This is a genomic window from Candidatus Thioglobus sp. (assembly GCF_029243085.1).
GTDB lineage: Bacteria > Pseudomonadota > Gammaproteobacteria > PS1 > Pseudothioglobaceae > Thioglobus_A.
Genome location: NZ_JAQWSS010000037.1, coordinates 1 through 44,467 on the forward strand (window position 1 = coordinate 1; position 44,467 = coordinate 44,467).

Below are 44,467 nucleotides of genomic sequence, written 5' to 3' on the forward strand. Positions count from 1 at the left end.
TCAGCTCAATGGGAACACACCATTCTGGTTACTAAAGATGGCTATGAAATCCTCACACTAAGAGCTGAAGAGGATATCTAAGCAGCTAGCTGCATGTGCTAAAATAAGTGTTTTTTATTGTTGTATAAATCTAAGCGTTGAAAAACCTAAGAAATTATTTTATCTCCGGCCTACTTTTTTGGATTCCATTAGGCTTAAGTATTGTCGTTATCAAGTTCTTTTTAGAGCTTGTTAATGACATTGTGCCGCCAGAATATTTACCCGAAGCCTTATTTAATCTAGGAAGCGCCATTCCTGGATCGGGCATTATTTGGGTAATACTCATCATTATGCTAACTGGTACATTAGTCAATAACTTTATTGGTCGCAGGCTAGTCCAACTATGGGAAAAACTCTTAGATAAGATTCCTGGATTCCGTGGTATTTATAAAGCTTTAAAACAACTCTCTGATACCGTTTTAAGCCCTTCTGGCAATAGTTTTAAAAAAGCACTACTAGTTGAATATCCGCGCAAAGGTATGTGGACAATTGCCTTTCAAACAGGAGATTATCAGGGTGAAGTTGCAGATAAAATTGGCGAAGAAATTATTAATATCTATGTTCCAACGACACCAAACCCAACCTCAGGATTTTTCATCATGCTACCAAAAAGCGAAGCAATCGAACTAGACATGAGTGTTGATGAAGCATTTAAACTTATTATCTCTACCGGCGTGGTAGAACCAAGCAAATAATCAAAAGGAAAAACTATGAGAACAAATTATTGTGGCGAATTAAACAAAGAAAATATCGATCAAACGGTTGAAATTTGTGGCTGGGTTAATCGCCGTCGTGACCATGGTGGCGTTATCTTCTTAGATATGCGTGATAAACGAGGTATTGCTCAAGTTGTTATTAACCCTGATAATGCTGATTTTGCACTTGCTGAAACCATTCGAAATGAGTTTGTACTTAAAATTACAGGTGTTGTTATTGCTAGAGGTGAAGGCTTGGCCAACCCTAAGCTTGCTTCTGGCGATATTGAAATCGTAGCCAACAATATTGAAATTCTCAACGCTTCTAAACCGGTGCCATTCCAGATCGATGCGACTGACACCTCTGAAGAGGTTCGACTTAAGTATCGCTACCTTGATTTACGCAACGACGCGATGCAAAAACGCATGCGCCTACGTTCAAAAGTTACTCACTTTATGCGCGAGTTCATGGACGAGAATGATTTCCTAGATATTGAAACACCTTTTTTAACTAAAGCAACACCTGAAGGTGCGCGTGATTATTTAGTGCCTTCACGTACTCATCCAGGTGAGTTTTTCGCCCTGCCACAATCACCACAATTATTCAAACAATTGTTAATGATGTCAGGTTTTGAGCGTTACTATCAAATCGTTAAATGTTTCAGGGACGAAGACTTACGTGCTGATCGACAGCCAGAATTCACTCAACTGGATATTGAAACTTCATTTATGAATGAAGATGAAATTATGTCAATGATGGAGGAAATGACACGTGGCATGTTTAAACATGCAATCGATGTTGATCTAGGTGACCAATTCCCTAGTATCACTTACGCAGATGCAATGCATCTATATGGCGTTGATCGTCCTGACATGCGTATTCCTATGAAAATGACTGACATGAATGAGCTAATGCAAGGCGTTGATTTTAAAGTATTCTCTGGTCCTGCGAGTAGTGATGACTCTCGTGTTGCTGCGCTACGCGTACCGGGTGGCGCTGCTATCAGTCGTAAGAAAATTGATAAATACACAAAATACGTTAGCATTTATGGCGCCAAAGGTTTGGCTTATATCAAACTAAATGAAGATGGTCCAGCATCGCCAATTTTGAAATTCTTAGGTGACGATGTTACCGCTAAAGTGATTGAAATGACTGGCGCACAAACGGGTGATATTATTTTCTTTGGTGCTGATAAAACCAAAATTGTTAACGAGGCATTAGGTAACTTGCGTGAACAATTAGCAAAGGACATGGATTTATTTGATAAAGAATGGGCGCCTATCTGGGTGGTTGATTTCCCAATGTTTGATCAAAATGATGATGGCTCATTAAGCGCCATTCACCATCCATTCACTGCGCCAAGTGTTGACGCTGAGACATTAGAAAAAACTGCTGCTAGTGCTTTATCAAGAGCTTACGATCTTGTTATTAATGGCTCTGAAGTGGGTGGTGGCTCTATTCGTATTCACCAGGTTGCGATGCAACAAACAGTTTTGAAATTATTAGGCATTTCTGACGAAGAGGCGCAAGATAAATTTGGCTTCTTATTAAATGCACTTGAATATGGCTGTCCACCTCATGGTGGCATGGCATTTGGTCTTGATCGTTTAGTGATGATCATGACAGGAAGTGACTCTATTCGTGATGTTATCGCCTTCCCTAAGACGCAAACAGCTGCTTGTTTATTAACTGATGCACCTGCCGAAGTTCCAAGAAAAGTACTTCGTGAACTTAGCGTGCAAGTGAGCTTACCGAAAAAAGACTAAATTTTGTGAGTAGTATTACTGATCAAATAAAGGCAGAGTTAAAAGCTAAGAATGCGGTTTTGGTAGCTCACTATTACGTGAGTGCTGAACTGCAAACTTTGGCAGAAGAATCTGGCGGAATTGTCTCAGATTCATTAGAGATGGCACGTTTTGGACAAAATTGTAATGCCGATACCATTGTGGTTGCTGGTGTTAAATTTATGGGTGAAACAGCTAAAATTCTATCTCCAGAGAAAACAGTACTAGTGCTTGACCAAGCTGCGACTTGCTCTTTAGACGAAGATTGTCCTATTGATGATTTCTCAAAATTTTGTGATCAACACCCAGATCGCACTGTTGTCGTTTATGCCAATACCAGCGCTGCAGTTAAAGCGCGTGCAGATTGGGTTGTTACTTCAGGTAGTGCTCTTAAGGTAGTTAAACATCTTAAAGATCAAGGTGAGAAAATACTGTGGGCACCTGACAAACATTTAGGTAATTTTGTTAAAAATGAAACAGATGCAGATATGCTACTTTGGCAAGGCTCATGTGTTGTGCATGAGCGTTTTAAGGCTGATGCACTTGCCAATCTCAAAGCGCACCACCCTAAAGCAGCAGTATTGGTTCATCCTGAATCACCACAATCAGTGGTGGATTTAGCCGATGTTATCGGTTCAACTACCGCATTAATTAACGCTGTCAGAGATCGAGACGAGCAAACTTTTATTATTGCTACAGATAACGGCATATTTCATAAAATGCACGAAGTTGCACCTGATAAAACATTAATCGAAGCACCAACGGCTGGCCAAGGTGCAGATTGTGAATCATGTGCTCACTGTGAGTGGATGGCAATGAATACCTTGGATAATTGTCTTAGCACAATCAAAACTGGCAATAATGAAATAAAAATTGACGCTTCAATTAACCAGGAAGCTCAGATTTCTATACAAAAATTACTCGACTTTACCGCATAAAGATCACTCATAAAAGGTAAAATTCAACCCCTATATTCACCGGAGAAAACACCATGGCAGGACATAGTAAATGGCACAATATTCAACATCGAAAAGGCGCACAAGATGCTAAACGTGGAAAAATTTTTACTAAACTCATTAAAGAGATAGTAATTGCCGCTAAATCTGGTGGCGGTGTCATTGAAAATAATCCAGGCCTGAGAATGGTTATCGATAAAGCTTTGGCAGCGAATATGAAGCGTGACACCATTGAAAATGCAGTGAAACGTGGGTCAGGCGACTTAGAAGGTGAGAACTATGACGAGGTACGTTACGAAGGTTATGGATTAGCAGGTACAGCAATTATGGTTGACACGTTAACAGACAACCGTAATCGTACGGTTGCAGATGTTCGCCATGCTTTTACTAAACATGGTGGCAATCTTGGTACTGATGGTTCAGTGTCCTATCTATTTACTAAACAAGGTTTTATTAGTTTTGCTGCAGGTAGTGATGAAGACCAGATTATGGAGGCGGCATTGGACGCAGGTGCAGATGACGTAGTCACTAACGATGATGGATCAATCGATGTACTTACTTCTCCAGAAGAGTTTTTTACTGTGAAAGATGCACTAACAGATGCCGGCTTGGAATGTGCTCACGCTGAGGTCACCATGGAGCCATCTACCCGTGTAGAACTAAATCTTCAAGATGCAGAAAAATTCATGAAATTGATTGATCGTTTAGAAGATCTTGATGATACACAAGAGGTTTACCATAACGCTGATATCTCTGAAGAGGTCATGGCTCAATTATGATTCATATTCATCAAGGTATAAGCGCATTAGGCGCTTTTAGAACTCAAGCTTTACAAGCTAAACTTAATCAGGCTCAACCTGACCTAACTCTTTTAGGCGCTGAGTTTATTCACTTGGCCGATCTTAACGAAAGTCTTGATCAAAATAAAACAAACCAACTAGAACAATTATTATCTTATAGCGAAGTATTAACAATCTCTGGCGCTGCATCTTGTCTTATTATCATTCCAAGACTAGGTACTATTTCTCCTTGGTCTTCCAAAGCTACAGATATTATGCACTTGTGTGATATGCCTCAAATTAATCGTATTGAGCGCGCTATTGTCTATCATTTTGATACTGAAATAACCAACCGATCAGCTGTATTAGCCTGTGTGATGGACAAAATGACAGAATCAGAGCTAGCTAGTATTGATGATGCACACAGTGTGTTTGCTAATTTTGAACCTCGAGTATTTTCTAGTGTTGATATTCTAACTCAAGGCAAAGTAGCGCTTGAAAAAACTAATACTGAATTAGGTCTAGCATTATCGACCGGTGAAATTGATTATCTAGTTGATAGCTTTACTAAACTAGAGCGCAACCCAACAGATATTGAACTCATGATGTTTGCTCAAGCAAATTCAGAGCATTGTCGTCATAAAATTTTTAACGCTGATTGGAAAATTGATGATACTGAACAAGCCAAAAGTTTGTTTGCTATGATTCGAAACACCTATCACAAGCACCCTGAAGGGTTGCTTAGCGTCTATTCAGACAACTCTGCAGTGATGGCTGGGTACGAAGGTGAGCGTTTTTATGCTGACAAAACAGGTAAGTACGTCAGCTCAAATGAACATAGAGCTATTTTAATGAAAGTAGAAACTCACAACCACCCTACTGCTATTGCGCCACACCCAGGTGCAGCAACTGGCTCTGGTGGTGAAATTCGTGATGAAGGCGCTACTGGTCAAGGTTCAAAACCTAAAGTTGGTTTATGCGGCTTTAGTGTCTCTAATTTAAAGATTAACGGCGCTACTCAGCCATGGGAAGTAGATCATGGCAAACCATCTCAAATTGTATCGGCTCTTGACATTATGCTTGAAGGCCCGATTGGCGCAGCTGCTTTTAACAATGAATTTGGCCGTCCAAATACGCTAGGCTATTTCCGTAGCTATGAACAACAAACACCAGATGGTGATGTTCGTGGCTATCATAAGCCAATTATGCTTGCAGGCGGACTTGGTCATATTCAAGAACAGCATATTAAAAAAGGTGAAATTCCAGTCGGTAGTAAGATCATTGTTTTAGGCGGTCCAGCAATGTTGATCGGTCTTGGTGGTGGCGCTGCTTCTAGTATTAAGAGTGGTGAACAAAGCGAAGATTTAGATTTTGCTTCTGTACAACGTGCCAACCCTGAAATGGAAAGACGCGCACAAGAAGTGATTGACCGTTGTGCTAATCTTGGCAATGACAATCCAATTATTTCCATTCATGACATTGGTGCCGGTGGCTTATCAAACGGCCTACCAGAATTGGTTAATGATTCAGGTCGTGGTGGTCGTTTTGAGTTGCGTAATATTCCTAATGATGACAACCAAATGTCACCGCTTGAAATTTGGTGCAACGAATCTCAAGAACGCTACGTCCTTGCTATCGCCCCATCTAGCTTGGCATTATTTAGCGATATTTGTCAACGTGAACGCGCTCCATTTGCAGTGTTGGGTGAGTCAACCAAAGAACAAGAGTTGGTTTTAAGCGATGAATTATTTGCAGATACGCCTATTGATATGCCAATGTCTGTACTATTGGGCAATCCACCAAAAACCAACATTAATGCTGTCACACATGACATAGATCTTAGTCCATTAGATGTTAGCGACATTCAACTTGATGATGCCATCACTCGAGTATTACAATTGCCAACCGTTGCAAGTAAAAATTTCTTAATCACTATTGGTGATCGAAGTGTTACTGGTATGGTTGCTCGAGATCAGTTTGTTGGCCCTTGGCAAGTGCCAGTGGCTGACTGTGCAATTTCCATCTCTGATTATGTTGGCTATAAAGGTGAAGTTATGTCCTTAGGTGAGCGCACTCCGCTTGCTTTGTGTGATGCAAATTCAGCTGCGCGTATGACTATTGGTGAAGCATTAACCAATATGCTAGGTGGTTACGTTGCAGATATTCACGATATTAGCTTAAGCGCTAATTGGATGAGTGCCAGTGGGCATAAAGGTGAAGACGCCAAATTATTTGCTGCTGTTAAAGCAGTTGGTATGGATTTGTGTCCTGAACTTGGGTTAACTGTCCCTGTGGGTAAAGACTCTATGAGTATGAAAAGCTCTTGGAATGAGAATGGTGAAGATAAGTCGGTTACCTCGCCCTTATCTTTAATTATCACCGCTTTTGCAAAAACCCCTGATGTTAGACTACAACAAACCCCACTACTTGATACAGATGCAGAATCTGAATTATTATTGATCGACTTAGGCTTTGGCCAAAATAGAATGGGTGGCTCATGTTTGGCACAAGTTTATAATCAAGTTGGTGACATTGCGCCAAATTTGGATGATAGTGCCATATTTAAATCATTCTTTACAGTCATTAACCAATTGAATAAAGACGGCTTAATTAGTGCTTATCATGATCGAAGTGATGGTGGTGTTATAACAACATTACTAGAAATGGCATTTGCATCACATTGCGGATTAACCATTTCAACGGATGGCAATATTGAGCATTTATTTAATGAGGAACTTGGCTGCGTTATTCAGGTGAAATCTGAACATAAGCAAATAGTTAGTGATACTCTAGCCACTGCAGGACTTAAATCTTGTACACAATCAATTGCAACTATTAACAACTTAGATACAATTGAAATTATTGCCAATGGGCAAGTAATTTACACGCAACCGCGTGCTAAGCTACACACACTTTGGTCATCAACGTCATATGAAATTGCCAAGTTACGAGATAATCCAGATTGCGCCCAACAAGAATTTGATGCGATCAGTCAGACTTCTAATGGCATACTATCTGACTTAAGCTTTGATATTGATCAATCAGTTGTTACCCCTTATATCAAAACTAATATCAAGCCAAAGATTGCCATCCTTAGAGAACAAGGTATTAATGGCCAAGTAGAGATGGGTGCTGCCTTTAACAAGGCAGAATTTGATGCCATTGACGTACATATGAGTGACATCCTTTCTGGACGCTTATCTTTAGATGAATTTAAAGGCTTGGTTGCTTGTGGCGGTTTCTCCTATGGTGATGTACTAGGCGCAGGTAGAGGTTGGGCAAGTTCGATTCTTTATAATACACATGCCAAAGATGAATTCGAAGCTTTCTTTAATCGAGAAGATAGTTTTGCTTTAGGTGTATGTAATGGATGCCAGATGATTTCAAACTTATCTGAGATAATTCCAGGTGCACAAAATTGGCCTAGCTTTAATCGCAACCTATCAGAGCAATTTGAGGCGCGCTTTTCAAGTGTTAAGATTGGCGAATCTAATTCAATTTTCTTAAAAGACATGATTGGCTCAACCATACCAATTGCAATTGCTCACGGCGAAGGTAGAGCATCATTTGGAAATGGTGAAGCGAATAATATCGCTTTGCAGTATGTGGATCACAGTGGTGCCATCACCAAAACTTACCCACACAATCCAAATGGATCTGACCAGGGTGTTGCTGGCGTTACCAATGACTCTGGGCGTGTTACTATTATGATGCCACATCCTGAGCGTGTCTTTAGAGCGGTACAACACTCACACCATCCAAAAGATTGGGATGAGCGCAGTCCATGGATGAGAATGTTTGAAAATGCTAGAGCTTGGGTTGACTGATATTCAAGTTAATTAATTCAAAAAATGAAGGTCGCCATTATGCGACCTTTTAAACTTACTCTTTGGTAAGTACATATTTTAGAATCTCAATAACTTGCTCTGGTGTAGTTGCCCACGCCATTGCCGATCCGTCAACTTCCTTCAACGGGTGCACTATATTTTCATCATGAAGAGTGATGTAAGGCTTGTCTAATGCAGAACAATACCCAGCATCAAATGCTGCATTCCATTGTTTATACTTGTCACCAAAACGTACTACAGCAACATCGCAATTTTTAATCAGGGTTTTTGTGCGTATTGCATTAACTTTTGCGGATTTGTGATCGCGCCAATAATTAACATTTTCTGCACCAAGCATATCACCTGCTGCATCGCTAGACTCATGATCTGTGACAGCAGATGTAAAGACAATCGATAAATTATGTGCAGCACACCCATCTTTTAAGCGCTGTCTCCAGTCTGTGTGTATTTCACCCGAAAGGTATACGTTTAAATCCATGTTTAATTCCTATGTTGATAATAAAAAGATAGAAGTTTACGTCAAAATTAGAATAACTCTAACCTAGTTCGCTACTGCTTTAACTTGATATGATTATTTAAAGTTGCTAGTTTATTAAAATATTAGAGAAACAGGAATATTGAATCAGGTTAAATAGTAACCATGGACTATCAACTTATTCGCTCAAAACGTAAAACTTTGAGTTTACAAATCAATACTAAAGCAGAGCTCATTATTCGCTCTCCAAAAAACCTCTCTATTAAGGAAATAGAATCTTTTGTAAATGATAAATCTGAATGGATAAAGAAAAAACAACGGACTATTCAATCAAAAATAATACCATCACCAAATTACATGGAAGAGGAGTGCTTCTTATATCTGGGCAATCAATATCCGTTAATTCACAACACTAACCAAACATCCAGCCTCCACTTTGATGGCAAGATGTTTAGCCTAAAAGGTGATGGATTATCAGCATTTCACACTTGGTATAAAACCACTTTTGAGAAAGTTGCCTTGCCAAGATTGGATTATTACGCTCAACTTCATCAACTAAACTATCAACAAGTTAGGATTAAGGCGCAAAAAACACTTTGGGGCTCATGCTCTGCAGTTAATAATATCAATCTTAATTATCTACTCATTCAAGCACCCATGAGTGTGATTGATTATGTCATTGTGCATGAGTTGGCGCACATTAAACACAAAAATCATTCGAAACATTTCTGGAGTTTTGTCAGTCAGATGCTCCCAAACTATAAAGCCAGCAAATGCTGGCTTCAAGAAAATGGCCATAAGTTAAAAAACTTATAGCGAAATTAGTTTAACTGATTTATTTATTGTTAAACTTTGAAGATGCTTCTTCCATAGCAACCTTTAACGTTCCCATTTGCGACATTTCAACAATAATATCACCTCCACCTACTAATTCAGAATTGAAATAGATTTGTGGAAAAGTTGGCCAATCTTGGAATGCCGGTAAGTTTTGCATAACTTCTTGGTCTTCAAAGATATTAACATAAGCAAATTCTACGCCAGTTGAAGCAAGAGTTTGTGCAGCTGTTGCTGAAAATCCACATTGTGGAAATTGTGGTGTACCTTTCATATACAAAACAATCGGTGCACTATCAACTTGCGCTTGAATTCTTTCCATTATTTCCATTACTTACTCCTTTATATGTGCGTAAAAGTTTAGTATTTTACTCTTATATTATGATTTTATTGTTTAATTGCCTGAGCAATTGTGTATTTTGATCCTTGTTTTAATTTTTTATAATTACCAAAAACCGATTTAAAGTTATCTTTAATAAAATGCCTTAAACCATTAATTGTGACAAAAGTAATGGTTCCACCTGGTTTTAAAGCGTCATATGCATCATACAATATAATACTTAATTGTTCTCTACCCACTTTAGCAGGGACATTTGACAACACCTGATCAAAATAATTACTCTTACCAACTGCAGAAAATGCATCGGAGAGGTAAGCTTGAGCATTATCAATGTGGTTAAGCTTGGCATTTGCATTAGATAATTCGATAGCAATAAAATCTTTATCTACCATATGCACCTCTCCTCTAGGGCATGACTTGGCCACACTTAAGCCTATAGGACCATAACCGCAACCTAAATCTAAACATTTGTCATCTGTTGCGATATCAAGATATTTCATAAACATGACTGTACCATCATCAATGGCTCTTGGGCTAAATACACCCCAGCGTGTTTTAAGAGTTAAATCATGGCCTAATAAGTTGGCTTGAATGTTGAGTTCTTGTTTTAGTTTAGGAATATCTTGTCTGGTAAACATTAGGTATCTTGTTGTTGTTTTTTAAGTGCTTTCTTCTTTGCCTTAGCAGCAATCATTTGACTGGCATTATCTCCAATATGATCTTCGCCTCTTTTTTCTGCCAATTGAATTTGCTTTTCTCTTTCACGGTATCGATTCACTTGATCTTCGCTTTTAGATCCATAGCAACGAGGACAAGATACGCCTTTTTCATAATGTTTGTGATTTTTATCTTCAGCAGTAATAGGATATCTACAAGCATGGCATTGGTCATATTGACCCTGTTCAAGATTATGTTTTACTGCTACTCGATCATCAAATACAAAACATTCGCCTTCCCACATGCTGTCTTGTTCAGGCATTTGTTCAAGATACTTAAGAATACCACCATGCAAATGGTATACCGTGTCAAAACCTTGAGTTTTTAAATAGGCGGTTGATTTTTCACAACGGATACCACCTGTACAGAACATCGCTACTTTCTTGCCCCGATACTGCTCTAAATTATTTTTAGTATACTCTGGAAACTCGCGAAAGGTTTCCGTACTAGGATTAATAGCTCCTTTAAAGCTGCCAATCTCATATTCATAATTATTTCTAGTGTCTATTAATATAACATCAGGGTCGCTAATCAAATCATTCCAATCTTGTGGTGATACGTAAGTGCCAACAGACTCTTTAGGATCAATCCCTGAGACTCCAAGTGTCACAATTTCCTTTTTCAACTTAACTTTTAAACGCTTAAAAGGAAGCTTATCACTATATGAAAATTTAATTTCTAAATGGTCAAAACGTCCATCTTCATCTAAAAATTTTAAGAAGGCGTCAATAGAGTCTTGTGTTCCAGCTACAGTGCCATTCAAACCCTCTAAAGCCAATAAAACAGTTCCCTTAATCTCTAAATCAACCATTAACTCACGTAACGGCTCTCTAAATTTTTCAAAATCATCCAAACGTACAAACTGATATAGAGCGCAAACTGTAAACATACAACTTTAATTAAGAAAAAAAATCTATTTTACCGTAAAGCCATAATATCATTGAATAATAAGGTTATTTACCATGATTGCCTTAAAGCATATTATCAGTCAAACTCAACATCCGTATAATAACAGAACCTTTTTTGTAACTATTTTTTTTCAATATTGCTAAATTCAATTAAATCTCCTCAAGATATTAAACAACTGGATTTAACCCAGTTGCAATCTCTAGCGGATGAAATTCGTGAATTTTTGATTGAAAACATTCAAAAAACAGGTGGGCATCTAGCGTCGAACTTAGGCACTGTTGAAATAACGCTGGCCATGCATTATGTATTTAACACACCTAATGACAGCTTTGTTTTTGATGTAGGTCATCAAGCTTATACTCATAAAATTCTAACTGGACGTCTTGACAGAATGCATTCTTTACGTCAAAAAGACGGACTGTCAGGTTTTACCAAGCGTGCTGAAAGCGAGCACGACAGTTTTGGTGCCGGCCACTCTTCCACCTCTATTAGTGCTGCACTTGGCATAGCCATTGCCAATAACATTCTACAAAACCACAATAAATCAATTGCTGTTATTGGCGATGGCGCTTTAACAGGCGGCATGTCGTTTGAGGCACTTAATCATGCTGGTGATTCTGATGCAGATCTACTGATTATTTTGAATGACAACGATATGAGTATCTCTAAAAATGTCGGCGCCATGAATAAATATTTAACCAAATTAATTTCTGGTAAGACTTATTCCACCATGAAAAGCAAATCTTTAGGATTTTTAGAAAAAATGCCAATGGTTCATGAATTTGCTAAGCGATCAGAAGAGCATTTAAAAGGCATGGTATTACCAAGTACTCTATTTGAAGAGCTGGGCCTTGATTATTTTGGCCCTATTGATGGACATGATTTACCAACTCTGGTTAAAACATTACAAAACCTAAAGGTTCAAAATAGGCCGCGTTTATTACATATTATCACCAAAAAAGGCAATGGCCTTGAAAGTGCTGAACAAGACCCTTGCAAATTTCATGGCGTTACACCTTCTGAAACAACAGCAAGCACCCTGCCAAGTTATAGTAGTGTATTTGGCCAGTGGCTGAACGACACTGCTAGCAATCATACAAACTTAATTGCCATTACACCTGCAATGTGTACAGGCTCAGGCATGAGTAAATTTGAACAAAAATTTCCAAATCAATATTTTGATGTTGGCATTGCTGAGCAGCATGCAATTACTTTTGCTGCTGGTTTGGCGACTCAAGGCTTAAAGCCTATTGTTGCTATTTACTCAACCTTCTTACAACGTGGGTATGATCAGCTTATTCATGATGTTGCCTTACAAGATTTAAACTTGGTATTTGCCATTGATCGTGCAGGCCTTGTTGGTAGTGATGGTGCTACTCATGCAGGGTGTTTTGATTTAAGTTATTTACGCTGCATCCCCAACCTCACCATCATGTCTCCCAGCAATGCCAAACAAATGTATCAAATGTTAAATACAGCATTTAATTCATCTGGTACAGTTTGTGTACGCTACCCTAGAGGTGCTTCTAATGTTAAAAACTATACAAGTATTGAACAAATAGAAATTGGCAAGGCCGAGGTTATTCGCCGAGGCTCTGATGTTGCCATTCTTGCCTTTGGAACCATGCTGGAAGCTGCACTTGATGCAGGCAATAAAATTAATGCGACAGTAGTTGATATGCGTTTTGTGAAGCCACTTGATGAAGCACTACTCATTGAACTGACCAATGATCATACTCAATTTATTTCTATTGAAGATAATGCTATCAACGGTGGTGCTGGTAGTGCAATTAGTGAATTTTTACACAATCAAAACCTTTCAATCTCGTTAAAAATTCTTGGACTGCCAGATCAGTTTACAGAGCAAGGCTCTCAGACTGAACTTTATCATCTTTACGGCCTGGATGCAGATGGTATTGTCAATGCAAGCTATTCATGAAGAAAATACTTAAACGTTACAGTCCTAATGCAGGTGATATTAAAAAGCATAAGCGCCTAGGCTGGTTAAGTGAACACTTGCATGATCCTAGTTTGTGGAACTTTAATCGAAAATCAATTTCTAAAGCGTTTGCAGTAGGTCTTTTCTGTGCCTTTATCCCAGTGCCATTTCAAATGCTATTAGCAGCGCCAGTGGCTGTTATTGTGAGTGCCAATCTACCCTTATCAATTGCATTAGTGTGGATTACCAATCCAATTACCATGGCACCTATCTATTATGGATGCTATAAGTTAGGCGCTTGGCTATTGGGTGTACAAATAGAATCTGACTTTGTAGTGTCACCAGAATATATCTGGCAAGTCTTTGATACCATTTGGCAGCCGTTTTTATTAGGTTGTTTGATTGTATCTACATTAAGCTCGATCATTGGATACTTTGGCATACAGTTAATTTACCGCTATCGCGTTTATCGGCGTCTTCGCTAACTATAAATTGTCTAAATTAAGCTTTAGCTGAGCTCTAATTTTCTCTTCTAGAGCGTCCACTAGGTTTTCATTAGTCACTTTTGTGTAAGTTTTTCCATCGACATACATCAAATTTGGTTCACCACCTGTTAAACCCACTGATACTGCTTTTGCTTCACCAGGGCCATTAACCACACAACCAATAACTGCCGCATCAATCGGCTCATTAATATCTTCTAGGCGCGCTTCTAGCTCGTTAACTACCTTTACGACATCGAATTTTTGACGTGAACATGAAGGACAAGCAATTAAATTAACGCCCTTCTGTCTTAACCCTAAGGATTTAAGAATATCAAAGCCAACACGCACTTCATCAACAGGATCAGAAGCTAGAGAAACACGAATGGTGTCACCGATACCCTCTGCTAATAACAAACCTAAGCCTATGGCAGATTTAACCGTGCCTGAACGTAATGAACCTGCCTCAGTAATACCTAAATGTAGTGGGTTATCAATTTGAGAAGCCAGCTGTTTATAAGCAAATACCGTCATAAAGATTTCACTAGCCTTAAGAGATATTTTATAGTTATCAAAATTAAGTCGATCTAAGATGTCGATATGTCGAAAAGCTGACTCTACCATCGCCTCAGGTGTTGGTTCAGTATACTTCTTTTGCAGATCCTTTTCGAGTGAGCCTGCATTAACACCAATCCTAATCGGAATACCATGATCTTTGGCTGAGGCCACCACTTCACGAACTCGATCTTCACGGCCAATATTGCCAGGATTTATGCGTAAACAATCAGCCCCATATTCTGCTACCTTGAGTGCAATTTTATAATCAAAATGAATGTCAGTAATGAGTGGAATATTAGCTTGCTTTTTAATTTCTTTAAAGGCTTCTGCCGCCTCCATCGTAGGTACAGAAACCCGCACCAAGTCAGCACCAGCATTCTCAATTGCTTTGATTTGTTGTACTGTTGCTTCAACATCTGTTGTTTGTGTATTTGTCATACTTTGAACTGAGATTGGTGCATCGCCCCCAATAGCTACATTGCCAACAAAAATTTGACGGGATTTTCTTCTAGTTATCGTATGTATTGGCTTCATTGCTGTTCAAATGTTTGAATAAGTTCATCTAGTCCTTTGTCACTTTTGACTCGAGAGTCAATCTTGGGCTGATAGGTTTGGTTAGATTTAATTATAATACTACTATTAGTAGTAACGGTTGGCTTTTCACCTTTACTAATCACAATTAAGGTTTTGCTATTAGCCTCTTGAGTGAACGTTGAAAGGTTTTGAACAATAGTATATAAGACTATTAATACAATAGTTAAGCCTAAAATCCAGATCATTAATTTAGGCTTCTTTTTAGTTTTTCGGGGATAGTAGTCAATTCCGTCTAGCATCAGTACGCTTAGTTTTATCTTTAACTTTACCAGCTAATTGACCGCATGCTGCGTCAACATCTTCTCCCCGTGTACGACGAGTCATTGTACGAATACCTTGCGAAAACAAAATATTTTGAAACTTCTCAATCGTCCTGACACTAGATACTTGATATTCTGATTGAGGGAAAGGGTTAAATGGAATTAAATTAACCTTAGCAGATACGCCTTTTAATAATTTAGCCAACTGTTCGGCGTGCTGCTGGGAATCATTCACACCTTTGAGCATAACATATTCAAACAAAATATGACGCTCTTGCGTGCCAGCATTCAGATAGACATCGCAAGCTCGCATTAACTCTTTAATAGGATATTTCTTATTAATGGGTACCAGCTCATCACGTAGATCATCGGTTGGCGCGTGTAGAGAAATTGCCAAACTGACTGGCACCCTCTCACTCATTCGCTCCAATGCAGGCACAACACCTGAACTAGAAATAGTCACTTTTCGGCGAGACAATCCAAAGGATAAATCATCTAACAATAAATCACAAGCACTATAAACTGCCTCCTCATTAAGCATCGGTTCACCCATACCCATAAATACGACATTAGAAATTCGCTTGCCACTTGACGTTAAATGCAAATTAGCAATTAAAACTTGAGCAATGATTTCCGCTGTTGATAGATTTCGATTAAAGCCTTGATAACCAGTTGAGCAAAATGTACAAGCTAAGGCGCAACCTACTTGAGAAGAGATACATAAAGTGCCGCGATCTTTTTCAGGAATATAGACCATTTCAACATTGTTTTCACTGCCCATGTCAATCACCCACTTCACTACCCCATCAAGCGCATGATTCTTACTTACTACTGTAGGAAAATCAATGCAAGCTATTTCAGTTAACTGCTCTCTAAGCTTTTTACTTAGATTAAGCATTTGATTAAAATCAAATACATGATCTTTATAAATCCATTTCATTATTTGCTTAGTACGATAAGGCTTTTCACCCAATTTAGCAAAAAAATCGTTCAGAGCTTGTTGGTTATAATTTAATAGATTTTGCTTCTCGTTCATAATAAAAATAGTCAAGAAAAAAGTATATTAATTTTACAAGATAAGCTTGCACTACTCAGAAAATATTTAGACGTAAAAAAAGCACCCGAAGGTGCCTTTTATCAATTAACAATGAATTAATTAACCGTTAACTGCATCTTTAAGGGCTTTACCCGCTTTAAATGCAGCTACTTTAGAAGCAGCAATTTGAATTGTGTCGCCTGTTTGTGGGTTGCGACCTGTACGTGCAGCGCGATCTCTAACCACAAATGAACCAAAACCTGTTAGCTGAACACCATCACCACCAGCCATGGCGCTCGTAATTGCGTCAGTCGTTGCATTAAGTGCACGACCTGCATCTGCCTTTGATAAATTTGCTGCTGATGCAATTGCATCAATTAATTCTGATTTGTTCATATTTCCCCTCGATATACTAAAAAAATTAAATTTTGATTGATGACAAACTAAATAGAGTTCAGTTTGTAACAATTAGCATTTATTATAAAATAAAAAAACCTGTTAAATCAAGCGTTTGCAAAAAAAAAACAAGCTAGCATTTCGACCTATTTATTCATTTCTTTTAACGTTCTTTGCTTATCTCTCTGCCAATCTCTAGACTTAACATCTTGACGCTTATCATGCGCTTTTTTACCTTTAGCAACGCCAATCTCAAGCTTAACACGACCGCGCTTCCAATACATTTTTAACGGCACGACAGTTGCGCCTTTTTGTTCAATTTTTTCTCGAAGTCGGTTAATTTCCAAACGATTAAGTAATAATTTTCTAGTGCGTGTAGGATCAGGGTTTACATGAGTGGAGGCACTTTGCAAAGCTGAGATATGCGCACCAAATAAAAACATTTCTCTATTTTTTATAATGACATAACTTTCTTTAATTTGGACTTTGTTTTCACGCAGGCTTTTTACCTCCCAACCCTCTAAAGAAAGTCCAGCTTCAAGTGTTTGTTCGATAAAATAGTCATGACGTGCTTTTTTATTCAGTACGATCGTATTCGAACTTGTTTTAGATTTTTTGGATTTTTTTGCCATGCATCAACTCTCTAAAAGTGCTCTTGTGCCTTATTCAGCTGAGCAAATGTACCAATTGGTTAATCAAGTTGACGATTATCCAAAATTTCTCAACTGGTGCTCAGGTGCCTCTATTTTAAAGCAAACTAGCGGGCAAATCATAGCCTCGGTTGAGATTAATAAAGCTGGATTAAATCAAAGTTTTACTACTATTAATACACTTACATTAAATCAACGAATTGATATGAGTCTTAAAGAAGGGCTGTTTAAACAACTCAATGGCGCTTGGATATTTACCAAACTTAATGATAATGCGTGTAAAGTTGAGCTTAATCTAAGCTTTAGCTTTTCTTCTAAAATAGTTGATATGGCAATCTCGCCCATATTTACCAATATTGCCAATTCTCAGCTAGAAGCTTTTATTGCTAGAGCCAAGGTAGTTTATTGATGCTGTATGCTTTTAACAAGCCTTTTGGCGTCTTGTGTCAATTCAGTGGCGAAGGCGATACACTGGCTAATTATATTACTACTAAAAATATCTATCCAGCAGGAAGGCTTGATAAAGATTCTGAAGGTCTATTGTTGTTAACGGATGATGGAAAACTTCAGCACAAAATCTCACATCCTAAATTTGACAAAGAAAAAACCTATGTTGTTCAAGTTGACGGTCAAATAACTAACGATGCCATTCATCAGCTTTGTCATGGCGTTAAGCTCAAAGACGGTCTAACTAAGCCTGCTAAAGCAGCTATTATCGACGAACCAGACTGGATCTGGCCTAGAACCCCTGCAGTTAGATATCGAAAAGACATTCCCACTTCTTGGATTCAACTAATAATCACTGAAGGTAAAAATCGCCAAGTAAGACGTATGACGGCTCATGTTGGATTTCCAACCTTACGCCTAATTAGAACTCAAATTGGTGATTGGTCTTTAAATAATCTTGATTCAGGAAACTATGAATCCCTTTGAATTAAGCTATAACGCACTAATGTGTACCAGTATTGTTGAAAAAATTGACTTGGTTGATCAGCTTCAGGAATTAAAAAATAAAAAATCCCTTAATTTTCAATCAACCTATAGTATTAATCCCGTTGAACATCCCGGACGACCCATTAAACCAACACTAGCCAGATTTAATTCTATGCCAAAAAGAGGTAAATCTGATCTTGGATTTATTGAAACCATTCATGCAATTTGCCATATTGAATTTAACGCAATAAATCTAGCACTAGATGCAGCTTACCGCTTTAGAAATATGCCAGCCCAGTTTTATCAAGACTGGATTCAAGTGGCTTTTGAAGAGTCACAACATTTTCAATTACTAAACAATTATCTAATAGAGCTTGGGTATCAATATGGAGATTTTCATGGGCATAATGGCTTGTGGAAAATGACGCATGAAACCAATTATGATGTATTGGCAAGAATGGCATTAGTGCCTAGAGTATTAGAAGCCAGGGGGCTGGACGCCACTCCTAAAATTCAAAAACGATTTAAAAAATCTAAGTTTACAGCCATGGTTGATTTATTAGATATCATCTTTAATGATGAAATTGGTCATGTGAAGATTGGCAACTTTTGGTTTCATTATTTATGTCAAGAGCGAAAATTAGATCCGATGATTACTTTTGATCAAATGATCCAGCGACATATTGGCGAAGATTTACGCGGCCCGTTTAATCTTGAAGCAAGAAAATTAGCAAATTTCAATTTGTCGGAAATCAACTATCTAAAAGCACTCTAACTTGTACTATATCTACCTTAGAAAATCAATTAAAAGCTAGTCAAGCGCAGACAACCACTGATTAATTGTCAACACTAAATCGTTAGCTGTATCTCCTTCTTTATAATAATGATCGGCATTGGCAATAACCTTTTGATCACTTTGATTATTATTGGCAAGACTCATTAGCCATTTTCGCTCTTCTGCTGAACGTTTTACGCCTGAAAAATCTTTCTCACCATAAACATCTAGTACGGGTTTGAGCATAATATCAAGTGGCATACGTTTAATAACCTTTTGCTTGTAATCTGTAGCACCCATACCGATACCAACATAGGCTTTAATTTTATCATCGCCATATTTATCAAAATAACTCATAGCCATATGCGCACCACAACCGTGCGCAATTAGAATGACATTGTCAATACCTCGTTGCTCGTAAAATTCAATAGCCGCATCAATACGCTCATGCGCATACGGGAAAATTGGGACATAATCATAATAAGTTGCTTGTTTGTCGAGCACTGGCATTTGTACAGATAAGCTATGCCAGCCTTTGTCCGCCAACCCAATACGGAGTGGCTTAATAGTACTCTCCCAATTAGCGTGATATCCACGTGAATGTAGGACAATCACGCCGCCTTTAGGATTTTCCACATCAGCTTCCATATAAATACTAAACACCTCTTTATCATTAGACAAAGGTAAGTATTCAACATCCCCATCCATGACCGCTTCTTCAATTTCACCAATCATACGAACTTCACGTGCGTAATCAGGCTTAACTTCCGTAAATTGATTGTAGAGTTTTTGCAATGAAGTCGTATCAAATCCTTCTAATTTAGGCAATTCAGGAAATTTTGGCAATTGAGAAAAATCAGGAAAACTTGAAAGTTTATCTATGGATGGCAAAAAGGCTGAGACATTCATTGAAAAACTCAGTACTGATATAATAATAATTTTATTCCACATATTTTTTATTGAGTTGCTCCAACGCTACTTTAGCATCTGGATGGTTATTTTGAGTTGCACGATTAAACCAATAATAAGCTTGTTTGATATCACCCTTTTCCAGCATTAACGAGGCTAGATTGTACTGAGCATATTCGTCTTCCTGCTTGGCAGCTATTAGCCACCATTCTTCTGCTAATTTAATATTTTTCTCTACGCCTTTGCCATCATAATAGAGCATGGCTAATTCACTTTGAGCATACGATAAGCCTTGTTTAGCTGATTTTTCAAACCACTCAAAGGCTTTTCGCTCATTTTTTTCTGCGCCTAAACCGTGTAGATAGCTTAAGCCAATATTATTTTGCGCAGCACTATGTCCGCCGTCAGCGGCACGCATCATCCAATTAAACGCATCGTCATTACGACCTGCTTGTGAATAATCGTAGCCAATTTGATACCAACGATCAAATCTTGTTTCAGCTAGCGCGAAAGAAGTTGTTAAAACATAAAAAAGGGACGCCATAAGCATCCCTTTTTTTAAAACAATGGTTAACAAGTTACTTAACTGTTAGACCCAAAAGTTTCCAATCGTTCATACCACCACGGTAGTATTTGATTTTACTTTGTGGGTAACCCATCGTTAATAGTGCACGTATAGCCGCAGGCGACTGTCCACACCATGAACCATTACAGTACAAGTATAACGTCTTAGCATTGTCGTAGTTTAATACGCCATCCATATCTACAACGCCAAACTTATCCGTTAGGATTTCTACAACAGCCATAGGATCTTTAGCTAACGCCTTAGAGTTAAGCTTAGTAAATGGTACATTTACTGCATGTGGAATCATGCCTTTTTTAGCCCAACCCTTTGTACGTGCATCAATCACTAACTGTGTTGTGTCACCACCTGCAATATCACGCGCAGCGTGAATTACATCTAGCTCAGTTACTGTTTCAACCGCTGCAGGCGCGAACGGTGCAGTTGGTTGAATACAGAACGGCGGACAAGGACGTGAAGTCTTTGCAAATGCCGGATCTACCATATTGCCATTGTCAGCATTACGAGAGATACCTGCAATTTCCAAAGTACCCTTAACGATACCAACTGGTTTTCCAGCTTTTTTTACAGTCTTAGCTGCAGAAGAGCCGTTATTCCAGTTATGGTCAGCGCCTAAAAAGTCTGCTGATTGAGCTGAAAAAGCCAATGTTGAAATTACAGCTGCTGCTAATAATTTAATTTTCATATTAATCTCCTAGATTAAAAAGCACTCGTGTAGAGTGCTTTTATGAATCAATTACTTAGTAGTTAAACCTAAAGACTTCCAAGAATTCATACCACCACGGTAGTATTTAATCTTGTTCTCAGGGTAACCCATAGTTAATAATGCTCTAATTGAAGCTGGAGACTGACCACACCATGAACCATTACAGAACAAGTATAAAGTCTTGGCATTGTCGTAGTTTAATACGCCGTCCATATCCTTTACGCCAAATGTATCAGTCATAATTTCTACAACTGCCATAGGGTCTTTGGCTAACGCCTTAGAATTAAGCTTTGTAAATGGAACGTTTACTGCGTGTGGGATTGTACCTTTCTTAACCCAACCTGGTGTACGTGCATCAACAACCAATACTGAAGTGTCGCCACCAGCAGAATCACGTGCTGCATGAATTACGTCTAGTTCAGTTACTGTTTCAACTGCTGCAGGCGCGAACGGTGCAGTAGGCTGAATACAGAACGGCGGACAAGGACGTGAAGTCTTTGCAAACGCTGGATCGATTGTTGCTTTATTATCTTGGTTACGTGAAATACCCGCAACTTCCATAACGCCTTTAACGATACCAACTGCTTTGCCTGTTACTTTTTCTGCAAAAACTGGTGTTACTGATAATGCTGCCGCAACAGCTGTACTTACTACTAATGTTTGAAGTTTCATACTTCTCTCCTCTTTCTTATATAAAAAATTACTCATTATGAGTTTGTTATTAACAACTTCTCCAACCGAGCAAGAAATTGTAAATTCTGTAATTAATCGCAGCTAGGCTCTTCTTCTAAGTTGTGATTAGCGAAAAAATCCATGACACATTCTTCTTTTGCATCTTCTTCTGCGCCATCACAAAAATTTTGTGCGCCATCACGAATAACTTGCTTTTGAGCCTCTGTTGCATCTGCAGCTAGTGGAGCTACTGTCTCACCATCCATGTGTGCAAATACTGTTGTTGTCATTAAAAATGCAAATAATACGGCTAATTTTTTCACTTTATCTCCTTTGTAATAGGTTTAAAGTGCTATTTATACCATGATGAGCCAAATTATCAAGTTATTTTCAATGTATCTGTATACCCTAATACTCTAATATCAATAATGATTACTGTTTCTAATGTTTGTCCATGGCCAAATTAGCTAACTCATCTGCCATTTCATTCCCTTCATCACCACTATGACCTTTAACCCAATGCCAATGCACATTGTGCCGTATGTTTAATACATCCAGTCGCTGCCATAAATCTACATTTTTAACCGGTTTTTTGGCAGCTGTTTTCCAACCTTTAGCTTTCCACCCCTTGATCCAATCATTGATACCATTCATCACATATTTTGAATCAGTAAATAAATCAATATCAATACTGCTAGATTTAATAGCCTCTAAGGCCTTAATGGCAGCCATTAACTCCATGCGATTGTTGGTAGTCTCTTTTTCACTACCGTGAAGTTTTTTATCATGATCACCATAACGTAACCAAACACCCCAACCACCTATGCCAGGATTACCTCTACAACCGCCATCTGTATAGATAATAATTTTTTCCATATTATTTATTAGTATCTACGTTAATTTGCAGCCAATATTCTAGTAATGCCAAATGCCACAGTCTTGAACCGTTCAGTGCTGTCATATATTGCTCTGGTTTGTTAATCACTTTTTGTACAAACGCTTGATCAAACACACCGCGATTAATACACTGACTAGAAGTTAGGATGTCAGCCATAAACTCTAAAAATTCACCTTGTACATATTTAAGTGCCGGCATTGGAAAATAACCTTTTTTACGATCAATCACGCTGGCTGGTAATAACGGTCTTGAAATTTTCTTGAGTGGGTGCTTTCCCTCTTCAGCCATTTTTAAACTCGGTGGCATGCTTAGTGCATGCTCCACCAGTTGATAATCCATAAAAGGGACGCGCGCTTCTAAACCCCAGGCCATGGTCATGTTATCAACACGCTTGACTGGATCATCTACAATCAAGCGGGTAATGTCTGTGCGAAATACTTTATCCATAAATTCATCTGCATTGGCTTTGGCAAATTCTTTATTAAGCCATGTTTGCGTATGATTGCCCGAATGATATTGCTTATTAACCGTTTGCAAATATTCTTCATAGGGTCTATCAACATAGTGCTTAGAGAAGCGCTCGACTTCGGAGCCTGATTCAGCTTGCATACGTGAATACCAAAAGTATCCTGCAAAAGCCTCATCTGCACCCTGACCTGATAACACCACTTTTATGTGTTTTGAAACCTGCTCAGAGAGTAAATAAAAGGCTACAGCATCCTGGCCGACCATTGGCTCATTCATGTTGGCAACCGCTTCTCCTAATCTTGGCAATACTTGCGAATTGCTCACCACATATTTTTCATGATGGGTATTGAACTTTTTAACAATCTGATCTGAATATTCAAACTCCGAACCAGCCTCATCACCTATATCTTCAAAGCCAATGGAAAAAGTACGAATATCTTCATGGCCTGCCTCATGTAACAAGGCTACCAATAATGAAGAGTCTAACCCACCAGATAGCAACACGCCAATCGGTACGTCAGCTGCATCCATTCTTTTTAATACGGCTTGAGTTAAAAGATCATGCGTTTTTTCAATATACTCTTTATTGGATAATTCAATTTCGGGACGTTGCGCTTTGGGCTGCCAATAAGTTCTTTCTTTAATCTCACCATTCGGTTTAATAATTAACGTTGTTGCCGGCTTGATTTTTTTTACACCCTCAAGAATGGTGTTTGGCGCTGGTACTACGGCGTGCAATGAAAGTTGCTGCTGTAAAGCCACTGAGTTGATATCTGTATTAGCACCAATAGCCACTAAAGACTGAGTGTTTGATGCAAAACTAAAAGCTTTGTCGGTTAAATTAAAGTAAAGTGGTTTAATGCCCATTCGATCTCTAGCGACAAATAAATGTTGTTGTTTTTTATCCCAAATACAGAACGCAAACATACCATCTAGGTGGTTCACACAATCCTCACCCCAATGATGATAAGCCTTGATAATAGTCTCTGTATCCGAATGCGAGAAAAACTCATAGCCTTTTTTGCTTAGCTCGGTACGCAACGCTTTATAGTTATAAATTGTGCCATTAAATACTAACACCAAATCTAACGCTTGATCCACCATTGGCTGTGCACCAAAGTTTGACAAATCGATAATGCTTAAGCGCTGATGACCAAAGCCTATGGTTTCATCAATCCACTCGCCAGAACTATCTGGACCGCGACGCGCAATTTTTTGCATCATGATATTCAGATCTTGAGAGTTTACTGCCTGTTGATCAAATCTTAGTTGTCCACAAATACCGCACATATTTTTAAAAGCCCTTAGGGTGTAGAAAATGTAAAATAGCTTATTTTATCAAGTATTTCAATCGAGTTATGCCACAAACACTTTATGACAAACTAATGAGCGCACACGTGGTGCGCGAAGAAGCAACTACAGCGTTAATATACATCGATAGACAGCTGATTCATGAGGTGACTTCACCGCAAGCATTTGAAGGTTTAGAGATAGCCAATAGAAAGCCATGGCGTTTAAATGCCAGTATTGCTGTACCAGATCACAACGTACCCACGACTGATCGCTCAAGTGGTGTAAGTGGTATTGAAGATCCTATTTCAAAATTACAAATCGAAACATTAGATAAAAATTGTGAAACATTTGGTATTAATGAAATTCAAATGAATGACATTCGTCAAGGGATTGTTCATGTCGTTGGTCCTGAACAAGGAGCCACTCTGCCAGGCATGAGTATTGTTTGTGGCGACTCACACACCTCTACTCATGGCGCATTAGGAGCGCTTGCGTTTGGCATTGGTACCAGTGAGGTTGAGCATGTGTTAGCCACTGGTTGCTTATGGCAAGCAAAATCGAAAAATCTAAAAATCGAAGTAAATGGAACACTTGATCAATATGTTAGTGCCAAAGATGTCGCACTTTACATTATTGGCCAAATCGGCACTGCCGGTGGTACTGGCTTTGCCATTGAATTTGCAGGGAGTACCATTCAAGATTTAAGCATTGAAGGTCGTATGACTTTATGTAATATGGCGATTGAAGCTGGCGCACGTGTAGGTATGGTAGCAGTTGATGACAAAACCCTAGAATACGTTAAAGGTCGCCCAATGGCACCAACAGGTGAGCAGTGGGATAAAGCAGTAGAATACTGGAATACACTACATTCTGATAAAGATGCGCATTTTGATCAAGTGATCAGTCTTAACGCTAAAGATATCAAGCCTCAAGTCACTTGGGGCACTTCTCCTGAAATGGTAATTGCTGTTGATGGCACTACTCCTGATCCAGATCAAGAAGTAGATTCGGTTAAGGCTGAAAGCATTAGAAACGCTTTAGATTATATTCATTTGGAAGCCAACACACCAATCAACACGGTTGCAATTGACAAGGTATTTATTGGCTCATGTACCAACTCTCGTATTGAAGATTTGCGTGCTGCTGCTAGTGTTTTAAAGGGTAAGAAAATTGCCCAGAATATCAAGCTAGCTTTGGCAGTACCAGGATCGGGGCTGATTAAAGCGCAAGCAGAACAAGAAGGGCTTGATAAGATCTTTACTAGTGCTGGGTTTGAGTGGCGTGAAGCAGGTTGCTCAATGTGTTTAGCCATGAATGCAGACAAATTAGAGTCTGGAGAGCGTTGTGCCAGTACTTCTAATAGAAATTTTGAAGGTCGCCAAGGCCAAGGGTCATTTACACATTTAGTTAGCCCTGCTATTGCAGCTGCTAGTGCTATTGCCGGTCACTTTTCGGAGGTGAAATAAATATTATGGAAAAATTTACAACCTTAACATCAATCGCTGCACCTCTTGATCGTGCCAATGTAGATACAGATGCCATTATTCCTAAGCAATTTTTAAAGTCAATTAAACGCTCTGGTTTTGGGCCAAACTTATTTGATGAGTGGCGTTACGAAGATCATGGCGAAGTAGGTATGGATAATTCTAAACGCCCACTCAACAAAGAGTTTGTTCTCAACAAGGATGAATACCAAGGTGCGCAAATATTACTAGCGCGTGAAAATTTTGGCTGCGGATCATCTCGTGAACATGCGCCTTGGGCGCTAGAAGATTATGGCTTTAAAGCAATCATTGCACCAAGTTTTGCGGATATTTTTTATAATAATTGCTTTAAAAACGGCATTCTTCCCATTGTTCAAGATAACAAGATCATGGATGAGCTTTTTACAGTTAAGGGCGATATCACTATCGACCTTAACACTCAAAGTATACGCGCCAATGATAAAGAGTACCATTTCGAAGTCGATGAAGAGCGTAAACGTCGCTTAATGAATGGCTTAGACGATATTGGTCTAACACTGCAATATGCTGATGATATTAAAGCTTTTGAAGTACAGTATTTCAAAAACTATTCTTGGCTTTAGCCACAAATCATGATTGGTCGCCTAACCGGGAAAATTCTGGAAAAAAATCCACCTGAAGTCTTACTTGAGGTGAGTGGTATTGGTTATGAAGTACTATGCCCAATGTCAAGTTTTTATGAAATGGGTGACACTGAGGATATTTCATTGCATACGCATTTTCATGTCAAAGAAGATGCACACACTCTATATGGCTTCATTTCTAAAGATGAGAAAACTTTATTTCGAGAACTGATCCGTGTGAATGGTGTTGGTCCAAAAGTAGCGCTTGCCATCCTTTCACATCTCAATGTCGCCTCACTCATGAATGCGGTTGCTAATGAAGATGACGCGTTACTGGCCAAAACCCCGGGTATTGGTAAAAAAACAGCGCAAAAACTCATTGTTGAACTTAAAGATCGTCTTGCGAAATTAGAATTACTTGGTTCAAACCATCAAACTATTACCTCGAGTGTCAATATCAATCCGAATACTCAGAAAGCCTCTCAAGCATTGCAAGCACTTGGATTTAAATTGAAAGAATCTGAAAAAATGCTAAGTGCCATTCAAGATGACTCCCTTTCCACCGAAGAATTGATTCGTCAAGCGCTACAAAACAAATAGACTCATTAACAAAAATCTTGAAAATAATCCAAATAGGCTAATTTAGATGGATTAAAACACTTAAAAAAAGACTAATTTCGGCCTTTTTTGACATAAAAAATAGATAAAACGCACTATTTTTCTAAAATATTGGAAATTTTACCCACGAGAGTTTTTTCTGAATTTTCCCATCCAATTGATAAATTCATAGTTAATCAAGTATAGGCAGGGTAGCAAAATAAGCGTCATTAATGTGCCAAACAATAAGCCATAACCCAATGCTAATGCCATTGGTTGCAAGATGTAGTCGGTTCCGCCAATACCATAAGCCAATGGAATAATGCCTGCTAGTGTCGTCAAACTGGTTAATACTACCGCTCTAAGCCTATCTTTAGCACCCTTGACAATCCATTGGTGCAATGACATTTTATTGACGACTTTATTCTTAAGATAATTTAAATGTGAGACGAGCACCAAAGAGTCATTAACAATCACCCCTACGAGTGCCAAAACACCTAATATCGCAAAGAAACTCAACGTTTCTCCATGAAAAAAGAATGCCCAGATAACACCAATAACTGAAAAAGGAATGGCGCTCAGGATTAGCAATGGCTGTGTATATGAATTAAACAACAATACTAGCAATAAGAAAATACCAAATATAGCCATAATAAAGGCTTGCTTAAAACTAGCCATGGATTTCTTAGTTTCCTTAGCGCCACCTTCAGAAATAGCGCGTACCGATATAAAATTCTTCTCCAGATCTAATTGTGCCAAAGCCTCTTCCATAACAACAGCTGTAGAGGTTACTTCATCTTCAATGCTAGCACTCACCACAACTGATCGAAGGCCATTGTAATGATTAAAATCTGGCTCTCCAACAATCTCTCTAATACTAGAAAAATTACTCAGTGGAATAACGCGACCTTGTTGATTGACTACCTTCAAAGATTGTATAAATGCTTCTGATTGCTGTAAATCGCCAAGATAAATTCGGAAATTAACATCATTCTGCCCTTCTCTGATGTTGGTCACATTAATACCGGTAAAGGCGGCTCGAAGATAACGATTAACAGTGGTAAAGTCAATATTAAGACGAGCCATTTTTTCGAAATCAAGCTTAACTTCGATCCGATCTTTGCCCGGATCGTCATCTCGATTGACGTTAGTTACCCCAGATAAATTTAATAAAATCTCTTCTAATTGATCTGCAGCACGCTTATTTTCATTGCTATCTTGACCAATTAAGTTAATTTCAATATCTTCACCTTGGGGAGGGCCTGGTCTTCTTACAGAAAACTTTAATTTTTCTATTTGGTCAATTTCAGCGGCCCCTGCTTTTAATGATTTCAGAATTGTTTTAGAATCTTGAACTCGTTGTGAAGCAGGCGTTAACTCAATGGTAAATTTGGCCTTATGAGAAAAGTATTTACCCACATCGGTCGTAACTGAAACTAGCTCATCACCAACAACACGAGTAATTAACAACTCTACTTGTTTTGCTTTAGCCTCAGTATTAACTAATGAAGATCCAATTGGCATCGTCATACGTGCACTGATAGTATCTACACCCACTGATGGAAATAAAGAAAATTTCATTTGTGTCGTAGCAAAATACAATGAGAATGCTAGCACCATACTAAAAATTATTACCACCCAATAACGCAGTTTTAAAATTTTAGTTAAAAATAGCTCAAATTTATCTTCAAAATATTCAAACCAATTGTGTTGCTTTTGTTTCTCTGTTGCACTGGCTAAATGCGCAGGGAGCGCCAAAGATACTTCTAAAAAAGATAAAACCAAAGCAAAGATAACCACTATTGGAATGACATAAATAAACTTACCCATCGTGCCACCCATCAAAAACATAGATGAAAATGCTAATATCGTGGTCAAAATAGTTGTTACCACTGGCATGATAACACGCTTAAATCCTTGAACAGCAGACTCAAACCGATTTACGCCTACTTGCTTATAATGATGAATACTCTCTGCAACAATGATTGAATCATCTACTACAATGCCGAGCACTAAAATCATCGCCGCTAATGATACTAGGTTGATTGTTTCACCTGTGATACCAAGTAGCGCTACGGTTCCAAGAAGGCTGACAGGTAGGCTGATTGCCACCCAGAAGGCCGTTTTGAAAGATAAAAATATACCTAGTACTACTAACACCATTAGCAGACCAATGAGTCCATTATTGATCACAATTTCCAAACGATTTCTAACGTATTTAGATAAGTCTGAAGAATAAAAGATATCAATCTGATTGTTGTGTTTGATGATCATATCGTTCATATGATTCTTAACCAAGTCAACTGTGGTTATAACATCAGCTTGTGCTTGTTTTTTTACAAGCAAAATAAAACCCTTCTTGCCATTCACTCGAACAATGGATTTTTCTTCAACATTGCCACTTTTAATATTGGCAATATCTTTTAGTCGAACCACCAAGCCTTCAAATGTAGATTTAACAATAACGTCACCAACATCGTCAGCCGCATCAAATTTTGATAAAACAACAATGGTTTTTTCGTGTTGGCGTTGGTGATTACTGCCCACCGTATAACGCTGATTTCGTTGAGTAATCGCATTCATCACTTGCGGCAATGACAATTCAAATTGATAGAGTTTTTCAGGATCGATATGAATTTGAATTTCTTTATCCAAATAACCTTGCTTGTTAACCTCAGAGACGCCATCAATCAGTTCAATTGATTTAGCCAGATCATCTACGACATTTCTAAGTCGTGCATAATCTAACTGCTCACTACCAATACTGATTTTTAACACACTTTTTCGTGAAGTTTTACGATCAGTGACTCTTGGCAAATCAACCACTTCTTCAGGCAAGGATTTGATGCGATTAACCGCATTGCGAATCTCTTGCTTGAGCTCTGAAATGTCACTAACATCTTGCGAAAGTGTCACAACAATGGAAGAGGTTCCGGCTCGTGAAGTTGAAGTGAACTTATCAATACCGGAAATATTGCTTAACTCATCTTCAATAACATTCGTGATATTTTGCTCAACATCTTCAGGAGAAGCGCCTGGGTACGATGTAACAATAGACATCACTTCAAAATCCACTGCAGGAAATTGATCGCGCTGTATATGGTTAAGACTCAATAAGCCAAGCGCAATAACACTGATGGTAAATGCCAGTGCTAGTTTCTTTTGACGAACTAAAAACTCAAGAATACTGTTCATAAGTCAACAGTATACCAAGGCTAAAGTTTATCTGGCCTTAGTGTGTTTAGAAATTTACTTACCGCGTGAACGCTTACGCTCAACTTCCTTAAGCAGTCGCTTACGAATACGAGTGAAGTTTGGTGTAATTTCTACCAATTCATCGTCATCAATAAATTCTAGAGCTTGTTCAAGATCTAATTTAATTGCAGGTGTTAACGATACTGCTTCATCTGTACCAGAGGCACGTACGTTAGTTAATTGCTTACCTTTCATCACATTGATCACAAGATCTTTGTCACGCGCATGAATACCAACAACCATACCTTCGTAGACTTCCGTATTGTGCTCAACAAAGAATTTACCACTCTTTTGTAGGTTAAAGATAGCATAAGCAACAGCCTTACCTTGATTCATTGAGATTAATGAACCATTTGAACGCTGACCAATATCACCTGGCTTTTGTGGTTTGTATGAATCAAAGGTTGAGTTCATTAAGCCAGTACCAGTTGTTGCTGTTAAAAACTCTGTTCTAAAACCAATTAAACCACGAGCAGGAATGTTAAAGTCTAATTTAACACGGCCATTACCATCCGGCTCCATGTTAGTTAATTCACCCTTACGCTCACCCAATTTTTCCATCACTGTACCCTGGTGCTGAGTTTCAACATCAACACTTAGATCTTCAAATGGTTCGCAAACAACGCCATCAATCTCTTTTAAGATAACTTGTGGACGACCCACAGCCAACTCAAAGCCTTCACGACGCATGGTTTCAATTAGTACCGATAAGTGTAATTCACCACGGCCCGATACAATAAATTCTGATGGATCTTTAGTGTCTGCAACACGAAGGGCTACGTTGTAAATAAGCTCTTTATCTAGACGATCACGAATGTTTCTTGAAGTAATATACTTACCATCCTGACCTGCAAAAGGCGAGTCGTTAACTCTAAAGGCCATTGATACTGTTGGTTCATCGACACTTAATGGTGGCAGTGCTTCAATAGTTTCAGGGTCACACAATGTGTCAGAAATTGAGAGGCCTTCAATACCCGTAACACAAACAATATTACCTGCTTCAGAAGCATTAGTATCTACCTTATCAAGACCTAGAAAGCCTTGAAGGTTGGCAATTTTAGCTTTTCTTTCAACGCCATCTGCACCAACAACTACCACCTGTTGGTTCTTTTTGATCGTACCACGAGTAACTCGGCCAATACCAATTGCACCCACAAATGATGAATAATCTAGTGCAGTGATTTGCATTTGCAATGGTGATACAACATCTACTTCTGGTGCTTTCACATGTTCAACAATAGTTTCGAACATTGGCAACATGTCACCTTCACGCACATCGTCTTCCAAAGAGGCATATCCGTTAATACTAGAAGAGTAAATAACTGGAAAATCTAGTTGTTCATCAGTTGCGCCTAATTGATCAAATAACTCAAACACTTGATCAATTACCCAATCAGGGCGGGCTGCATCTTTATCAATCTTGTTAACTACAACAATTGGACTAAGGCCTTGTTCAAAAGCTTTTTTAGTTACAAAACGCGTTTGCGGCATAGGGCCTTCTTGCGCATCAACTAATAATAATACCGAATCCACCATAGATAGCACACGCTCAACTTCACCACCAAAATCGGCGTGTCCCGGGGTGTCTACAATGTTAATGTGATAATCTTTCCACTTAATAGCAGTATTCTTAGAAGAAATGGTAATGCCACGCTCTTTTTCAAGGTCGTTTGAATCCATCATACGGTCAGATGACTCGAAGCGATCGTCGAACGTTTCTGATTGCTCCAATAATTTGTCAACTAAGGTTGTTTTACCGTGGTCAACGTGAGCAATAATGGCGATGTTTCTAAGTTTAGTATTCATGCGTATGAGAATGATTCGAAAAAGACACTATTATCCCCTAAGTCTCTTATAATATTATGATTTATTAATGTGAATCAATCACTTAAGACTTATGGCTAAAAAAGGCTCCTCAGGTCGCTGGATGAGCGAACATCTAAGTGATGAATATGTCAAGCGTGCGCAGAAAGAAGGCTATCGCTCTCGTGCCGTTTACAAACTGACAGAAATTATCGACAAAGATAAATTTATTAAACCTGGTGATCGTGTACTAGATTTAGGTGCAGCACCTGGGGGCTGGAGTCAAGTAGCGATTAAAATTGTGGGTGGTAGTGGCCAGGTAATTGCAAGTGACATCTTGGATATTGAGCCCATAGATGATGTGGATTTTTTATGTGGTGACTTTACCGAAGAGTCTGTTTATGAGGAACTACTTGGATTAACAGGTGGTAAAAAAATCGATGTGGTGTTGAGTGATATGGCGCCAAATATGAGCGGCCAGCTATCAGTTGACCTGCCAAAGTCTATGTATTTATGTGAATTAGCCCTTGATATGGCGATTAAAACTTTAACTCCTAATGGCACTTTCTTTATCAAAGTGTTTCAAGGTGCAGGATTTGATGAATATGTTAAATCGTGTCGATCAGCATTTTCCAAAGTCATCATTCGTAAACCAAAAGCCTCTCGTGCCAGATCTAAAGAAGTATATTTACTAGCAACTACGCTAAAATAACAGCATGAAAAATTTTGACGACATTCGCACATTACTAAAAGATGATTTAAAAAAAACTGACGTCATTCTTCAAAATCGCCTTAGCTCCAATGTTGCTCTGATTAATCAAATGAGTAGTTATATTATCGGTGCTGGTGGCAAGCGCTTACGTCCACTGCTACTACTATTATGTGCTCGCGCCACTAACTACCAAGGCGAACATCACCGACTTATGGCTGTGGTAATTGAGCTAATCCATACGGCAACGCTATTACACGATGATATTGTTGATGAATCATCAACACGCCGTGGCAAAGACACAGCTAACGAAGTTTGGGGCAATGCAGCTAGCGTACTAGTAGGTGATTTTCTCTATTCACGCGCATTTGAAATGATGGTAGAGCCTGGCTCAATGAAGATTATGCAAATCCTCTCCAAAGCAACCAATGAAATCGCTCAAGGTGAGGTGTTACAATTACTAAATTGTCAAAATTCAGAGTTAACACAAGACGAGTATTTTCAAGTTATTGAACGAAAAACTGCAGTACTATTTCAAGCAGCCACTCAAATTGGTGGCATTCTATCTAATGTCAATGAAAAACAAGAGTTGGCGCTTAAAAATTACGGCTTACACTTAGGTAACGCTTTTCAAATTATTGATGACGTGCTAGATTACGAATCTGACTTTGAAACCATGGGTAAAGAAGTGGGTGATGATCTTAGTGAAGGAAAAACCACATTACCAATGATCTACGCTCTGGCCAACACTTCGGGTGCTGACAGGCAATTATTAGAAGATGCGATTAACAACGCCGACAACAGTAAAATTACTGAGGTTATTACAATATTGCAATCTGTTGATGCATTTGGGTATACGCGTCAGCAGGCTAAAAATTCTGCAGACCTAGCCAAAGCCGCTTTGGATGATATTCAAACATCACCATACAAAGAAGCGCTCATCTTGCTGTGTGATCTTTCTCTTCAGCGCAAATCATAGTGTTATCAGACGAACTAAAGGCTGTAATTAAAGATTCTTTTGTTGCGTTAAAATCTGACATGACAGATTTTAGAGTTCGCCCTTCGCAAAATAAAATGATTGCAGAAGTCTCCAAAACACTCTCTGGTGATTATCAAGATTCCAATAGAATTCTGTGTGTCGAAGCACCAACAGGTACTGGAAAAACCTTTGCGTATTTGCTTGGCAGTATTCCAATTGCCAAAGCCAACAAAAAGAAACTGATTGTCTCTAGTGCCAATGTAGCCCTACAAGAACAATTATTATTGAAAGACCTTCCCAAAGCGCAAAAATATTGCCAGGTTGATTTTGAATATGCGCTGGTTAAGGGTCGATCTCGTTATGTTTGTATTCGAAACCTGATTAATCTATGTGAGGATAGCGCATCTGAAGGTGCGCTTTTTGACTCCAGTCTATTGTTTGACGAACCCCCTGGTAAATATCAATTAGAGGCGATGTCTGAACTACTAGAAGATTATTCAGCAAAAAAATGGAATGGTGAAATTGATGACCTAATGCGCACACCTGATCATGATATTTGGCAAAAGATTAATTGCAATCGTTTCACTTGCACTGCTAAGAGTTGTGAATTCTACCAAGATTGTGCATTTTTCAAAGCGCGTAAACAAATCACTCAGGCTGATGTTATTGTTGCCAATCATGACTTAGTATTGGCTGACTTGGCAACTGGAAACACGGTTTTGCCAGACGTTGAAGAGTCTATTTTTATTTTTGATGAGGCGCATCATTTAAGCTCAAAAGCCTTATCGCACTTTTCATTGAGCACTGGCACTGAATTTATAAAGACCAGTATTCGTCAAGTCAAAAGTGTTAGTGATCAAATGTGCGCTATTACCGAGCAAGTTGCGCCAGAGATTAATATCAAACAGATAGACGACTATTTAACTGACCTAGGCGTCCTTTTTAAAACGCTAGAATTTGACGAGGATGTGCATTTGTTTAACCAAGGGCAAGTTGATGATTCAGTCAAAACCATTGGTCAGAATTTGTTTATCTCGGTAGGCAATATCCAAAATAAATTTAGCACTCTTAGAGAATCTTGGTCTGATTTTTTGAAAATTAAACTCTTAGATAAAGCTATTAGCGATCCTATTAACAATGCAAGTGGTGAATGTGAACAACACCTAAATGGCATTGTTGAACTCCTTTCTTCTTTTTTACAAAATGATGATAGCTCACACTCACCTCACTCCAGATGGATTGAAAAAAATACACTCGCCAATAAAAAAACTAACTACAGTTTATGTAGTGCTCAAACCGATATTTCTAACAATTTAAATACACTCATTTGGTCAAAAGCATCAGGCGCAATTCTTACCTCAGCAACGCTAACATCATTAGGCAGCTTTAATCGACTTAATAGCCAGCTTGGTTTAATAAAAGCCAATAATCAATACTTACGCCTACCGTCACCTTTTAAATTTGAAAAAGTTGATTTTATTGTCGCAAAATTTAAATCTAACCCAACCCAAGTGTACGACCATACACAAGAAGTAGCCAGTCAACTGGTAAAACGTATTAACAACAATGAAGGCTCTTTAATTTTGTTTGCCTCTAACAAACAAATGCAAATGGTGGCCGATATGGTTGAATCAAAACTTGATTGTGATTTATTCATACAAGGTGAATATCCAAAGAAAACCATTTTAGAAAAACACATGACTTTGCGTAAACAAGGCAAGGGTAGTGTTATATTTGGTTTAGATAGTTTTGCCGAAGGTGTTGACCTTAAAGGTGATAACTTAACTCACGTTATTATTATTAAATTGCGCTTTAGTGTTCCCACCTCACCCATTGATAAAACATTGGCAGATTACCTTCAATCAAAAAATCGAAATCCATTTATGGAAATCTCTTTGCCAGATGCCTCTTTACGACTTATCCAGGCTTGCGGACGACTCATTCGTACGGAAGTTGACACTGGCAAGATTACTATTTTTGACAATCGACTAACCACTAAATTCTATGGCAAACAACTATTAGCCGCCCTACCTAATTACAACATTATTATTGAATCTTAAAAACGCCAGAAAGCTTTATGTAATAGCGCCATCAGAGTTAAGATTTCTAAACGACCCAGTAACATTGAAAAACTTAAAATCCACTTGGCGCTTTCGCTAATTGAGGCGTAATTTTCAGCCACTTCACCCAGGCCCGGACCAAGATTGTTCATGCTTGCTGCTGTAGCTGAAAAACTTGTGACCTGATCCATACCGGTAAACATTAAAGCGACCATGATTAAAATAAACGCAATCACGTAAAGAGAGAAAAACCCCCAAACTGAAACCAGAGTACTTTCAGCAACACTACGCTGATTCAATTTGATATTTATTTGCGCATTAGGATGGATAAACTTCTTAATCTCTTTCATTGCCAATTTAAACATTAACAATACTCTTACGACTTTAATACCACCACCTGTTGAGCCAGCGCAAGCGCCAATAAAACTAGCAAAAATCAGCATGACTGGCAATATTAATGGCCAAAGTGAAAAATTAGTCGAAGCAAACCCGGTTGTGGTTGCGATAGAAATACTTTGAAAAATACCATAACGTAACGCCTCCTCAGGGGTTTGATAGTAGCCACTATTCAACAAATATATTGAAATGATGGCAATCAGTACGCTTAACATTAACAGGTACGTTTGAAATTCGGCATCTTTAAAAAAAGCTAGAATGTTTTTCTTACGCCAAACAAAGAAGTGTAGTGAGAAATTAATACCTGCCAAAAACATAAAGACTACAGCAACAGACTCAATTGCAATAGAATCAAAATATCCTATTGACAAATCATGAGTGGAAAAGCCACCAATTGCAACTGTCGAATAACTATGCCCAATTGCATCAAACATATCCATTCCAGCATAATAATAAGCCAAAGCACAAACAACAGTAAAGCTTAGGTAAATCTTCCATAAGGCTTTAGCAGTTTGAGTTAACTTTGGGGTTAGTCGATCTTTTGAAATGCCACTAGATTCTGCATGATACAGCTCCATACCACCCACACCCAACATTGGCAAAATAGCCACCGCTAATACAATGATACCCATACCACCAAGCCATTGTAATTGTTGACGGTAGTACAAAATTGCCATTGGCAGGTCATCTAAACCTGACAAAATAGTTGCACCTGTTGTTGTCAATCCTGACATAGACTCAAAAAATGCATCTGAGAAAGTCATTCTTAATGATTCAGAAAGCAAGAATGGTATTGTTGCAAATAACGACAGTACAAACCAAAAACTGACGACAACCAATATTCCCTCGCGAATTCTAAAGTCCTTGGTTGACTTTCTAAAAGGCAAATAAAGCAGTAGACCACTTAAAAACGTCAGTAAGAAGGCTGTCAAAAAAGAGTGAGTTTCGTTTTGCTGATAGATAATATCAACTATAACAGGGGGTAATTGGGTCAAACTAAACACCATTAATAATAAACCAATGGTTTTAAAAACAATACTAAATTGCATAATACATCCTAAATAAGGCTGACTTTAATCAAAATAACCTTCAAATAATTCTTCTACTTCATGAATTTTATTCACATCGGTTAATATCAGTAAGACATGATCCCCTTCTTCGATCATTAATTCTCTGGAACCCATAATCACTTCATCATTGCGCACGATAGAGCCAACGACAACCCCGTCTGGTAAGTTAAGCTGCTCAATCGTCCTTCCAACAACGTCTGAATGCTCCTTATCGCCATGAACAATTACTTCAATCGCCTCAGATTTACCTTGGCGCAAAGAATGCACCATCATCGTATCACCTTTACGAATATGTGCCAAAATACCACTGGTGGTAATTTGATCAGGCGAGATTACCATATCCACATCTTCACTCTGCTCAGCTAAGTCTTCATAAACATTACGTTTTACTAAGGCGATCGTTTTATGAGCACCAAGGCGTTTTGCCAAAATTGAGACAATAACATTAATTTCATCCGAATTGGTTAACGCTAAAAACAAATCGGTGTTTTCAATGCCTTCTTCTAACAACAGCTCCTCATCTGATGCATTACCCCGTAGCACCAACGCATCTTCCAACTGATCTGCCAATTCCTTAACGCGACTTTTACTCATTTCAATAATGCGTACACGATGATTTTTCTCTAAATGTTTAGCCAGATTAAGGCCAATTCGTCCACCACCGGCAATAATAATATTTTTATAAGCCTTATCAAGTCGCCTAAATTCTTTTAAAACCTTAGAAACACTGGATTTTTTAGTTACAAAATAAACACGATCGCCGTCTTTAATAACTGTATCACCATAAGCTGAAATGGCTTGGCCATTTCGATACAAACTAACAATGCGCATATGAATATTAGGCAAATGTTTGTGTAATTCTTTAATAGGGTGACCAACAATAGGGGTTCCGGCATAGGCTCGAGTTTCAACCAACTGCACCAAACCATTTTCAAATTCAAATACTTGTTCAGCTCCTGGAACTTCAACCACACGCTTAATATAATTCGTTACCAATCCTTCAGGTGTAATGATGAAATCAATTGGAATAGCGTCATCTGAAAATAACTCTTTACGGTGTAAGTATTCGGCTGTACGTACACGGGCAATTTTTTTATCTACTTGGTAAAGTGTATGCGCCATCTGACAAGCAAGCATATTACCTTCATCTGACTTAGTAACGGCAATCACCATATCCATATTTCTAATATCCGCCTCTTCTAAAATATTTGGATAAGAAGCATGACCACAAATCGTTTTAATATCTAAGTGTCGCTGAAGATCCAGTAAATTGGTATCGTCTTTATCAATAATAGTAATATCATTAATATTATCTTCACTTAAATATTTAGCCAAAGTAGAGCCAACTTGGCCAGCGCCTAAAATTAAAATTTTCATAATTAAATCTTGTTCTTATCAATGCCTAAATCTTTGAGTTTTCGATATAGTGTTGTTCGTTCCAAACCTGCTTTGGCAGCAACTGCTGCAATGTTATGATTGTTTTCTTGCAAGTGATGATTGAAATATTCTTTTTCAAAAATATTCCTAGCCACTTTAAGCGGTGCATCAAACTCAATACCGGTGACTGCTTGCTGATTATTCCTTGTCATATTTTCAGATAAAAATTTACGTACCAATGGCAAAATATCATGCAGTGGTTTCTTTAAAAAATCTACCGCACCAAGCTTGATTGCCTTAACCACATCTTTATGCTCTGCATGACCAGACATCATCACAATAGGCGTTGAAAATCCTGCTTCAATCCATTCTTCTAATAACGACATACCGTCTTGACCTGGCATCCATACATCCATCATAACTAAATCAAAGGATTGTTTTGCAATTAGGCTTTTAGCTTCTTGTGCATTAGCGGCTAAACTAACTTGATAATTAACATCTTCTAAAGTATCCATCATGGTTTCAGAATTAATACTTTCATCATCGATAATGAGAATTCTGCCAATTATGTTTGTATTGTTCATTACATATACCTCTTGTTTTTATCTATTCTTGATAATCAAATTCAATGGTGATTTTGGCACCATGTGGCTTCACATTAGATGCAAATATACGCGCATCATGTTGTTCAATAATATTTTGCACAATGGCCATGCCTAGGCCACTACCTTTGACCTTAGTGGTCACATAAGGCTCAAAAACCCGATCTAATACTTCTTCATTAAAGCCTTCGCCATCATCCATAATGCTTAATCGAACTATTTGCTTATTTGGCAGATATTGGGTCATAATATTAACGTTGACCGCCTTAGATGATGATTCAGCTGAATTCTTAACCAAGTTAATCAATACTCTTGAAAGACTGGTTGAATCAAGCAATAGCTGCGGCACATCCTTATCTAAATTAAAAGTCACACTTAAACCTTCTTGCGCATCATATAAAGAGATTGACTGATCAATAACGGTGTTTAAATCACTTGGTTTTCGTTCAATTTGCGGTGTATTAGCATAATCTGCAAAAGCGCTGACCATAAGATCCATAGACTGTACTTGATCAATAATCGTATTGGTGGTTTTATCAACAACCTCCAAATCTCGATCTTGTAAAGAATCCATAAAACGATTACGTAAGCGTTGTGCTGAGAGCAAAATTGGCGTTAGCGGATTTTTAATCTCATGCGCCATACGTACAGCCACCTCACCCCAAGCAGCTTTTTTCTGGGCGCGATTTAGCTTGGAAATATCCTTAATAATAATGACATATCCTAAAATCTTATGGTTACTTTCAAGCGCTGCACCTTGGCAAGACAACAAAAGATGTCTGTCAGTCAAACTTAATTCAAGCGATTCATTCCACTCACTGTGTTGAATTTTGAATTGTTCAGTGGTTAATGCAAATAGAGGGGCCAACTCTGGATACTGCTTGCCCATTTCAGCACAACTCTTACCCACAAAGGCTTGCTCATTCTCAATATTAAACATGTTGCCAATGACTGGATTAATAAGACGAATCTTTCTATTCTCATCTAAAGCAATCACACCGTATGAATATTTCAAAATAGTCTCTAAATATAAATTATGGGTATTCAGACTTTCTTTAGAACTTTGAATTTGTGATGACATAATATTAAACTGATCAATCAGTAAACGTACATCGTCACTATCTTCGCTTTGTTTTATACGCACATCGTAATTACCTTGGGCTATCTCTCGAGTGGCAACCGACAGGTTATTGAGCGGTCGCATAAGTTTTTCAATCATACGAAAAACCAACATGAGCGCACTTAATGTTGCTAATAATACGGTTGATGAAAAGTCAATCATGAAACGCTTTTGAGTGACAGAAGTATTTAAGTCAAATTCAATCTTTTTAGTTCTTTTGGTAAAAGCTTCAACTTGAGATAAAAATCCCAATAGTCCAGGATCCGCTGCATAGACTGCATCCACTACAAAAAAAGTTTTGTCTGCAGATCGAGAAATATAACGTGTTGACATCTTAACCTGAATAACGTTTGTGGCACTATCTTCATTAATGGTGCGTGGCTGAGCACCAGGCAACGGTTGATCTTCAACTGCCATACAATTCGAAATATCAGCAGTCTTGGCAATCACCTCTTCTTTCTCATCCAACAAAGTAATCTGACAAGCCCAACCTTTATCAATTAGGCCTTCTAAAAAAATACGCATACTTGTTTTATAATTGCCAGCATCTTTCTTAAAGTCACCAAATGAAGTGATTAGCGTCAATAAACGCTTGGTTTGCTGAGTGTAACGCTCATTTCTAACAGCTTGAACACCTTGGTACAATCCATCCACTTGATGGATAAAGTTATTACTAAACGTATCAAAGGTTTTTTCAGAATCTGCAACGTTATTTTGAATGGTTTGAAAAGAAAACAAATAAAATGACAATACTGGCACAATCACCAACATAGGTACAATCTTAATAAACGACCAGGTGAATTTAGAACCAACTACATCGTGCCCAATATCGCGCTTAAGTCGAGTAACATCAGTATAGATGTAATAAATTGAAACCAAGCTTAAGATGACGTTATAGCCAACCAAATAACCCCACCATTGTTCAATTAATTGAGGATTCAAGCCTAAATAAAAAGTGCCTGAAATAGACAATAGAAACACCGAAGCCCAAAACCAAGTAGGTGGCGTGCTCATAAAACTTGCAGTTTGGCGATAAGTCATTTATTCTTATTCGATATAAGTCAATTAACCGGAATTATCTCATAAATAAAGTGGCAATATTATTACTTGTTGCTAAAATACAACAATGATTCAAACCGACCAACAATTAAGTGATTTTTTAACTGTCATTAAATCACAAACTCATTTAGCCATTGACACCGAATTTAAGCGTGTTGATACTTTCTACCCTATTTTATGCTTAGTGCAAATTGCTACTGAGTGTGGCGCAGAGTGCATTGACATACTGGCCATTGAAAATTTAGAACCTTTGTTTAATAAACTATACGATGATAGTAGCATTTGGATTGTGCACTCAGCACGCCAAGATATTGAAGCCTTGTATTATTTATCTAATCGATTGCCCAATCAATTATTCGATACTCAAATTGCCGCGCATTTTCTTAATCACCCTGCACAAATATCATATCAAAAACTCACTGAAATTCTACAAAGTGTTATTTTAGATAAAGCTTATACACGGCTTGATTGGACCATACGCCCACTGCCTGCTGAGGCAATTGAATATGCGTTAGATGATGTGCGTTATTTACTCAAAAATTACGCACAGCTCAACGAGCAATTAATAGCTGAAAAAAAACTGGCTTGGCTTATGGCTGAAGGCATAGATTTATCTGATATTAACTTATATCTACCAAATCTTGATCAGGCTTGGAAAAAAATAAAAGGCCTGTCTAAGCTTTCTACAAGTAAACACCAAAAGGCAGCACAGTTAGGAGCTTGGCGCGAATCACAAGCCGTGGCTAGCAACAAGCCTAGAAAATGGATTATGAAGGATGAGCAGTTAATTAATTACGCCTCAAATAAAGAGAAACTCTCAAGCCAGGCTAAGAACACGTTTAATGAATTTTTGTCGCAACATCCGCAGTTAACTGAAGTTCGTATTGAGGTTAGCAGTCACCAACCCCCTAGCAAGAGTGAAAAACAGCAAAAAAATGAACTGCAAAAACTCATCCAAAAAATTGCAGTTCAGTATAATCTTGACGAAACATTGGTTGCTAATGGCAAAACATTGTTAAAGTTTATTCGTGGCGATCAATCAGTTAAATTTTTAACTGGTTGGCGTTATCACATACTAAAAGAGGAGTTGAAAAATGTTAAATAGTCTTAAACCCGTTACTGCAGGAAATCTACCCGATGAAGTTAATGTCATTATTGAAATTCCGGCCAATTCATCGCCGGTTAAGTATGAGATTGACAAGGAAACCGGTGCTATGTTTGTAGACCGTTTTATTTCAACACCTATGTTCTATCCATGCAATTATGGCTTTGTACCAGAAACATTGGCAGACGATGGTGATCCAGCTGATGTATTAGTCATTACGCCGTATCCATTGATTCATGATTCAGTTATTACCGCTCGCCCAATTGGCGTATTGCGTATGACTGATGAAGCAGGTAAGGATGTTAAAATTCTTGCCGTTCCAACAGACAAACTATGCAAATCTTATCACGATATCAAAGGTATTGATGATGTTGGTGCAACACTTAAAGATCAAATTGAGCATTTTTTCCGTTACTATAAAGATCTAGATGAAGGCAAATGGGTTGAAATTGATGGCTGGGGTGATGCTGAAGAAGCTAAAAGAGAATTACAAGAATCTTTTGACGCTTATACTAAATAAACGTTGAGCAATACCACCAATCAATTCCAAATTATTGGTGGTACACATCGAGGTAGGAAATTTCACTTTCCTGATGCGCCTAGTCTTAGACCCACGCCTAATAAAGTAAGAGAAACTTTGTTTAATTGGATTCAATTCGAATCTAATAATAAGATTTTTTTAGACTTATTTGCCGGTAGTGGCGCCCTAAGTTTTGAAGCGCTTTCTCGAGGCGCTCAGCAAGTAGTTAGTATTGAAAAAGATTATCAAGCATTTCAAAGTCTAGAGAAAAATCGAAAAATATTAAAATCAGACAAAATTCATATTATCAATACTAGCGCTCTAGATTTTTTAGATAGAAAGCCTACTCAAAACTTTGACTTTATCTTACTCGACCCGCCTTTTCATAAAAACTTCCTTGAAAAAGTCTTGATACAACTCTCAAAATCAGGTTTTTTCAAGATAGGATGTCAAGTTTATCTAGAATCTGAATTTGAAATAACCGAACACTTTTTATCTGAAAAAATTTCCCAAAAATTTAGAATTAACAAACAAAAACGCTCAGGACAAGTGCATTATTGCCTAATTGAGGTATTATAGACTTATTCATTATTGGCACTATTTATGACAAAAAGAATTGCAATTTATCCTGGCTCATTTGATCCAATCACGAATGGTCATATTGACTTAATTAAACGTGCCAGCAAATTGTTTGACGAGGTTATTGTCGGTATTACTCAAAACAGTAAAAAATCTGCTTTTCTAAGTATTGATCAGCGCATTGATATTACTAAAGAAACTTTAAGCGGAATTAATAATATTAAAGTGATGAGTTTTAACACTTTGTTAGTTGACTTTGCCAACGCTCAAAACGCCCAAGTTATTTTGCGTGGGTTACGCGCTGTTAGTGACTTTGAATACGAATTTCAACTCTCGGGCATGAATAAACACCTTAATCCTACGATTGAGACTCTGTTTATGACGCCAGCAGAGCAATACGCCAACATTTCCTCCTCGTTAGTTCGAGAGATTTTATCTCTAAATGGCGATATCAGCCATTTTGTACCAAAATCAGTAGAAATTCTACTTAAGCAACACTTATAAGATCACTTTATTATTTTTTTCATTATTACTCCTTGAAATAGAAATACTCACCCCTATATAGGGTGTATATCAAATACAAGGAGTAAAAATGTCAAAAATTATCGGTATTGACTTAGG

The 44,467-nt window shown here is 38.1% G+C and carries 43 protein-coding genes and 1 pseudogene; 22 read left to right on the forward strand and 22 right to left on the reverse strand.

Going from position 1 to position 44,467, the window contains the following annotated elements; genetic code table 11:
- The 6 genes and pseudogenes from P8M52_RS01985 to purL all read left to right on the forward strand — a co-directional run.
- A pseudogene (locus tag P8M52_RS01985) lies at positions 1 to 81 on the forward strand (methionine aminopeptidase); the annotation flags it as partial.
- Between the two features lie 56 nt (positions 82 to 137).
- Positions 138 to 734, forward strand: coding sequence for a DUF502 domain-containing protein (locus P8M52_RS01990; RefSeq protein ID WP_300306581.1), 597 nt, complete (start codon positions 138 to 140; stop codon positions 732 to 734).
- 15 nt (positions 735 to 749) lie between these two features.
- Entirely contained in the window at positions 750 to 2,501 is a 1,752-nt protein-coding gene (aspS, locus tag P8M52_RS01995) for an aspartate--tRNA ligase (protein WP_300306584.1), read from the forward strand.
- A gap of 5 nt (positions 2,502 to 2,506) precedes the next feature.
- A complete protein-coding gene (gene nadA, locus P8M52_RS02000; RefSeq protein ID WP_300306587.1) occupies positions 2,507 to 3,457 on the forward strand; it encodes a quinolinate synthase NadA in 951 nt (316 codons plus the stop codon).
- A 53-nt stretch (positions 3,458 to 3,510) separates the two neighbouring features.
- On the forward strand, positions 3,511 to 4,254 hold the full coding sequence (locus P8M52_RS02005; protein ID WP_300306590.1) for a YebC/PmpR family DNA-binding transcriptional regulator: 744 nt from the start codon (positions 3,511 to 3,513) through the stop codon (positions 4,252 to 4,254).
- Positions 4,251 to 8,081: a phosphoribosylformylglycinamidine synthase gene (purL, locus tag P8M52_RS02010; RefSeq protein ID WP_300306593.1), complete on the forward strand. Its 3,831-nt coding sequence runs from the start codon at positions 4,251 to 4,253 to the stop codon at positions 8,079 to 8,081. Before P8M52_RS02005 ends, purL begins: the two co-directional genes overlap by 4 nt.
- 55 nt (positions 8,082 to 8,136) lie before the next feature.
- Here purL and P8M52_RS02015 read toward each other — a convergent pair whose 3' ends face one another.
- Positions 8,137 to 8,580, reverse strand: a complete 444-nt coding sequence (locus tag P8M52_RS02015) for a YtoQ family protein (protein WP_300306596.1) — start codon at positions 8,578 to 8,580, stop codon at positions 8,137 to 8,139.
- A gap of 162 nt (positions 8,581 to 8,742) precedes the next feature.
- Between P8M52_RS02015 and P8M52_RS02020 the strand changes: the two genes are divergently transcribed.
- Positions 8,743 to 9,393 carry a SprT family zinc-dependent metalloprotease gene (locus P8M52_RS02020; protein ID WP_300306599.1) on the forward strand — a complete coding sequence of 217 codons (651 nt, stop codon included), beginning with the start codon at positions 8,743 to 8,745 and terminating at the stop codon, positions 9,391 to 9,393.
- A gap of 19 nt (positions 9,394 to 9,412) precedes the next feature.
- On the opposite strand, the gene grxD is transcribed toward P8M52_RS02020, so the two are convergent.
- Genes grxD through P8M52_RS02035 form a run of 3 tightly spaced genes read right to left on the reverse strand, consistent with a single transcriptional unit; the run spans position 9,413 to position 11,357 of the window.
- A complete protein-coding gene (grxD, locus tag P8M52_RS02025) occupies positions 9,413 to 9,742 on the reverse strand; it encodes a Grx4 family monothiol glutaredoxin (protein WP_300306603.1) in 330 nt (109 codons plus the stop codon).
- 56 nt (positions 9,743 to 9,798) lie between these two features.
- Complete coding sequence (locus P8M52_RS02030) at positions 9,799 to 10,389, reverse strand: methyltransferase (RefSeq protein ID WP_300306606.1); 591 nt, start codon at positions 10,387 to 10,389, stop codon at positions 9,799 to 9,801.
- Positions 10,389 to 11,357 carry a rhodanese-related sulfurtransferase gene (locus P8M52_RS02035; protein ID WP_300306609.1) on the reverse strand — a complete coding sequence of 323 codons (969 nt, stop codon included), beginning with the start codon at positions 11,355 to 11,357 and terminating at the stop codon, positions 10,389 to 10,391. The genes P8M52_RS02030 and P8M52_RS02035 overlap by 1 nt, the downstream gene beginning before the upstream one ends.
- A gap of 153 nt (positions 11,358 to 11,510) precedes the next feature.
- Between P8M52_RS02035 and dxs the strand changes: the two genes are divergently transcribed.
- Both dxs and P8M52_RS02045 read left to right on the forward strand, forming a co-directional pair.
- Positions 11,511 to 13,316 carry a 1-deoxy-D-xylulose-5-phosphate synthase gene (gene dxs, locus P8M52_RS02040; protein WP_300306692.1) on the forward strand — a complete coding sequence of 602 codons (1,806 nt, stop codon included), beginning with the start codon at positions 11,511 to 11,513 and terminating at the stop codon, positions 13,314 to 13,316.
- Positions 13,313 to 13,801 (forward strand): DUF2062 domain-containing protein, encoded by a 489-nt coding sequence (locus P8M52_RS02045; RefSeq protein WP_300306612.1) that lies wholly within the window; start codon positions 13,313 to 13,315, stop codon positions 13,799 to 13,801. Before dxs ends, P8M52_RS02045 begins: the two co-directional genes overlap by 4 nt.
- Here the strand turns inward: P8M52_RS02045 and ispG are convergent, their stop codons facing one another.
- The 5 genes from ispG to smpB all read right to left on the reverse strand — a co-directional run bounded on the left by ispG (position 13,802) and on the right by smpB (position 17,274).
- Positions 13,802 to 14,890, reverse strand: coding sequence for a flavodoxin-dependent (E)-4-hydroxy-3-methylbut-2-enyl-diphosphate synthase (gene ispG, locus P8M52_RS02050; protein WP_300306615.1), 1,089 nt, complete (start codon positions 14,888 to 14,890; stop codon positions 13,802 to 13,804).
- Complete coding sequence (locus P8M52_RS02055) at positions 14,887 to 15,189, reverse strand: hypothetical protein (RefSeq protein WP_300306618.1); 303 nt, start codon at positions 15,187 to 15,189, stop codon at positions 14,887 to 14,889. The genes ispG and P8M52_RS02055 overlap by 4 nt, the downstream gene beginning before the upstream one ends.
- Positions 15,173 to 16,246 (reverse strand): 23S rRNA (adenine(2503)-C(2))-methyltransferase RlmN, encoded by a 1,074-nt coding sequence (rlmN, locus tag P8M52_RS02060; protein WP_300306621.1) that lies wholly within the window; start codon positions 16,244 to 16,246, stop codon positions 15,173 to 15,175. The genes P8M52_RS02055 and rlmN overlap by 17 nt, the downstream gene beginning before the upstream one ends.
- 120 nt (positions 16,247 to 16,366) lie before the next feature.
- Entirely contained in the window at positions 16,367 to 16,657 is a 291-nt protein-coding gene (locus P8M52_RS02065; protein WP_300306695.1) for an HU family DNA-binding protein, read from the reverse strand.
- Positions 16,658 to 16,788: 131 nt separating this feature from the next.
- Positions 16,789 to 17,274, reverse strand: coding sequence for an SsrA-binding protein SmpB (smpB, locus tag P8M52_RS02070; RefSeq protein ID WP_300306624.1), 486 nt, complete (start codon positions 17,272 to 17,274; stop codon positions 16,789 to 16,791).
- On the opposite strand from smpB, the gene P8M52_RS02075 reads away from it, so the two are divergent.
- The 3 genes from P8M52_RS02075 to P8M52_RS02085 are packed head-to-tail and all read left to right on the forward strand — an operon-like array spanning position 17,273 to position 19,000.
- A complete protein-coding gene (locus tag P8M52_RS02075; protein WP_300306627.1) occupies positions 17,273 to 17,701 on the forward strand; it encodes a type II toxin-antitoxin system RatA family toxin in 429 nt (142 codons plus the stop codon). The two genes, smpB and P8M52_RS02075, sit on opposite strands and share 2 nt — an antisense overlap.
- Positions 17,701 to 18,225 (forward strand): pseudouridine synthase, encoded by a 525-nt coding sequence (locus P8M52_RS02080; RefSeq protein WP_300306629.1) that lies wholly within the window; start codon positions 17,701 to 17,703, stop codon positions 18,223 to 18,225. Before P8M52_RS02075 ends, P8M52_RS02080 begins: the two co-directional genes overlap by 1 nt.
- Positions 18,212 to 19,000, forward strand: a complete 789-nt coding sequence (locus P8M52_RS02085; RefSeq protein ID WP_300306632.1) for a ferritin-like domain-containing protein — start codon at positions 18,212 to 18,214, stop codon at positions 18,998 to 19,000. Before P8M52_RS02080 ends, P8M52_RS02085 begins: the two co-directional genes overlap by 14 nt.
- A gap of 36 nt (positions 19,001 to 19,036) precedes the next feature.
- Here P8M52_RS02085 and P8M52_RS02090 read toward each other — a convergent pair whose 3' ends face one another.
- From P8M52_RS02090 to P8M52_RS02120, 7 genes are all read right to left on the reverse strand, one after another.
- Positions 19,037 to 19,909 carry a DUF3530 family protein gene (locus tag P8M52_RS02090; RefSeq protein ID WP_300306635.1) on the reverse strand — a complete coding sequence of 291 codons (873 nt, stop codon included), beginning with the start codon at positions 19,907 to 19,909 and terminating at the stop codon, positions 19,037 to 19,039.
- Positions 19,910 to 19,940: 31 nt separating this feature from the next.
- Entirely contained in the window at positions 19,941 to 20,453 is a 513-nt protein-coding gene (locus P8M52_RS02095; RefSeq protein WP_300306638.1) for a tetratricopeptide repeat protein, read from the reverse strand.
- A 34-nt stretch (positions 20,454 to 20,487) separates the two neighbouring features.
- On the reverse strand, positions 20,488 to 21,177 hold the full coding sequence (locus P8M52_RS02100; protein WP_300306640.1) for a rhodanese-like domain-containing protein: 690 nt from the start codon (positions 21,175 to 21,177) through the stop codon (positions 20,488 to 20,490).
- A 51-nt stretch (positions 21,178 to 21,228) separates the two neighbouring features.
- A complete protein-coding gene (locus P8M52_RS02105) occupies positions 21,229 to 21,870 on the reverse strand; it encodes a rhodanese-like domain-containing protein (RefSeq protein ID WP_300306642.1) in 642 nt (213 codons plus the stop codon).
- 92 nt (positions 21,871 to 21,962) lie between these two features.
- Complete coding sequence (locus P8M52_RS02110) at positions 21,963 to 22,193, reverse strand: hypothetical protein (RefSeq protein WP_300306644.1); 231 nt, start codon at positions 22,191 to 22,193, stop codon at positions 21,963 to 21,965.
- Between the two features lie 118 nt (positions 22,194 to 22,311).
- Positions 22,312 to 22,746: a ribonuclease HI gene (gene rnhA, locus P8M52_RS02115; protein ID WP_300306646.1), complete on the reverse strand. Its 435-nt coding sequence runs from the start codon at positions 22,744 to 22,746 to the stop codon at positions 22,312 to 22,314.
- Position 22,747: 1 nt separating this feature from the next.
- The gene (locus P8M52_RS02120) at positions 22,748 to 24,526 is read right to left on the reverse strand and encodes an N-acetylglutaminylglutamine amidotransferase (protein WP_300306649.1); all 1,779 of its coding nucleotides are present in this window, start codon (positions 24,524 to 24,526) and stop codon (positions 22,748 to 22,750) included.
- Positions 24,527 to 24,594: 68 nt separating this feature from the next.
- Between P8M52_RS02120 and leuC the strand changes: the two genes are divergently transcribed.
- Genes leuC through ruvA form a run of 3 tightly spaced genes read left to right on the forward strand, consistent with a single transcriptional unit; the run spans position 24,595 to position 27,215 of the window.
- On the forward strand, positions 24,595 to 25,995 hold the full coding sequence (gene leuC, locus P8M52_RS02125) for a 3-isopropylmalate dehydratase large subunit (RefSeq protein ID WP_300306651.1): 1,401 nt from the start codon (positions 24,595 to 24,597) through the stop codon (positions 25,993 to 25,995).
- A 5-nt stretch (positions 25,996 to 26,000) separates the two neighbouring features.
- Positions 26,001 to 26,615, forward strand: coding sequence for a 3-isopropylmalate dehydratase small subunit (gene leuD, locus P8M52_RS02130; protein ID WP_300306653.1), 615 nt, complete (start codon positions 26,001 to 26,003; stop codon positions 26,613 to 26,615).
- 9 nt (positions 26,616 to 26,624) lie between these two features.
- Positions 26,625 to 27,215, forward strand: a complete 591-nt coding sequence (gene ruvA / locus P8M52_RS02135; RefSeq protein ID WP_300306655.1) for a Holliday junction branch migration protein RuvA — start codon at positions 26,625 to 26,627, stop codon at positions 27,213 to 27,215.
- Positions 27,216 to 27,353: 138 nt separating this feature from the next.
- Here the strand turns inward: ruvA and P8M52_RS02140 are convergent, their stop codons facing one another.
- Complete coding sequence (locus P8M52_RS02140; protein WP_300306657.1) at positions 27,354 to 30,407, reverse strand: efflux RND transporter permease subunit; 3,054 nt, start codon at positions 30,405 to 30,407, stop codon at positions 27,354 to 27,356.
- A 54-nt stretch (positions 30,408 to 30,461) separates the two neighbouring features.
- Positions 30,462 to 32,273, reverse strand: a complete 1,812-nt coding sequence (gene typA / locus P8M52_RS02145) for a translational GTPase TypA (protein ID WP_300306659.1) — start codon at positions 32,271 to 32,273, stop codon at positions 30,462 to 30,464.
- A 91-nt stretch (positions 32,274 to 32,364) separates the two neighbouring features.
- Between typA and rlmE the strand changes: the two genes are divergently transcribed.
- Genes rlmE through dinG form a run of 3 tightly spaced genes read left to right on the forward strand, consistent with a single transcriptional unit; the run spans position 32,365 to position 36,018 of the window.
- On the forward strand, positions 32,365 to 32,982 hold the full coding sequence (gene rlmE / locus P8M52_RS02150) for a 23S rRNA (uridine(2552)-2'-O)-methyltransferase RlmE (protein ID WP_300306661.1): 618 nt from the start codon (positions 32,365 to 32,367) through the stop codon (positions 32,980 to 32,982).
- Positions 32,983 to 32,986: 4 nt separating this feature from the next.
- On the forward strand, positions 32,987 to 33,958 hold the full coding sequence (locus P8M52_RS02155; protein ID WP_300306663.1) for a polyprenyl synthetase family protein: 972 nt from the start codon (positions 32,987 to 32,989) through the stop codon (positions 33,956 to 33,958).
- On the forward strand, positions 33,958 to 36,018 hold the full coding sequence (dinG, locus tag P8M52_RS02160) for an ATP-dependent DNA helicase DinG (RefSeq protein WP_300306665.1): 2,061 nt from the start codon (positions 33,958 to 33,960) through the stop codon (positions 36,016 to 36,018). The genes P8M52_RS02155 and dinG overlap by 1 nt, the downstream gene beginning before the upstream one ends.
- On the opposite strand, the gene P8M52_RS02165 is transcribed toward dinG, so the two are convergent.
- Genes P8M52_RS02165 through P8M52_RS02180 form a run of 4 tightly spaced genes read right to left on the reverse strand, consistent with a single transcriptional unit; the run spans position 36,015 to position 41,624 of the window.
- Positions 36,015 to 37,463: a TrkH family potassium uptake protein gene (locus P8M52_RS02165; protein WP_300306668.1), complete on the reverse strand. Its 1,449-nt coding sequence runs from the start codon at positions 37,461 to 37,463 to the stop codon at positions 36,015 to 36,017. The two genes, dinG and P8M52_RS02165, sit on opposite strands and share 4 nt — an antisense overlap.
- Positions 37,464 to 37,487: 24 nt before the next feature.
- Positions 37,488 to 38,861 carry a Trk system potassium transporter TrkA gene (gene trkA / locus P8M52_RS02170; protein WP_300306671.1) on the reverse strand — a complete coding sequence of 458 codons (1,374 nt, stop codon included), beginning with the start codon at positions 38,859 to 38,861 and terminating at the stop codon, positions 37,488 to 37,490.
- A gap of 2 nt (positions 38,862 to 38,863) precedes the next feature.
- Positions 38,864 to 39,445, reverse strand: coding sequence for a response regulator (locus P8M52_RS02175; protein WP_300306674.1), 582 nt, complete (start codon positions 39,443 to 39,445; stop codon positions 38,864 to 38,866).
- A gap of 22 nt (positions 39,446 to 39,467) precedes the next feature.
- A complete protein-coding gene (locus P8M52_RS02180) occupies positions 39,468 to 41,624 on the reverse strand; it encodes an ATP-binding protein (RefSeq protein WP_300306677.1) in 2,157 nt (718 codons plus the stop codon).
- Positions 41,625 to 41,709: 85 nt separating this feature from the next.
- Between P8M52_RS02180 and P8M52_RS02185 the strand changes: the two genes are divergently transcribed.
- The 4 genes from P8M52_RS02185 to coaD are packed head-to-tail and all read left to right on the forward strand — an operon-like array spanning position 41,710 to position 44,350.
- The gene (locus P8M52_RS02185) at positions 41,710 to 42,747 is read left to right on the forward strand and encodes a ribonuclease D (RefSeq protein WP_300306680.1); all 1,038 of its coding nucleotides are present in this window, start codon (positions 41,710 to 41,712) and stop codon (positions 42,745 to 42,747) included.
- Entirely contained in the window at positions 42,737 to 43,267 is a 531-nt protein-coding gene (gene ppa, locus P8M52_RS02190) for an inorganic diphosphatase (protein ID WP_300306683.1), read from the forward strand. The genes P8M52_RS02185 and ppa overlap by 11 nt, the downstream gene beginning before the upstream one ends.
- Positions 43,268 to 43,270: 3 nt before the next feature.
- Entirely contained in the window at positions 43,271 to 43,846 is a 576-nt protein-coding gene (rsmD, locus tag P8M52_RS02195) for a 16S rRNA (guanine(966)-N(2))-methyltransferase RsmD (RefSeq protein ID WP_300306686.1), read from the forward strand.
- A 24-nt stretch (positions 43,847 to 43,870) separates the two neighbouring features.
- Positions 43,871 to 44,350 (forward strand): pantetheine-phosphate adenylyltransferase, encoded by a 480-nt coding sequence (gene coaD / locus P8M52_RS02200; RefSeq protein WP_300306689.1) that lies wholly within the window; start codon positions 43,871 to 43,873, stop codon positions 44,348 to 44,350.
- Positions 44,351 to 44,467: the final 117 nt, after the last annotated feature.

Excerpts from the sequence above, each read along its gene's own strand:
- aspS (WP_300306584.1), top strand. The coding sequence starts at position 750 with ATGAGAACAAATTATTGTGGCGAATTAAACAAAGAAAATATCGATCAA.
- P8M52_RS02005 (WP_300306590.1), top strand. The coding sequence starts at position 3,511 with ATGGCAGGACATAGTAAATGGCACAATATTCAACATCGAAAAGGCGCA.
- purL (WP_300306593.1), top strand. The coding sequence starts at position 4,251 with ATGATTCATATTCATCAAGGTATAAGCGCATTAGGCGCTTTTAGAACT.
- P8M52_RS02015 (WP_300306596.1), bottom strand. The coding sequence starts at position 8,580 with ATGGATTTAAACGTATACCTTTCGGGTGAAATACACACAGACTGGAGA.
- P8M52_RS02020 (WP_300306599.1), top strand. The coding sequence starts at position 8,743 with ATGGACTATCAACTTATTCGCTCAAAACGTAAAACTTTGAGTTTACAA.
- grxD (WP_300306603.1), bottom strand. The coding sequence starts at position 9,742 with ATGGAAATAATGGAAAGAATTCAAGCGCAAGTTGATAGTGCACCGATT.
- P8M52_RS02030 (WP_300306606.1), bottom strand. The coding sequence starts at position 10,389 with ATGTTTACCAGACAAGATATTCCTAAACTAAAACAAGAACTCAACATT.
- P8M52_RS02035 (WP_300306609.1), bottom strand. The coding sequence starts at position 11,357 with ATGTTTACAGTTTGCGCTCTATATCAGTTTGTACGTTTGGATGATTTT.
- P8M52_RS02045 (WP_300306612.1), top strand. The coding sequence starts at position 13,313 with ATGAAGAAAATACTTAAACGTTACAGTCCTAATGCAGGTGATATTAAA.
- ispG (WP_300306615.1), bottom strand. The coding sequence starts at position 14,890 with ATGAAGCCAATACATACGATAACTAGAAGAAAATCCCGTCAAATTTTT.
- P8M52_RS02055 (WP_300306618.1), bottom strand. The coding sequence starts at position 15,189 with ATGCTAGACGGAATTGACTACTATCCCCGAAAAACTAAAAAGAAGCCT.
- rlmN (WP_300306621.1), bottom strand. The coding sequence starts at position 16,246 with ATGAACGAGAAGCAAAATCTATTAAATTATAACCAACAAGCTCTGAAC.
- P8M52_RS02075 (WP_300306627.1), top strand. The coding sequence starts at position 17,273 with ATGCATCAACTCTCTAAAAGTGCTCTTGTGCCTTATTCAGCTGAGCAA.
- smpB (WP_300306624.1), bottom strand. The coding sequence starts at position 17,274 with ATGGCAAAAAAATCCAAAAAATCTAAAACAAGTTCGAATACGATCGTA.
- P8M52_RS02080 (WP_300306629.1), top strand. The coding sequence starts at position 17,701 with ATGCTGTATGCTTTTAACAAGCCTTTTGGCGTCTTGTGTCAATTCAGT.
- P8M52_RS02085 (WP_300306632.1), top strand. The coding sequence starts at position 18,212 with ATGAATCCCTTTGAATTAAGCTATAACGCACTAATGTGTACCAGTATT.
- P8M52_RS02090 (WP_300306635.1), bottom strand. The coding sequence starts at position 19,909 with ATGAATGTCTCAGCCTTTTTGCCATCCATAGATAAACTTTCAAGTTTT.
- P8M52_RS02095 (WP_300306638.1), bottom strand. The coding sequence starts at position 20,453 with ATGGCGTCCCTTTTTTATGTTTTAACAACTTCTTTCGCGCTAGCTGAA.
- P8M52_RS02100 (WP_300306640.1), bottom strand. The coding sequence starts at position 21,177 with ATGAAAATTAAATTATTAGCAGCAGCTGTAATTTCAACATTGGCTTTT.
- P8M52_RS02105 (WP_300306642.1), bottom strand. The coding sequence starts at position 21,870 with ATGAAACTTCAAACATTAGTAGTAAGTACAGCTGTTGCGGCAGCATTA.
- rnhA (WP_300306646.1), bottom strand. The coding sequence starts at position 22,746 with ATGGAAAAAATTATTATCTATACAGATGGCGGTTGTAGAGGTAATCCT.
- P8M52_RS02120 (WP_300306649.1), bottom strand. The coding sequence starts at position 24,526 with ATGTGCGGTATTTGTGGACAACTAAGATTTGATCAACAGGCAGTAAAC.
- leuC (WP_300306651.1), top strand. The coding sequence starts at position 24,595 with ATGCCACAAACACTTTATGACAAACTAATGAGCGCACACGTGGTGCGC.
- leuD (WP_300306653.1), top strand. The coding sequence starts at position 26,001 with ATGGAAAAATTTACAACCTTAACATCAATCGCTGCACCTCTTGATCGT.
- ruvA (WP_300306655.1), top strand. The coding sequence starts at position 26,625 with ATGATTGGTCGCCTAACCGGGAAAATTCTGGAAAAAAATCCACCTGAA.
- P8M52_RS02140 (WP_300306657.1), bottom strand. The coding sequence starts at position 30,407 with ATGAACAGTATTCTTGAGTTTTTAGTTCGTCAAAAGAAACTAGCACTG.
- typA (WP_300306659.1), bottom strand. The coding sequence starts at position 32,273 with ATGAATACTAAACTTAGAAACATCGCCATTATTGCTCACGTTGACCAC.
- rlmE (WP_300306661.1), top strand. The coding sequence starts at position 32,365 with ATGGCTAAAAAAGGCTCCTCAGGTCGCTGGATGAGCGAACATCTAAGT.
- P8M52_RS02155 (WP_300306663.1), top strand. The coding sequence starts at position 32,987 with ATGAAAAATTTTGACGACATTCGCACATTACTAAAAGATGATTTAAAA.
- P8M52_RS02165 (WP_300306668.1), bottom strand. The coding sequence starts at position 37,463 with ATGCAATTTAGTATTGTTTTTAAAACCATTGGTTTATTATTAATGGTG.
- trkA (WP_300306671.1), bottom strand. The coding sequence starts at position 38,861 with ATGAAAATTTTAATTTTAGGCGCTGGCCAAGTTGGCTCTACTTTGGCT.
- P8M52_RS02175 (WP_300306674.1), bottom strand. The coding sequence starts at position 39,445 with ATGAACAATACAAACATAATTGGCAGAATTCTCATTATCGATGATGAA.
- P8M52_RS02180 (WP_300306677.1), bottom strand. The coding sequence starts at position 41,624 with ATGACTTATCGCCAAACTGCAAGTTTTATGAGCACGCCACCTACTTGG.
- P8M52_RS02185 (WP_300306680.1), top strand. The coding sequence starts at position 41,710 with ATGATTCAAACCGACCAACAATTAAGTGATTTTTTAACTGTCATTAAA.
- ppa (WP_300306683.1), top strand. The coding sequence starts at position 42,737 with ATGTTAAATAGTCTTAAACCCGTTACTGCAGGAAATCTACCCGATGAA.
- coaD (WP_300306689.1), top strand. The coding sequence starts at position 43,871 with ATGACAAAAAGAATTGCAATTTATCCTGGCTCATTTGATCCAATCACG.